This is a genomic window from Modestobacter lacusdianchii (assembly GCF_054177765.1).
Genome location: NZ_JBJJTJ010000023.1, coordinates 1 through 55476 on the forward strand (window position 1 = coordinate 1; position 55476 = coordinate 55476).

57 protein-coding genes and 1 pseudogene are annotated in these 55476 nt (G+C 75.3%); 33 read left to right on the plus strand and 25 right to left on the minus strand.

What is annotated here, in order from left to right:
- Positions 1-114: 114 nt before the first annotated feature.
- A complete protein-coding gene (locus ACJTNH_RS15410; protein ID WP_458177141.1) occupies positions 115-1575 on the plus strand; it encodes a hypothetical protein in 1461 nt (486 codons plus the stop codon).
- A gap of 5 nt (positions 1576-1580) precedes the next feature.
- Here ACJTNH_RS15410 and ACJTNH_RS15415 read toward each other — a convergent pair whose 3' ends face one another.
- A complete protein-coding gene (locus ACJTNH_RS15415) occupies positions 1581-1970 on the minus strand; it encodes an ArsR/SmtB family transcription factor (RefSeq protein WP_458177143.1) in 390 nt (129 codons plus the stop codon).
- A complete protein-coding gene (locus tag ACJTNH_RS15420) occupies positions 1967-2623 on the minus strand; it encodes an SRPBCC family protein (RefSeq protein WP_458177145.1) in 657 nt (218 codons plus the stop codon). The genes ACJTNH_RS15415 and ACJTNH_RS15420 overlap by 4 nt, the downstream gene beginning before the upstream one ends.
- A 218-nt stretch (positions 2624-2841) precedes the next feature.
- Between ACJTNH_RS15420 and ACJTNH_RS15425 the strand changes: the two genes are divergently transcribed.
- A complete protein-coding gene (locus ACJTNH_RS15425; protein ID WP_458177147.1) occupies positions 2842-3768 on the plus strand; it encodes an ABC transporter ATP-binding protein in 927 nt (308 codons plus the stop codon).
- Entirely contained in the window at positions 3765-4640 is an 876-nt protein-coding gene (locus ACJTNH_RS15430) for an ABC transporter permease (protein WP_458177149.1), read from the plus strand. Before ACJTNH_RS15425 ends, ACJTNH_RS15430 begins: the two co-directional genes overlap by 4 nt.
- Positions 4641-4795: 155 nt before the next feature.
- On the opposite strand, the gene ACJTNH_RS15435 is transcribed toward ACJTNH_RS15430, so the two are convergent.
- From ACJTNH_RS15435 to ACJTNH_RS15445, 3 genes are all read right to left on the minus strand, one after another.
- Positions 4796-5398: a TetR/AcrR family transcriptional regulator gene (locus ACJTNH_RS15435; protein ID WP_458177151.1), complete on the minus strand. Its 603-nt coding sequence runs from the start codon at positions 5396-5398 to the stop codon at positions 4796-4798.
- 5 nt (positions 5399-5403) lie between these two features.
- Positions 5404-7548, minus strand: coding sequence for a beta-glucosidase (locus tag ACJTNH_RS15440; protein ID WP_458177153.1), 2145 nt, complete (start codon positions 7546-7548; stop codon positions 5404-5406).
- 88 nt (positions 7549-7636) lie between these two features.
- Positions 7637-9130, minus strand: a complete 1494-nt coding sequence (locus ACJTNH_RS15445; RefSeq protein ID WP_458177155.1) for a phytoene desaturase family protein — start codon at positions 9128-9130, stop codon at positions 7637-7639.
- Positions 9131-9478: 348 nt separating this feature from the next.
- Between ACJTNH_RS15445 and ACJTNH_RS15450 the strand changes: the two genes are divergently transcribed.
- On the plus strand, positions 9479-9610 hold the full coding sequence (locus tag ACJTNH_RS15450) for a hypothetical protein (protein WP_458177157.1): 132 nt from the start codon (positions 9479-9481) through the stop codon (positions 9608-9610).
- A 92-nt stretch (positions 9611-9702) separates the two neighbouring features.
- On the opposite strand, the gene ACJTNH_RS15455 is transcribed toward ACJTNH_RS15450, so the two are convergent.
- The 5 genes from ACJTNH_RS15455 to ACJTNH_RS15475 form a co-directional block, all read right to left on the minus strand.
- Complete coding sequence (locus ACJTNH_RS15455) at positions 9703-11277, minus strand: DUF222 domain-containing protein (RefSeq protein WP_458177159.1); 1575 nt, start codon at positions 11275-11277, stop codon at positions 9703-9705.
- Between the two features lie 407 nt (positions 11278-11684).
- Positions 11685-13220 (minus strand): DUF2252 domain-containing protein, encoded by a 1536-nt coding sequence (locus ACJTNH_RS15460; RefSeq protein WP_458177161.1) that lies wholly within the window; start codon positions 13218-13220, stop codon positions 11685-11687.
- A 68-nt stretch (positions 13221-13288) separates the two neighbouring features.
- Positions 13289-13783 (minus strand): N-acetyltransferase family protein, encoded by a 495-nt coding sequence (locus ACJTNH_RS15465; protein ID WP_458177277.1) that lies wholly within the window; start codon positions 13781-13783, stop codon positions 13289-13291.
- Positions 13780-14805, minus strand: coding sequence for an ABC transporter permease subunit (locus tag ACJTNH_RS15470; protein ID WP_458177163.1), 1026 nt, complete (start codon positions 14803-14805; stop codon positions 13780-13782). The genes ACJTNH_RS15465 and ACJTNH_RS15470 overlap by 4 nt, the downstream gene beginning before the upstream one ends.
- Positions 14802-15716: an ABC transporter ATP-binding protein gene (locus ACJTNH_RS15475; protein ID WP_458177165.1), complete on the minus strand. Its 915-nt coding sequence runs from the start codon at positions 15714-15716 to the stop codon at positions 14802-14804. The genes ACJTNH_RS15470 and ACJTNH_RS15475 overlap by 4 nt, the downstream gene beginning before the upstream one ends.
- Positions 15717-15852: 136 nt before the next feature.
- Here ACJTNH_RS15475 and ACJTNH_RS15480 point away from each other — a divergent pair, with 136 nt between their 5' ends.
- On the plus strand, positions 15853-16821 hold the full coding sequence (locus ACJTNH_RS15480; RefSeq protein ID WP_458177167.1) for an App1 family protein: 969 nt from the start codon (positions 15853-15855) through the stop codon (positions 16819-16821).
- On the opposite strand, the gene ACJTNH_RS15485 is transcribed toward ACJTNH_RS15480, so the two are convergent.
- A complete protein-coding gene (locus tag ACJTNH_RS15485) occupies positions 16770-17813 on the minus strand; it encodes an MsnO8 family LLM class oxidoreductase (protein ID WP_458177169.1) in 1044 nt (347 codons plus the stop codon). The two genes, ACJTNH_RS15480 and ACJTNH_RS15485, sit on opposite strands and share 52 nt — an antisense overlap.
- A complete protein-coding gene (locus ACJTNH_RS15490; protein WP_458177171.1) occupies positions 17813-18940 on the minus strand; it encodes a spore photoproduct lyase family protein in 1128 nt (375 codons plus the stop codon). Before ACJTNH_RS15490 ends, ACJTNH_RS15485 begins: the two co-directional genes overlap by 1 nt.
- A 98-nt stretch (positions 18941-19038) precedes the next feature.
- On the opposite strand from ACJTNH_RS15490, the gene ACJTNH_RS15495 reads away from it, so the two are divergent.
- A complete protein-coding gene (locus ACJTNH_RS15495; protein WP_458177173.1) occupies positions 19039-19458 on the plus strand; it encodes a DUF350 domain-containing protein in 420 nt (139 codons plus the stop codon).
- A 41-nt stretch (positions 19459-19499) separates the two neighbouring features.
- Here the strand turns inward: ACJTNH_RS15495 and ACJTNH_RS15500 are convergent.
- Positions 19500-20498: pseudogene (locus tag ACJTNH_RS15500) on the minus strand (EamA family transporter); the annotation flags it as partial.
- On the opposite strand from ACJTNH_RS15500, the gene ACJTNH_RS15505 reads away from it, so the two are divergent.
- Positions 20421-21326 (plus strand): LysR family transcriptional regulator, encoded by a 906-nt coding sequence (locus tag ACJTNH_RS15505; RefSeq protein ID WP_458177175.1) that lies wholly within the window; start codon positions 20421-20423, stop codon positions 21324-21326. The pseudogene ACJTNH_RS15500 and the gene ACJTNH_RS15505 sit on opposite strands and share 78 nt — an antisense overlap.
- A gap of 72 nt (positions 21327-21398) precedes the next feature.
- A complete protein-coding gene (locus tag ACJTNH_RS15510; protein ID WP_458177177.1) occupies positions 21399-22406 on the plus strand; it encodes a diguanylate cyclase domain-containing protein in 1008 nt (335 codons plus the stop codon).
- Positions 22407-22419: 13 nt separating this feature from the next.
- On the opposite strand, the gene glgA is transcribed toward ACJTNH_RS15510, so the two are convergent.
- Positions 22420-23592 carry a glycogen synthase gene (glgA, locus tag ACJTNH_RS15515; RefSeq protein ID WP_458177179.1) on the minus strand — a complete coding sequence of 391 codons (1173 nt, stop codon included), beginning with the start codon at positions 23590-23592 and terminating at the stop codon, positions 22420-22422.
- 84 nt (positions 23593-23676) lie between these two features.
- Between glgA and glgC the strand changes: the two genes are divergently transcribed.
- Together glgC and ACJTNH_RS15525 are read left to right on the plus strand one after the other, a co-directional pair.
- Entirely contained in the window at positions 23677-24897 is a 1221-nt protein-coding gene (gene glgC, locus ACJTNH_RS15520) for a glucose-1-phosphate adenylyltransferase (RefSeq protein WP_458177181.1), read from the plus strand.
- Positions 24898-24906: 9 nt separating this feature from the next.
- Positions 24907-25461: a 2'-5' RNA ligase family protein gene (locus ACJTNH_RS15525; RefSeq protein ID WP_458177183.1), complete on the plus strand. Its 555-nt coding sequence runs from the start codon at positions 24907-24909 to the stop codon at positions 25459-25461.
- Positions 25462-25485: 24 nt separating this feature from the next.
- Here the strand turns inward: ACJTNH_RS15525 and ACJTNH_RS15530 are convergent, their stop codons facing one another.
- Positions 25486-26163: an O-methyltransferase gene (locus ACJTNH_RS15530; RefSeq protein ID WP_458177185.1), complete on the minus strand. Its 678-nt coding sequence runs from the start codon at positions 26161-26163 to the stop codon at positions 25486-25488.
- Between the two features lie 233 nt (positions 26164-26396).
- Between ACJTNH_RS15530 and sigE the strand changes: the two genes are divergently transcribed.
- From sigE to ACJTNH_RS15555, 5 genes are all read left to right on the plus strand, one after another.
- A complete protein-coding gene (sigE, locus tag ACJTNH_RS15535) occupies positions 26397-27020 on the plus strand; it encodes an RNA polymerase sigma factor SigE (protein ID WP_458177187.1) in 624 nt (207 codons plus the stop codon).
- Positions 27017-27613 (plus strand): anti-sigma factor family protein, encoded by a 597-nt coding sequence (locus ACJTNH_RS15540; protein ID WP_458177189.1) that lies wholly within the window; start codon positions 27017-27019, stop codon positions 27611-27613. The genes sigE and ACJTNH_RS15540 overlap by 4 nt, the downstream gene beginning before the upstream one ends.
- Positions 27614-27678: 65 nt before the next feature.
- A complete protein-coding gene (locus tag ACJTNH_RS15545; RefSeq protein ID WP_458177191.1) occupies positions 27679-29211 on the plus strand; it encodes a S1C family serine protease in 1533 nt (510 codons plus the stop codon).
- Positions 29212-29330: 119 nt separating this feature from the next.
- Positions 29331-29702 (plus strand): twin-arginine translocase TatA/TatE family subunit, encoded by a 372-nt coding sequence (locus tag ACJTNH_RS15550; protein ID WP_458177193.1) that lies wholly within the window; start codon positions 29331-29333, stop codon positions 29700-29702.
- Positions 29703-29831: 129 nt separating this feature from the next.
- Complete coding sequence (locus ACJTNH_RS15555) at positions 29832-30458, plus strand: hypothetical protein (protein WP_458177195.1); 627 nt, start codon at positions 29832-29834, stop codon at positions 30456-30458.
- A gap of 67 nt (positions 30459-30525) precedes the next feature.
- On the opposite strand, the gene ACJTNH_RS15560 is transcribed toward ACJTNH_RS15555, so the two are convergent.
- On the minus strand, positions 30526-31686 hold the full coding sequence (locus ACJTNH_RS15560; RefSeq protein ID WP_458177197.1) for an Mrp/NBP35 family ATP-binding protein: 1161 nt from the start codon (positions 31684-31686) through the stop codon (positions 30526-30528).
- 151 nt (positions 31687-31837) lie between these two features.
- Here ACJTNH_RS15560 and ACJTNH_RS15565 point away from each other — a divergent pair, with 151 nt between their 5' ends.
- A complete protein-coding gene (locus tag ACJTNH_RS15565) occupies positions 31838-32530 on the plus strand; it encodes an AzlC family ABC transporter permease (protein WP_458177199.1) in 693 nt (230 codons plus the stop codon).
- Positions 32527-32844 carry an AzlD domain-containing protein gene (locus tag ACJTNH_RS15570; RefSeq protein WP_458177201.1) on the plus strand — a complete coding sequence of 106 codons (318 nt, stop codon included), beginning with the start codon at positions 32527-32529 and terminating at the stop codon, positions 32842-32844. The genes ACJTNH_RS15565 and ACJTNH_RS15570 overlap by 4 nt, the downstream gene beginning before the upstream one ends.
- Positions 32845-32886: 42 nt before the next feature.
- Here the strand turns inward: ACJTNH_RS15570 and ACJTNH_RS15575 are convergent, their stop codons facing one another.
- Together ACJTNH_RS15575 and ACJTNH_RS15580 are read right to left on the minus strand one after the other, a co-directional pair.
- Entirely contained in the window at positions 32887-34482 is a 1596-nt protein-coding gene (locus ACJTNH_RS15575) for an MDR family MFS transporter (protein ID WP_458177203.1), read from the minus strand.
- A 40-nt stretch (positions 34483-34522) separates the two neighbouring features.
- The gene (locus ACJTNH_RS15580; RefSeq protein ID WP_458177205.1) at positions 34523-35125 is read right to left on the minus strand and encodes an acyl-CoA-like ligand-binding transcription factor; all 603 of its coding nucleotides are present in this window, start codon (positions 35123-35125) and stop codon (positions 34523-34525) included.
- Positions 35126-35241: 116 nt separating this feature from the next.
- Here ACJTNH_RS15580 and ACJTNH_RS15585 point away from each other — a divergent pair, with 116 nt between their 5' ends.
- Together ACJTNH_RS15585 and ACJTNH_RS15590 are read left to right on the plus strand one after the other, a co-directional pair.
- Positions 35242-35880, plus strand: a complete 639-nt coding sequence (locus tag ACJTNH_RS15585; protein WP_458177207.1) for a DUF6518 family protein — start codon at positions 35242-35244, stop codon at positions 35878-35880.
- A gap of 30 nt (positions 35881-35910) precedes the next feature.
- The gene (locus tag ACJTNH_RS15590; RefSeq protein WP_458177209.1) at positions 35911-36408 is read left to right on the plus strand and encodes an AAA family ATPase; all 498 of its coding nucleotides are present in this window, start codon (positions 35911-35913) and stop codon (positions 36406-36408) included.
- An 88-nt stretch (positions 36409-36496) separates the two neighbouring features.
- Here the strand turns inward: ACJTNH_RS15590 and ACJTNH_RS15595 are convergent, their stop codons facing one another.
- Together ACJTNH_RS15595 and ACJTNH_RS15600 are read right to left on the minus strand one after the other, a co-directional pair.
- Positions 36497-37039 (minus strand): DUF1003 domain-containing protein, encoded by a 543-nt coding sequence (locus tag ACJTNH_RS15595; protein WP_458177211.1) that lies wholly within the window; start codon positions 37037-37039, stop codon positions 36497-36499.
- On the minus strand, positions 37032-38270 hold the full coding sequence (locus ACJTNH_RS15600) for a magnesium transporter MgtE N-terminal domain-containing protein (RefSeq protein ID WP_458177213.1): 1239 nt from the start codon (positions 38268-38270) through the stop codon (positions 37032-37034). Before ACJTNH_RS15600 ends, ACJTNH_RS15595 begins: the two co-directional genes overlap by 8 nt.
- A gap of 101 nt (positions 38271-38371) precedes the next feature.
- Between ACJTNH_RS15600 and ACJTNH_RS15605 the strand changes: the two genes are divergently transcribed.
- The 3 genes from ACJTNH_RS15605 (at position 38372) to ACJTNH_RS15615 (ending at position 41270) form a co-directional block, all read left to right on the plus strand.
- Positions 38372-39253, plus strand: coding sequence for a PhzF family phenazine biosynthesis protein (locus tag ACJTNH_RS15605; protein ID WP_458177215.1), 882 nt, complete (start codon positions 38372-38374; stop codon positions 39251-39253).
- On the plus strand, positions 39250-40206 hold the full coding sequence (locus ACJTNH_RS15610; RefSeq protein ID WP_458177217.1) for a DMT family transporter: 957 nt from the start codon (positions 39250-39252) through the stop codon (positions 40204-40206). The genes ACJTNH_RS15605 and ACJTNH_RS15610 overlap by 4 nt, the downstream gene beginning before the upstream one ends.
- Positions 40207-40316: 110 nt before the next feature.
- The gene (locus ACJTNH_RS15615; RefSeq protein ID WP_458177219.1) at positions 40317-41270 is read left to right on the plus strand and encodes an HpcH/HpaI aldolase/citrate lyase family protein; all 954 of its coding nucleotides are present in this window, start codon (positions 40317-40319) and stop codon (positions 41268-41270) included.
- Between the two features lie 9 nt (positions 41271-41279).
- Here ACJTNH_RS15615 and ACJTNH_RS15620 read toward each other — a convergent pair whose 3' ends face one another.
- From ACJTNH_RS15620 to ACJTNH_RS15635, 4 genes are all read right to left on the minus strand, one after another.
- Entirely contained in the window at positions 41280-41747 is a 468-nt protein-coding gene (locus ACJTNH_RS15620) for a DUF4190 domain-containing protein (protein WP_458177221.1), read from the minus strand.
- Between the two features lie 99 nt (positions 41748-41846).
- Complete coding sequence (locus ACJTNH_RS15625; RefSeq protein ID WP_458177223.1) at positions 41847-42539, minus strand: hypothetical protein; 693 nt, start codon at positions 42537-42539, stop codon at positions 41847-41849.
- A 115-nt stretch (positions 42540-42654) separates the two neighbouring features.
- Positions 42655-44715 (minus strand): glycosyltransferase family 39 protein, encoded by a 2061-nt coding sequence (locus tag ACJTNH_RS15630; protein WP_458177225.1) that lies wholly within the window; start codon positions 44713-44715, stop codon positions 42655-42657.
- Positions 44712-45992 (minus strand): glycosyltransferase, encoded by a 1281-nt coding sequence (locus tag ACJTNH_RS15635; protein ID WP_458177227.1) that lies wholly within the window; start codon positions 45990-45992, stop codon positions 44712-44714. The genes ACJTNH_RS15630 and ACJTNH_RS15635 overlap by 4 nt, the downstream gene beginning before the upstream one ends.
- Positions 45993-46121: 129 nt before the next feature.
- Here ACJTNH_RS15635 and ACJTNH_RS15640 point away from each other — a divergent pair, with 129 nt between their 5' ends.
- Both ACJTNH_RS15640 and ACJTNH_RS15645 read left to right on the plus strand, forming a co-directional pair.
- Entirely contained in the window at positions 46122-47060 is a 939-nt protein-coding gene (locus ACJTNH_RS15640) for an NADP-dependent oxidoreductase (RefSeq protein WP_458177229.1), read from the plus strand.
- 19 nt (positions 47061-47079) lie between these two features.
- On the plus strand, positions 47080-47418 hold the full coding sequence (locus ACJTNH_RS15645) for a hypothetical protein (RefSeq protein WP_458177231.1): 339 nt from the start codon (positions 47080-47082) through the stop codon (positions 47416-47418).
- Here ACJTNH_RS15645 and ACJTNH_RS15650 read toward each other — a convergent pair.
- The gene (locus ACJTNH_RS15650) at positions 47372-48046 is read right to left on the minus strand and encodes a DNA alkylation repair protein (protein WP_458177233.1); all 675 of its coding nucleotides are present in this window, start codon (positions 48044-48046) and stop codon (positions 47372-47374) included. The two genes, ACJTNH_RS15645 and ACJTNH_RS15650, sit on opposite strands and share 47 nt — an antisense overlap.
- Before the next feature lie 100 nt (positions 48047-48146).
- Between ACJTNH_RS15650 and ACJTNH_RS15655 the strand changes: the two genes are divergently transcribed.
- The 9 genes from ACJTNH_RS15655 (at position 48147) to ACJTNH_RS15695 (ending at position 55250) form a co-directional block, all read left to right on the plus strand.
- The gene (locus ACJTNH_RS15655) at positions 48147-49685 is read left to right on the plus strand and encodes an acetolactate synthase large subunit (RefSeq protein WP_458177235.1); all 1539 of its coding nucleotides are present in this window, start codon (positions 48147-48149) and stop codon (positions 49683-49685) included.
- Positions 49686-49814: 129 nt separating this feature from the next.
- On the plus strand, positions 49815-50372 hold the full coding sequence (locus ACJTNH_RS15660) for a hypothetical protein (protein ID WP_458177237.1): 558 nt from the start codon (positions 49815-49817) through the stop codon (positions 50370-50372).
- Between the two features lie 155 nt (positions 50373-50527).
- Positions 50528-50926, plus strand: coding sequence for a hypothetical protein (locus ACJTNH_RS15665; protein WP_458177239.1), 399 nt, complete (start codon positions 50528-50530; stop codon positions 50924-50926).
- Between the two features lie 143 nt (positions 50927-51069).
- On the plus strand, positions 51070-52308 hold the full coding sequence (locus ACJTNH_RS15670) for a CpaF family protein (protein ID WP_458177241.1): 1239 nt from the start codon (positions 51070-51072) through the stop codon (positions 52306-52308).
- Positions 52305-53168 (plus strand): type II secretion system F family protein, encoded by an 864-nt coding sequence (locus tag ACJTNH_RS15675; protein WP_458177243.1) that lies wholly within the window; start codon positions 52305-52307, stop codon positions 53166-53168. Before ACJTNH_RS15670 ends, ACJTNH_RS15675 begins: the two co-directional genes overlap by 4 nt.
- 37 nt (positions 53169-53205) lie before the next feature.
- The gene (locus ACJTNH_RS15680) at positions 53206-54147 is read left to right on the plus strand and encodes a type II secretion system F family protein (protein WP_458177245.1); all 942 of its coding nucleotides are present in this window, start codon (positions 53206-53208) and stop codon (positions 54145-54147) included.
- A 28-nt stretch (positions 54148-54175) separates the two neighbouring features.
- Positions 54176-54382 carry a hypothetical protein gene (locus tag ACJTNH_RS15685; RefSeq protein WP_458177247.1) on the plus strand — a complete coding sequence of 69 codons (207 nt, stop codon included), beginning with the start codon at positions 54176-54178 and terminating at the stop codon, positions 54380-54382.
- On the plus strand, positions 54379-54789 hold the full coding sequence (locus tag ACJTNH_RS15690; RefSeq protein ID WP_458177249.1) for a TadE/TadG family type IV pilus assembly protein: 411 nt from the start codon (positions 54379-54381) through the stop codon (positions 54787-54789). The genes ACJTNH_RS15685 and ACJTNH_RS15690 overlap by 4 nt, the downstream gene beginning before the upstream one ends.
- Positions 54786-55250 (plus strand): hypothetical protein, encoded by a 465-nt coding sequence (locus ACJTNH_RS15695; RefSeq protein WP_458177251.1) that lies wholly within the window; start codon positions 54786-54788, stop codon positions 55248-55250. The genes ACJTNH_RS15690 and ACJTNH_RS15695 overlap by 4 nt, the downstream gene beginning before the upstream one ends.
- Positions 55251-55476: the final 226 nt, after the last annotated feature.

Sequence of the window (55476 nt, forward strand, 5' to 3'; positions counted from 1 at the left end):
TTTGAGATCCTCTTTTCGGTGTTGTTTGGTGTTGTCTGGGGGGGGGCGGGCGGGGCGCGCGCGCCCGCCCCCCCCCCCCCCCACCGGCCCGCCGGGTCGGGCAGGATCGCTCGGATGAGCGAGGAACAGCGCGGCGTCGTCTTCCCGGCCGGCCCGGACGGACGCCGCAGCACCGCGACGCTCGGCCGCGCGGTGGTCGCCGATGCTCTGCGCCCGGTCGACCCGACCGGGGCGCGGGCGGCCGAGCAGGAGACCAACTGGCGGGCCGGCTACCTGGCCCACGTGCGCCGCACCGTGGAGGCGGGGCTCTCCACCCGCGAGGCCGCGCTGTCGATCGCCGGGGCGGGGCTGGACTCGCTGCACGCCCGGATGCGGGTGGCCGGGCCGGACGGCGAGCACGACCTGGCCGCCCTGCGCACGGCGCCGGGCGAAGAGCGGCTGCGCACCGTCGAGCTGCGCGGGGAGGCCGAGCCCGAGCGCGAGCTGTCACTGCCCTACCGCGGTGCCCGCCTGCGCGGCGACGACCTGCACCGCCGGCTCGCCGCGTGGGTCGCGGCCGGGGTGGTCGAGCCCAGCTGCGCCGAGGCGGTGCGCACCGTCGCCGACCACCCGCAGTGGCTGGCGCTGCCCGACCACACCGTGGCCGTGCTGGGGGCCGGTGCGGAGATGGGGCCGCTCACCGCGCTGCTCCGCTGGGGCGCCCGGGTGGCCGCGGTCGACCTGCCGCGGCCGGCGTTGTGGCAGCGGGTGCTGGACACCGCCCGCCGGGGCGCCGGCACGCTGCTGGTGCCGACGAGCGCGGACGGCGACCTGGCGAGCACCGCCGGCGCCGACCTGATCGCCGGGGTCCCCGAGGTCGGCGACTGGCTGAGCGACCTGCCGGGCGTGCCGGTGCTCGGCAACTACGTGTACGCCGACGGGGCCACGAACGTGCGGGTGTCCACGGCGGTCGACGCGCTGACCCTGCGGCTGGCCGCGGCGCGCCCCGATCTCGCGCTGGCGTTCCTGGCCACCCCGACCGACGTCTTCGCCGTCCCGGCCGAGGCGGTGGAGTTCTCCGTCGCGGCCTACGCGCGTCGTCCGCGGACGGCGAAGCTGCTGGGCCGCCCGCTGCGCACGCTGTCGGCGGGGCGGCTGCTGGCCCGCGGTTACCTGCCCGGCGCCGACCCGGGGGTCAACGACAGCCTGGTGCCGCAGCAGGGGCCGAATTACGCGCTGGCCAAGCGGCTGCAGCGCTGGCGGGCCCAGGTCGCCCGGGCGGCGGGCGGCACCGTGTCGATGAACGTCGCGCCGCCCACCCGCACCCGCTCGGTGGTCAAGAACCGGGCGCTGGCCGCCGCCTACGCCGGGGCGCACCGGTTCGGTGTGGAGGTGTTCGAGCCTGCGACGTCGAACGTGCTGATGGCCGCGCTGCTCGTGCACGACCTGCACACCGGCGGCGGCCCGGCGCACGCCCACCCGTGGCAGGACGAGGCGTACGCCGCCGCGCACGGGGGGCTCTGGCGCAGCCCGTACGCCCCGCGCAGCGCGCTGGGCCTGGCCGCGGTGCTCGGGGTGGCCGGCGCCCGGGGCTGAACCGGTCAGGCGGGGCGTCGGCGGTCGATGGCGGGGCGGTCCGGGTGCCCGGTCGCGGCCGGGCTGGTCCGCCGGCCCCGGGCCACCTCGGTGGCCAGCGCGTCCAGCGGCTGGGCGAACTGCGCCAGCGGGTCGAGGAGCCCGGACAGCCATGCGCGGGCGGCGTCCAGGCCGCCCGGGTCGAGTGCGTAGACCCGCCGCGTCCCCTCGGCGCGCACGGTGACCAGGCCGGCGTCTCGCAGCACCCGCAGGTGCTGCGAGACGCCGGGCTGGGAGATGGGCGCACGGGCCTGCAGGGCGGCGACGATCTCACCGGCCGATCGCTCGCCTGTGGCGAGCAGTTCCAGGACGTGTCGCCGGACCGGGTCTCCCAGCGCCTCGAATGCTCCGGTCACCGTGCTCCTGGCGCGTCCTCGGGTGGGGTCGTGTAGAAGTCGACGGTACGGGCCGCCGCCTCGTGCGCCGGCCCCGGCTCGTCGCCGTCGGCGACCGCGGCGTCGGCCCAGCCGGTGGCCGCCCGCCGGACGAACTCCCGGCCCTCCGGTGACACGGGGAACGCCAACGCCTCGGCCGGGTCGACCGGGGCACCGCTGCGCAGGTGGACGTCCAGCCCCATCAGGCCCAGGTCCCAGCCGACGCCCACCGCGCCGGGCCCGAACTGCCCCCACATCTCGGGGTCGACCGGAGCCTCGTGCAGCAGCTCCAGCTCGGTGCCGGCGGCGGCCGGGGTCAATCGGACCTGCAGCCAGGACACCATCGGCCCGTACTCCCAGGTGACCGAGAAGGTCTCCGGTGCAGCGCAGTGCTCGACGGTGCCGCCGGCGTTGCCCTCGAGCTGGTAACGGCCGCCGACGCGCAGGTCGCCGCTCACCGGCAGGAACCAGCGGGGGAGTCGATCAGGGTCGGTCACGGCGGTCCAGAGGTCTGCCCGGTCGGTCGGGTAGGTGCGGCGGGCGACCGCGATCCGGGTGGGCGTGCCGTCCCGGGAGCCGGTGCGGACCTCTCGGGTCACCAGCCCGACGGAGGCGGCGGCGTCGGCGATGGTCATGAGTCCTCCTTCATAAGCAGAGACTTATACTAGGACGGTAGCCTCGCGGCCTCGGTCCGACAAGCCCGTGCGGCCTCGGCTCTCAGGGGTCGCTCAGGGACGCCGGTCAGGGCCGGGTCAGGGTCGGTTCAGGGCGCTCCCCGATGTCGTGGGCACGGTTGCGCCGACAGGCTCGTCGGCATGGACACCACCTCCTCCGCCCGCCCCGGGGGGACGCTGTGATCGTCGCCCGGGGACTCACCAAGACCTACGGCTCCACGACCGCCGTCGACCACCTGAGCTTCACCGTCGAGCCAGGCCGGGTCACCGGCTTCCTCGGCCCGAACGGGGCCGGCAAGTCCACGACCATGCGGATGATCCTGGGCCTGGACCGGCCCACGTCGGGCAGCGCCACCGTCAACGGGCGCAGCTACGCCGCCTCCCCGGCACCGCTGCGCGAGGTCGGCGCACTGCTGGAGGCGCGGGCCCTGCACCCGGGCCGCAGTGCCCGCGACCACCTGCGCTGGCTGGCCGCCAGCAACGGCATCCCGCGCGCCCGGATCGACGAGGTGCTCGACCTCGTCGGTCTGGAGGCGGTGGCCGACCAGCGGGTCGGCCGGTTCTCCCTCGGCATGGGGCAGCGGCTGGGCATCGCCGTCGCGCTGCTCGGGGACCCGCCGGTCGTCGTCCTGGACGAGCCGGTCAACGGGCTGGACCCCGAGGGGATCCGCTGGGTGCGGAACCTGGCCCGGGAGCTGGCCGCGCAGGGGCGCACCGTGCTGGTCTCCAGCCACCTGATGAGCGAGATGGCCCTGACCGCCGACCACCTGGTCGTCGTCGGCCGCGGCCGGATGCTGGCCGACTGCTCGATGAGCCAGTTCATCGCCGACCACGCCGCCTCCTACGTGCGGGTGCGCAGCCCGCGGACCGCGGAGGTCGAGACCCTGCTCCGCCAGGCCGGCCTGGACGTCGACCGGCAGGACGGCGAGCTGCGGGTGCAGGGGCTGGACGCCGCCGGCATCGGCGAGCTCGTCGGCCGGGCCGGGCTCCACCTGCACGAGCTGACCCTGGTGCAGTCCTCGCTGGAGGACGCCTTCATGACCCTGACCGCGGACAGCGTCGAGTACGCGGCCCACCCGACCGAGACCGCAGGAGCCCTCCGATGAGCGCCACCCCGACCGCCAGCGCGGCCCCGCCGCGACCCGCTGCGCCCACCGGCCCGGACGTCGTCCGGCTGGACCCGAACCGGCACGTGCCCGGCGTCAAGCGCCCCGGGTTCGCCCAGGTGCTGCACGCCGAGTGGGTCAAGTTCTGGACGGTGCGCTCCACCGGCTGGTCGCTGGGCCTGCTCTTCCTGCTCGGCGCCGGACTCACCACGCTCATCTGCTGGGCCGTGGCGGCGGACCTGGCCGCGGGTGACACCGGGGAGTCGCCCGCCTCGTTCATCACCTGGGGTCTGCTGTTCTCCCAGCTCACCGCGATCGCACTGGGCACGCTGGTGGTCACCAGCGAGTACGGGACCGGGATGATCCGGGCCTCGGTGACCGCGGTGCCCCGCCGCGGCCGGGTGGTGCTGGCGAAGGCCCTGGTGCTGGCCGGGGTGCTGTTCGTCGTCGGCGTGGTCACCGCCTTCCTGGGCTACCTCGGCGGCAACTGGTTCCTCGACCGCGAGGGCATCGGCCTGGCGCTGTCCGACGACGGTGTGCTGCGCGCGCTGATCGGCAACGGGCTCTACCTCGCCGGCCTGGGCGTGTTCGCCCTCGGCGCCGGGTTCCTCATCCGGAACACCGGTGCGGCACTGACCGTGGGCATCGCGCTGGTGCTGATCGTCGGCAACCTGGCCTACGCGCTGCCCGGCACCTGGGGCGAGTGGGTCGCCAAGCTGATGCCCGGCAACGCCGGGGGATCGGTCGCCCAGGTGGCTCCCTTCACCGGGGGCGCCGTCCTCGCACCGTGGACCGGCTTCGCGGTCTTCGCCGCCGAGGCGCTCGCCGTCCTGGTCGCCGGCTACGTCGTCCTCCGCCGCCGCGACGCCTGACGAAGGTCGAAGGACCCCTTCCTCCCCACCTCCGCACGCTCAGGGCGGTGCCCTGGAGAGGGCCTGACCCCACGCCTCGCACGCTCGGCGTGGGCATCCCGGCAGAGCCGACGGCAGTACCCGGAGCCGCTACGAGGCCCCGGGTACTGCCGCGTTCAGGGGAGGAGCAGCGCGACGGCGCGGTCCCATTCGCGCACCAGGTCCACCTCGTCCGGCGTGCGCAGCCACTGCTCCTCCAGGCCGCCCATCACCGCGAGCAGCTGGCGGGCGGTGGAGGCCGGGTGGGCCACGTGCCCGGTGACCAGCCGGGTGAAGGTGGCCAGCACCCGGGCGTCCCGATCGCGGAAGTACCCGTGCGCGGGGTGCTCCTCGAACAGCGACTCGGTGCGCAGCATCGAGTACAGCCGGACGATCTCCGGCTGGCTGGTGTTGCGGACGACGACCGCCCGCAGCACCGCCAGCGTCTCGGCCACCGAGGAGCCGTCCAGGTCGTCCAGGCCGGCACCGAGCTCACCGGCGACGGCGGCGGCGTCCCGGCGGTCGCGGTCCTCCAGCAGCGCCACGAGCAGCCCGTCCTTCGATCCGACGTGGTGCAGCAACCCGGCGACGGTCAGCCCGCAGGCATCGGCGACGGCGGCCACGCTGAACCCGTAGTAACCGCGCTGCCCGACGATCCGGGTCGCCTCGTCGAGGATCTGCCGCCGCCGCTGCTCCGGCGTCCACCGGCTGCCCGGGCCGCGCGGGCGGGGCTCAGCCACGCCGGTCAGCCGAGCCGGAGGGCGACGGCCTGCGGGTCGGTGGCGTGCGCGCCCACCTGCAGCTCGACGTCGGCGGCGTCGGGCAGCACCCGCTCGCGGCGGTCGTCGTCCCAACGGGCCAGCGCGAGCAGGCTCACCGGCACCTGGACCAGGACCGACTGCCCGGCGGGGACGGCGACGCTGCGGAAGCCGACCAGCATCCGCTCGCCGGCGTAGCCGCCGGTGCCGGTGCGGCCGTAGACCTGCACGACGTGCCGGCCGTCGCGGTCGCCGGTGTTGGTCACCGTGGCGGTCACGGTCGACCCGTCGGCGGTCACGTCGCCGATGGTGAACGACGTGTAGGACAGCCCGAACCCGTGCGGGTACGCGGCCTCGACGCCGAGCCGGTCCAGCAGCCGCTGGCCGTGCCACCGGTCGTAGGTGATCGCGGTGGCGTCCCGGTCGAAGAAGGGCAGGTGCTCCTCGCTGGTCGGCACGCTGAACGGCAGCCGGCCGGCGGGCTCCGCGGCGCCGGTGAGCACGTCGCCGAGCGCCGGGCCGCCCTCCATGCCGGCGTACCACTGCAGCAGGACCGCCGGCACCTCGCGCCGCCACGCCTCGGTGAGCACCGGGCCGGCGGCGACCATCGTGACGACGGTGCGCGGGTTGGCGGCCACGGTCGCCCGGATGACCTCCTCCTGCTCCGGGCGCAGTCGCAACGAGTCGCGGTCACCGCCGAACCCCTCGCCGGCGGTCATCACCACCTCGTCGCCGGTGGCCCGCACGCCGTCCGGCCGCGGTGGGTAGAGCGCGAGCAGGTCCGGGTCGTTCATGGTGTCCGAGCCGACGTACTCGCCCTCGTCCTCGGCGGTGAACCCGGCGACGACGATCGCGACGTCGGCCTGCCGCGCCGCCTCCCCGGCGGCCGCGGGGTCGTCGTCGGCGACGTGGACGACCCGGGCGCCGGGGAAGGCGGCGGTGATGCCCTCCAGCGGCGTGGTGCTGTGCGGCGGGCGGACGTCGGAGGAGCCGTGGTCGCCCTGGTTGACCTCGGTGGCCAGCCGGCCGATGACCGCGATGCTCGAGACCGCCGCCGGCTCCAGCGGGAGCAGCGGGGCGCCGTCGACCGGCTCGTTGCGCAGCAGCACCATGGCGCGGGCGGCCACCTCGCGGGCCAGCGCGCGGGCGTCGTCGTCGGCCATCAGCTCGGGACCGAAGGCGCCGTCCTCGCGGGCGGCGTAGGAGCGCAGCATCGCCGCGATCATCCGGACGCCGGAGCGTTCGACCGCTGCCGCGTCCACGTTGTCGGGGGTCAGCGCCTGGGCGCGCTGCTGGCGGAAGGGCTCCTCCAGGTCCAGGCCCGCGGCCAGCGAGGCGGCAGGGTCGCGGAGGCCCCAGATGAAGTCGCTGACGGTGATCCCGTCCCAGCCCCACTGGTCGCGCAGCACCTCGGTGAGCAGGTGGTGGTTCTGCCCGGCCCACTCGCCGTTGACGGAGTTGTAGGCGCTCATGATCGCCGCGACGCCCTCGTCGACGGTGCGCTTGAAGTGCGGCAGGTAGACGTCCTGCAGGGTGGCCTCGTCGATGGTGACGTCGACGGTGAAGCGGGCGTTCTCCATCGAGTTCAGCGCGTAGTGCTTGGCGCAGGCCATCACGTACCGCTGGGTGCCGCGCACCAGCGCCGCGCCCATCTCGCCGAGGTGGAAGGGGTCGTCGCCGTAGGTCTCCTGCGCGCGGCCCCAGGCGGGGTGGCGCAGCAGGTTGATGCAGACGCCGCCGAAGAAGTTGCCGCCCACGGCGCGCACCTCCCGGCCGATGACCTCACCGACCCGCTCCTCGAGCTCGGGGTCCCAGGTGGCGCCGCGGGCCATGGAGACCGGGAAGGCGGTGCCGTTGCCGGAGACGCAGCCGCGCGGCCCGTCGACGAACTGGGTGCCGGGGATGCCGAGGCGGGCGACGGCGCCGTGCGGGATGGGCTCGGTGTTGTAGCCGCCGGTCAGCATCGCCAGGAAGCCGTCCCAGAACTCCCAGTCGCCGTCGAGCAGGCCGAGCCGCTCGTCCGGGGTGAGCCGGTCGAACAGCTGCCGGGCCTCGGCCTGGACGTCGGCTCCGCCGCGGACGGCGGCGACGGCCTCGTCGAAGGCGGTGTGCTGCTGAGCGTCAGTGCTCACGGGGGTCCCCTCGGTGCTACCTAGTGGTCTGTAGGTAGTGCGGATCCTAGCCGTGCGCCGCCCGGCCGGCGCACTCAGCCCGGCGCACTCAGGCCGGTCCGACGAGCCCGGCCACGATCTCCGCCGAGAGCGTGACCAGGGGCAGCCCGCCGCCGGGGTGCGCGGAGCCGCCGACCAGGAACAGGCCGGGCACGGGGGAGGCGTTGCCCGGGCGGAGGAACGCCGCCCGCGCGCCGTTGCTCGACGTCCCGTAGATCGACCCGCCGGGGCTGGCCGTCTCCCGCTCGAGATCGGCCGGGGTCCGCACCACGCGCCAGCGCACCCGGTCGCGCACGTCGAGCCCGCGCGCGGCCAGCACGTCGAGCACGCGGTCGGCCTGCGCGTCGGCGAGCCCGGGGGAGGTCCAGTCGACCCCGGTGCCCGGTTCGTGTCTCGGTGCGTTGACCAGCACGAACCACGACTCGCTGTCGGCGTCGGGCCGGGTGGCCGGGTCGTCGGGAGCACTGACGTAGACGGTCGGATCGGCCACCGGCCGCTTCGCGCCGTTCCGCCCGAAGAGCGCGTCGAACTCGGCGTCGTAGTCGGCCGGGAAGAGCACGGTGTGGTGGGCCAGGCCGGGCGTCCTGCCGCGCAGGGCCAGCAGCAGCACCAGCCCGGAGGACGACGGCGTGACCCGGCGCAGCGCGCTGCGTGGTCTGCGAGCGGGGGCGCCGGGTGGCAGGAGGTCGCGGTAGAGGGCGGTGGCGTCCGCGTTGCTGACGACGACGTCGGCCGGCACCCGCTCCCCGTCGGCCAGTCGCACGCCGGCGGCCCGGCCGCCTGCGATCAGCACCTCGGCGACGGGGGAGTCGGTGCGCACGGTGGCACCGCGCTCCACGGCCCGGTCCGCGACCGCCTCGACCAGCCGGCGCAGCCCACCGGGGACGTACCAGGAGCCGTGGGCCTGCTCGGCGTACGGCACGGTGAGCAGCGCGGCGGGGGCCCGGCGCGGGTCGGAGCCGGAGTAGGTGGCGTAGCGGTCCAGCAGCATCCGCAGCCTGGGATCGGTGAGGTACCGGCTGCCGAGGCCGCGCAGCGTGCGGCCGGGGGCGATGGTGCGCAGGTCGGAGGTCTGCCGGGCCAGCCTGAGCAAGGTGCCGGCGCCGGCCAGCGGGGAACGCAGGAACGGCTGCTCGGTGGCCCGCCACATGGCCTCCGCGCGGTCGAGCAGCGCGGTCCACTGCGCACCGCCGCCGGCGCCGAGGGCCTGGTCCAGTGCGGCGGGGATGCGCTCGCGGTTGCCGGGGAGGTCGAGCGTCGTGCCGTCGGCGAAGCGGTAGGCGACGGCCGGGTCGAGCCGCTGGAGCTGCAGGACCTCGTCCAGTGGGGCGCCGGTGGCGGCGAAGAGGTCGCGGAGCACCTGGGGGAGGGTGACCAGGCTGGGGCCGGTGTCGAAGCCGTGGCCATCGCGCTCGAACCAGCCCAGCTTCCCGCCGACCACGGGGCCCTGCTCCAGCACGGTGACCGTGTGACCGGCCGTCGCGAGCCGGGCCGCGGCCGCCAGCCCACCGAGCCCGGCGCCGATCACCACCACCCGGGCCACGAGCCAACCGTAGCTGCGGTGGGTGCCGGCCCGGATCACCGCCGGTGAGCCGGTCGCGCTCCTCACCGCCGCCCAGCGGCGGGGGCGGTCAGGAGTCGCTGTCCAGGTGGGCCAGCGGGGTGGTGCCGTCCCAGGTGGGCGGCGGCGTGATCCGACGGATGGTGAGCAGGGGCGGGGCCGGGTCGGGCGGGTCGGTACCGGTCGGTCGGGTCGGTCGGGTCGGTACGGGTCGGTACCGGTCGGTCGGGTCGGTACGGGGGTCGGTGCGGGTCGGTACCGGTCGGTCGGGTCGAACAGGTGGACCGCCGCACGGTGGCCGGCCGCCGAGACGTGGGTCAGCGTCTCCTGGTGGCACACCCCCTGCGGGTGGGCGAGCAGGTCGACCGGGTGGCCGAGCACCTGCTCGAGGGTCTGCCGGGGCCGGACCGCCGGAGTGACTGCTCGCCGAGGTGGTTGCTCGTCGAGGTGGTTGCCCATTGAGGTGATTGCTCGTCGAGGTGACCGCCCTGTCGACGTGTCCGCATGTCGACAGGGCGGCATGCGGACACGTCGAGACCTCAGGTACGAGCGGGTCAGAAGGGCGGCGGGTCGTCGCCGGGTGCATCGGTCGGCGGTTCGGGTCCAGTGGGTGTCCCGGCCGAGCCAGGGCCGGGCCCCGCCGGCTCGGGTTCTCGTGGTCGGAGGCCGGGTGGTCGGGTGGCGCGGGTGACCCCGGAAGGGGTGGTGACCTGCAGGGTGCCGTCGGGGCTCATGGCGAATCGCCATCCAGGGGCGAAGGTCTTCAGCCGGTGGTGGGAGCGGCACAGGCAGCAGAGGTTGGTGCAGTCGGTGGTGCCGCCGCAGGAATGGGCGGTGACGTGGTCGAGGTCGGCCATGCCGACGCGTTGACCGCACGTGGGGAAACGGCAGTGCCGGTCGCGGGTCGTGACGAACGCACGCTGCCGGGGGGTGGGCTGGTACCGGTCGGTGGGTGGCGGTGCTCCCAGCAGCGGGCAGCCGCAGGGCACGCCATCACCTGCGGTGCGGTCACCCTGGCCGCTGCCGGAGGTGGCGGCAGCGGTGTTGGGGTGCCGCGGGCAGCCCCGCTGCGCCAGCCGGGTGAGCTCGGCGGGGGTGAGGGTGGCGAGCAGTTCCCCGTCGGGGCCGGTGATCGCGTAGTCGAGGGTGCCACCGTCGGGAGCGGTGAGGCCGAGCGCGCCGATCCGGGCGAGGAGGTCGCGCAGGTGGGCGGCGGTGATCGGCAGCCCGTTCACCTCACCCGGCGCAGGCCCGCCTTCCAGCGCCTCCAGGGCAGCGGTGATCGTGAGGTTCGCGGCGACCAGCGGGAGGCCGTGGTCGGCGGGGCGGAGGATCAGCGCCGCGGCCACCAGCGTGCGCAGCTGACCGATCGGCCGCTCGTCGCCGTCGGCCTTGAGCATCCGGGCCAGCTGGTCGAGCAGGTCGTGCGCTGCGGCGGCCTGATCGGCGGGCAGGTCCACCGCCAGCACCGCCCGGCCGTCTGCAGGCGAGGGGTGGACGTGCACGTCAGCGGCCTTCTCGGCCTCCACCCGCGCCTCTTCGGCGGCCTCGGCATCCAGCTCCAGGAGGAGTTCGGTGGCCCGCTTGCCGAGCTTGGTCACCGACAGGTCGTGGGCCTCACGGAGCAGCCGCTCCTCGACGCGGGCGGCGACGTCGCGGGGAGCGGACTTCAGCGCGTCCGCCAGCTGTTGCGCCCGCCGCTCGTCCAGCTCCCCGGCCCGCAACGCAGCGAAGGTCGCCGGCAGCCTCCGAGCCCAGGTCAGGGCGCGGGTGAGCCGGATCGCCGCCGTTCCCCGCCCCACGTTGAGCACCGCGGCCAGCTCGGCGGTGAAGAACTCACTCACCTCACCGTCGTCCGGCTGTCTGGTCCACCCCGCCCGCCGCGCACCCGGGGCGTCAGGGGCGGGATCGGTTGAGGCGGGACGTGCGCCGGCCAGAGCGAGGATCAGCTCGGCCTCCTCCGCGGCGACCATCGCCCGCCGACGCTGCAGCCCCTGCAGCCGTGCTGCCAGCAGGTCATCAGGCCACTCCGACGCCGGCACCGGGCCTTCGGACTCCGGGTAGCGCAGCTCGAGCACCACGTTGGCCGACCGTGTGCGGGGAGGAGCACCCGCGGCCGCCATCGTCATGAACCGAAACTAGGGGAGGGGTACGACAGTTCTGGCCGCGCAGAATCGGCGCGATCGGCCTCCGCCGCGATCGGCCTCCACCGCGATCGGCCTCCACCGCGATCGGCCTCCACCGCGATCGGCCTCCACCGCGATCGGCCTCCGCCGCGGTCGAGCTCCGCCGCGAACGAGCTGGGCAGCAGGGGCTCGGCAGCAGGGAGGGCTCGGTGGCAGGGGCGAGGTGGGTGGGGCAGCCACCGTGCTGCGTGGTGGTCGACACCCTCGCCGCCTCCACCGACTCCGGGGTCGACGGGGTCATCGCGACCACCGGTGGCGATGACCCGGATCCGGGTCATCGATGACCTCGACCCGCTGCGCCGGCACCCCAGCCGTCTCTTGCTGCAGCACGACGCGACGGGCACCGGAGGTCAGCGGTAGACGACGTCCACGTTCTGGAAGGCGCCGAGGGCGTGGTCGGCGACGAAGTGCTCGTGGTCGCGGCGGACGCGGTCGGCCGCCTCCTCGGCGAAGCGCAGGACGTCGTCGACGAAGAGGTCGCGGCCGCCGATGGCGTCGAGGATGGCCGGCTCGACGTCGTAGTCGACGTTGCCGCTCTCGTCGGACATCGCGTGCGTGTGCGCCAGCACCCGCCCGCAGATCTCCGCGTACTCCTTCCACTCGCCCGTCGACAGCGAGCCCAGGCTGATGTCGTCCCGGAACGGCGCCCGCTCCCGCACCATGAAGCTCTGCCCGTCGATGTCGACGCTGCCGTAGAAGACGTCGCCGTCGACCAGGTGCACCCGCTGCGCGTGCCGGATCCGGTCGGCCTGCGCGTCGAGCTCGTATCCCGACGGCGGCACGAGCCCGGCCAGCGCGGACCGGCGGGCGCGCTTGAACTCCAGCAGCAGGTCGTCGGTGCCGTCGTCCCGCACCCCGGCGACGAGCACGAAGTACCGGGTCAGCCCCAGCGACGCCGTGCCGGCGCCGCGCCGCTCGGCGACGTCCTTCACCCGCATCCGCCCGGCCCGCTCGGGGACGGCCACCTCGTTCTCCGCGACGTAGCGGTCGACGACCTCCTGGAACTCGGCCCGGCGGCTGCTGACCGGCACCAGTTCGTCGTCGGTGCGGAACCCGCGGCGGGTCTCGTCCAGCAGGTCCTCGGCCAGCCACTCGGCCCGGCTGGTCTCCAGCGTGCGGGAGATGAGTCCCGCGATCAGCGGCGGGGCGTTGTCCAGCCGCAGCTGCTCGGTGTGCTCCCGGCCGTCGGCGGCGTAGGAGGCGATCCCGTCGACGTAGCCGCGCACGAACCGGCGGGCGACGGCGAGCTGCTTCTTCCGGCTCAGGTCGCCCTTCTCCGCGGCGCCGAGCAGGAAGCCGACGGCGCCGCGCTTGAGGTCCCAGGTGAAGGGGGCGTAGTAGGCGTCGTCGAAGTCGTTGACGCCGAAGACCGGCACGTTGTCCGAGCTGGGCATCACGCCGAAGTTGCCCGGGTGGACGTCGCCGAGGGCGAGCACGGTGGGCAGCCGGGAGTCCTCGCCGACCAGGTCGCGGTAGAAGAGCAGGTTGGTGCCGCGGAAGAAGTGGAAGACCGAGCCGGCGAGCTTGTCGAACTTGTCGCGCGCCTCCAGGTCACCGGTGGCGATGCGGGTCTCGTGGTCCTCCCGCACGGTCTCGCGGACGTGCACCCGGCGGTCGTTGCCGCTGAGCATCCGGGGGATCAGCACCATCTCACCGCGCGCCCGCGCCTCGGCCAGCAGGCGGAAGGCCTCGACCCGGGAGCAGACCGGACGGCGGCCGTCGCCACGCACCGTGGCGTCGCGGTCGCCGTTGCGGTTGCCGTCGGCGGCCGGTCGCAGGTGCTCGAGCAGCTGCTCCTTGGTCATCGACGAGCGCCCGGGCACGTCCTGCTCACGAGCGCGGCGCAGCAGCTCGGTACGGGTGGCGGACTCGAGGTCGGTGTCCATGACCTGCGCCTACCCGGCACCCGCCCCGCCGCGAAACGGATGTCATCAGGTCGTCAAGCGCCCGCGGCTCAGCGCACCAGGCGGACCTCCGCCAGGCCCTCCCACGCGTCGTCGACCTGCCGCGCGCCGTCGGGGGTGAAGCCGTTGCGCCGGTAGAACGCGATCGCCCGGGGGTTCTCCTCGGCCACCCACAGCGAGGCGGGCCGGCCGGCGAGGACGGCGTCCAGCAGCGCCTGACCCAGGCCGCTGCCGTGCTGCGCGGCCCGCAGGTACAGCGTGCTCAGCTCCTCCGCCCGGACCGGGGGCTCGTCGCGGCTCGCCGCGGCCTGGGCGAACCCGACGACCTCGCCGTCCACCTCGGCGACGACGACGGGCGCGGTGTCCGGGTCGGCCAGGAGGCGGCCCCAGTTCACGGCGAACCGGTCGGGTGACCGCGCGGCGAAGAAGGCGGGGGAGAGCAGGCCGCCGTAGGTCTCCTGCCAGCAGGCGAGGTGGCAGGGGCCGATGCCGGCGGCGTCCGCCGGGCTCGCCGGCCGGACGGCGCCCGTGCGTGCGGGGCTCAGTGCAGGTCCCGGCGGCTGAACAGCACGATGCCGATCCCCAGGACGACGGCCGTCACGACCGCCATGAAGACGCCGGCCTGCAGGTTGCCCAGCAGGTACTCCGTGGACTGGCCGGTGACCTGGTCGTAGCCGGTGTAGAGGGTCAGCCCGTCCGGGAGCACCAGCGCGGTCGCGTTGTTGGTGAGCAGCCACGGCTGCCACTCCGGGCGGATCGCCCGCACCGCGGTCTCCAGCACCGCGAAGTAGACGAAGCCGACGCCCAGCGCCGCGCCGGTGTTGCGCACCAGGTTGGTCAGGCCGAAGCCGAGCAGCCCGGCCAGCGTCGTGAGCAGCACCCCGCGGCCGGCGGTGCCGAGCAGCTCCGGCCAGAAGCCGCCGGGCAGCGCGACCCCGTCGCCGACGAACGCCTGCCACAGGCCGGCCATCGCCAGCCACGCGGCCTGCGCCACCACCCCGAGGACCGCGGCGGCGACCGCGACGACCGCGATCTTGGCCGCGAGCACCCGGGGACGCCGGGTCTCCCAGAACAGCAGCGCGATCATCGACCGGGTCGACCACTCGGCGCCGACGAAGGTGGCCCCGACCAGGAAGGCCAGCACCGAGCCGGCCGCGCTGAACGCCACCGCGCCGGCGACGCCGTCGGCGGAGAGCGAGAACGGCGCCGGGGTCAGGAACCAGTCCAGCGGGACGTCGTCCGTGGTCGTCTCCGGCCCGCACCACTGCTCGAGCGTCAGGTCGTCGGGGGGCGCGGCGTCCCGGAGGCACTGCTCGCGCCCCTCGTTCTGCATCTCGACCTGCTCCATGCGGGCCTGCTCGGCCGCGGCGAGCCGTTCCGGCGTCGGCGATGCGTAGCCGATCAGGCCGATGACGGTCACCGCGGCCCAGCCGAGCGCGGCGAGGGCGAGCAGCACGTGGATGAACCGGCGGGCCGCGAAGCGGTGCACCTCGGCGGTCAGCAGGCCGCCGAACCGGCCGGCCGGCCGGGTGGCCGGGGCCTCCGGCGGGGTCTGGACGGCGCTCATGCCGGCTCCGCCGTCAGCGCCAGGAACGCGCTCTCCAGGTCCGCTGCCACCGGTGTCAGCTCCTCCAGGTAGTGGCCGTGCTCGGCGAGCACGCGGGTGACCTCGCCCGGGCCGCGCACCGCCGCGACGACCAGGGCGTCGTCGGTCGGGGTGACGGTGTAGCCGGCGGCGGTGAGCACGGCGGTCGCGGCGGCCCGGTCGGGCACCTTCACCCGGACGTCGCCGGTGCTGCGGCCGGCCAGCACCTCGTGCACCGGGCCGGCGGCGATGCAGCGGCCGCGGGCCATGATCGAGACCCGGTCGGCGACCTGCTCGATCTCGGCCAGCAGGTGCGAGCTGAGCAGCACCGTGGTCGACCCGTCCCGGCCGAGGCGGCGGATCAGCTCGCGGACGTCCCGGATGCCGGCCGGGTCCAGGCCGTTGCTGGGCTCGTCGAGGACCAGCAGCTGCGGGGACTTGAGCAGCGCGGCGGCGATGCCCAGCCGCTGCTTCATCCCCAGCGAGTAGCCCTTGAACCGGTCGTCGGCCCGGTCGCGCAGCTCGACGGTCTCCAGCACCTCCTCCACCCGCGTGCGCGGCACCCCGGCGGTCTCGGCGAGCAGCCGCAGGTTGCGCCGGCCGGAGAAGCCGGGGAAGAACAGCGGCGTCTCGACCAGGGCGCCGACGCTGCCGATCACCTCGGGCAGCCCGGCCGGCACGGGCCGGCCGAGCAGCCGCACCTCGCCGGCGTCGGGCCGGATCAGCCCCAGCAGCACCCGGATGGACGTCGTCTTGCCCGAGCCGTTGGGCCCCAGGAAGCCGTGCACCCCGCCGGTCTCGACGACCAGGTCGAGGGAGTCCAGCGCCTTCTGCGGGGCCCGGCCGCGCCGGGAGTAGGACTTCGTCACCGCGTGCATCTCGACGGCGGGCACCGGCGCCTCCTGGCGGCTGGCTGAGCAGGGCGGGTGCACCGTGGCACAGCCGGTGCGCCGGCGACACCACCTGGGCGCCGTGTCCTCGCGATCTGCCCGGATCGGTTCCGTCGTCCGCGGGTGGCAGTCTGCCGGGGTGGTCTCCCTCCCCGCGCTGGCCCGCCGCGCCGACGTCGCCGTCCGTGCCCTGCTCTCCCAGCTGGCCCGCCGCGCCGGCTGGACCCCGGCCGTGCTGGCGCACCCCGGCTACGGCAGCGATGGGCGGGTGCGGGTGCTCGGCCGGGTGCTGCTCGCCCCGGCCGGCGCCCACCCGGAGGAGCGGCGCGCGGTGCCCGGCTGGCAGCGGTTCCTGACCCTGGAGAGCCCGCGGACCGAGGTGACCGTCACCGTCGCCGGCCAGCGGCGCACCGTGCGCAGCGACGACGACGGGCTGGTCGACGTCACCCTGGAACTGCCGCTGCCCGACGCCGGCGACGTCCCGGTGGTGCTGCGGGCCGGCGACCGCGAGTCGCACACGGTCGTGCACCTGGCCTCCCCGCAGGCCGCCCGCGGCGTGGTCTGCGACGTCGACGACACCGTGCTGGTCACCGGGCTCGCGACCCCGCTGCGCGCCGCCTGGCGCACCTTCGTCACGCCGATGACCCAGCGGCGTGCGGTGCCGGGGATGGCGGCGCTGCTGCACGAGCTGGCCGCCGGTGCCCCGCACGTGCCGGTCGTCTACCTCAGCAACGGGCCGTGGAACCTGGCCGGGCCGCTCACCCGGTTCCTGGAGCGGGCCGGGTTCCCGCCCGGGCCGTTGCTGCTCACCGACTGGGGCCCGACGCGCGACCGCCTCTTCCGCGACGGCCAGGCGCACAAGCGGACGTCGCTGCGCCGGCTGGCCGCAGACCTGCCCGGCGTGCGGTGGACCCTGGTCGGCGACACCGGCGAGCACGACCCGGCCCTCTACGAGGAGTTCGCCCGGGCCCAGCCGGAGCGGGTGGCGGCGGTGCTGCTGCGCGACGTGCGCGACACCTCGACCCGGTCGGCGCGGTTCGGGGAGGTCCCGGTGGTCTACGCCCCCGACGGGACGGCGCTGGCCGGCGCCCTGCCGCCGGCCGGCTGACGGCCGAACAGCTGCGCCAGGGCGGCGTCGGAGGCGGCCAGCGCAGCGCGGTCGAAGGTGCTGCTGGAGGCGATCAGCTCGGCGGCGCCGGTGCGCTCCAGCAGCTCCGCCAGCCGCGCGGCGACCTGGTCGGGAGTGCCCGCGACCGCCGCGGCGGCGGTCTGCTCGACGTATTGCCGCTGCCGCGGGGTCCAGTCGTGCGCGCGGATCGCGGCGACCGGCTCCAGCGGTGGGAAGGCGCCGGCGGTGCGGGCCTGCGCCATCGCCCACGCCTCGGGGAGGAGCAGCTCGTGTGCCTCGGCAGCGGTGTCGGCCACGAGCACGTCCAGGCTGATCGACACGCGGGGCTCCGGCGCCTGGTCGCTCGGCCGGTAGCTGCGCCGGTAAGCGCCGAGCGCGGCCAGCCCCGGCTCGGGGTCGCCGGCCACGCCGAGCAGCGGACCACCGACGACCACCGGCAGGCCGAGGTCGGCGGCCACCTGCAGCCCGCGGCCGGTGGCCAGCACGGTCATCGGGATCGGCGCGGCCGGGCGGGGGCGCGCGGTCACCTCCGCCGTCCCCTCCAGGTGGGCGCGCAGCTCGGCGAGGTCGGCGGCGAAGTCGGTCTCGTGCTCGCGCAGGGCCCGGCGCACCGGTGGGGTGAAGCCGGGGGAGCGACCCAGCCCGAGGTCGACCCGGCCGGGCGCCAGGGCCGACAGCATGGCGAACTGCTCGGCCACGACCAGCGGCTGGTGGTGGGGGAGCATCACCCCGGCCGAGCCGATCCGCAGCGTCGTCGTCCGGCCGGCGATGGCGGCGAGCAGGACGGCGGGCGCGGCGCTCGCGACGCCGGGGACACCGTGGTGCTCGGCGACGAAGAAGCGGTCGTAGCCCAGCCGCTCGGCGGTGACGGCGCGCTCGACGGTGCCGGTCACCCCGGTGGTGTCCGGCTCGCCGGCCCGGGTGCGGGAGCGGTCGAGCAGCGACAGCCCGACGCCGGTGAGGGCGGTCATCAGAACGCGTACCGGACGGGCAGCCACGGCGCGTGCTGCCCGATCAGCTCCTGCAGCCGGGTCACGCCGGCCCGCTTCACGTCGTTGCGGTAGCGGACGTTGAGCTGGCCGTTCTGGCTGACCTTGGGCTGCTGTAGCTCCGGGCGCCAGAGCAGCTCCTCGGCCTTCGGGTGCCAGCCCAGGTTGACCTCGTGCAGGCCCTCGTTGTGGGTCAGCATGATCACCTCGGTGGCGGCCTGGGCCTTGGTGGCGTGCGACAGCCGGTCGTCCAGCTCCTGCAGCAGCGCCGTCCAGTCCGCCTCCCAGCCCTCGCGCAGCACCACGGGGGAGAAGTTCAGGTGCACCTCGTAGCCGGCCTCGACGAAGTCGTCGATCGCGGCGATCCGCTCCTCGACCCGGCTGGTGCGCACGTCCAGCAGCCGGGCGTCGGCGTCGGGCATCAGCGAGAAGCGGACCCGGGTGCGGCCGGCCGGGTCGAGCTCGAGCAGCTGCCGGTTGACGAACTTGGTGGCGAAGGACGCCTTGGCGGTGGGGAGGTCGCGGAAGGTGGCGATCAGGTCGGCCACGTTGTCGCTGACGACCGCGTCGACGGAGCAGTCGCTGTTCTCGCCGAGGTCGTAGACCCAGGCGTCCCGGTCGCACTGGTTCGGCTCGGTCTTGGGGCCCTGGCGGGCGACGTGCCGGCGCAGGTGGGCGGTGATCTGCTCGATGTTGGTGAACACCGTGATCGGGTTGGCGTAGCCCTTGCGCCGCGGCACGTAGCAGTAGGCGCAGGACATCGCGCAGCCGTTGGCCGTCGAGGGGGCGATGAAGTCCGCGGAGCGGCCGTTGGGCCGGGTGCTCAGCGACTTCTTCACACCGAGCACCAACGTCTCGCTCTTCACCCGCACCCAGCGCTCGACGTTGCCGGCGTTGCCGTGCAGCTCGGGCAGCTGCCAGTGCGAGTCGACCTCGACCACCTCGGCCTCGGGGAACCGGGCGAGCACCTGGCGGCCGCGCGGGGACGCAGCGGCGGCGGGCTCGGCGTAGACGGTGCGCACCTGCAGCAACCGGTTGTCGACCGGCGTCTCCTCGGGCAGGACGTCCTCGGCGGGAGTCACGTCGAAGAGCGTCAGCGCGTCGGTCACGGCAGGTGCAGCGCGCGGCCCGGGAGCGCCATTCCGCGGCCCGGTGTGGCGGACCCCCTAGGCTCCATCGCGCCCCGCCCCTGACCTGGAGGTCCCCCGTGCTGGCCAGCATCGGTTACGCCGTCGCCTACACCGCCGTCGGCATCGCGCTGCTGTTCGTCGGCGCGCTCGCCCTCGACCTGCTCACCCCCGGCCGGCTGGCCCGGCACATCTACGAGGAGCGCTCGGTCAACGCCGGCATCGCGCTGGCCGCCGGGTTCCTCGGCCAGGGGGCGATCGCGTTCACCACCATCTGGACCAACGCGACCAGCGGGTTCGGGCGGGCGCTGGCCTACACCGTGGTGTTCGGGCTGCTCGGCATCCTGCTCCAGGCGCTGGCGTTCCTGCTGCTCGACGTCCTCACGCCCGGCCGGCTGGGCCACCACCTCACCGAGGTCGCCTTCCACCCGGCCAGCCTGGTCTCCGCCGGCTCGACGCTGGCGGTCTCGGCGATCATCGTCGCCTCCATCTGGCCCTGATCTCCCCGCGTCGGGGTGCGGCCGGTCGTCGTGGCCAGCAGCACCCCGGCGACGACGACGGCGCCGCAGCCGATCTCCACCGCGGAGGTGGTGTCGTCCAGCAGCAGCCACGAGGCGCCGATGCCGACCACCGGCACGAGCATCGAGAACGGGGCCACCGTGCTGGAGGGGTGGCGGGCCATCAGCGCCGTCCAGAGCCCGGAGCCGAGCAGCGTCGCCACCACCACGGTGTAGAGCAGCCCGGCCAGCGCGAGCAGCCCCTGCTGGCTGCCCAGCGTGGTGAACGAGCGGGCGATGGCGGCCGGGCCCTCGGCCAGCAGCGACACGGCCAGCATCGGCAGCGGCGGGACCACGCTCATCCAGAGGGTGAGCTTCAGCGGCTCGGTGGCCCGCGCCTGCCGGGTGCACAGGTTGCCCAGGGCCCAGCCCAGACCGCCGCAGAGCGTGAGCAGCACCGGCAGGAGCAGCGCCGTGCCGCCGACCTCGGCCCGGTAGAGCGCGATGCCACCGAGCCCGGCCACCGCGATGCCCACCCCGGTGAGCTGCCGGGCGGTGAGCCGCTCGTGCAGCAGCACCCCGGCCAGCAGCACGGTGAACGGCGCCGAGGACTGCAGCACCAGCGAGGCCAGGCCGGTCGGCATCCCGGTGTCCATGGCCAGGTACAGGAAGAGGAACTGCAGCACGCCGAAGCCGGTGCCGTAGCCGATCAGCCAGCGCAGCGGGACGGCCGGCCGCGGCACGAACAGCAGCGTGGGCACGGCGAGCAGCGCGAACCGCAGGGCCACCAGTGCGAACGGCGGGAACTGCTCCAGCGACAGGTGGATCGCGGTGAAGTTCAGCCCCCACAGGACGGCGACGAGACAGGCGAGCAGGCGGTCACGAAGGGGCACGCCGACGATCCTCCCGGCAACGGCCGTCCAACTCCAGCGAACGGATCTTGACGATCCGTTCAGACTCGCTGCATGGACCTGCGCAACCTGGAGACCCTCCGTGCCGTCCGCAGCCACGGCGGGGTCACCGCGGCGGCACCCGCGCTGCACCTGACCCCCTCGGCGGTCTCCCAGCAGCTGGCCGCGCTGACCACGCAGATGGGCGTGCCGCTCACCGAACGGGTCGGCCGGGGGCTGCGGCTCACCCCGGCCGGGGAGGCGCTGGCCGACGCCGCCGTCGACGTCGCCGTCGCGGTGGAGCGGGCCCGGGCGGCCTGCCAGGGCTTCCACGACCGCCCGGTCGGCACGGTGCGCGTCTCGGCGTTCCAGAGCGCGGCGCAGCTGGTCTTCCCCCGGCTGCTCGGCGCCGTCGCGACGCTGGAGGGCATCACCCTGGAGTGCGCCGACGAGGACGTCGCGCTGGCCGACTTCCCGGCGCTGACCGACCGGTTCGACGTCGTCATCGCCCACCGGCCCGACGGCGCTGCCGACTGGCCGTCCGACGTGCGGGTCGTGCCGCTGTTCCGCGAGCCCCTGGACGTGGCGGTCGGGGCGACGCACCCGCTGGCCGGCCGGGCCGCGGTCGCCCCGGAGGAGCTCGCCGGCGAGGCCTGGATCACGGTGCGGGAGGGCTTCCCCGTCGCGCCGGTGCTGGCCGCCGTGGCGACCCGGTCCGGCGCCGCGCCGCACATCGCCCACCGGATCAACGACTTCACCGTGGCCTCGGCGATGGTGGCGGCCGGGCACGGCATCTCCCTGCTGCCCCGGCACACGACCTCCCGCCGGCCGGGGGTGCGGCTGCTGCCGCTGACCGGGGTGCCCGCCGGGCGACGGGTCGAGGCGCTGCTGCGCCCGGACCGGGCCGAGCGGCGGGTGGTGGCGCGGGTGGTCGACGCCCTGGCCGTGCTGGCCGCCGAGATCGACCGGGACGCCGGCTGAGCAGGTCACCCGGAGGGGGCTGTCGCCCCTGGCAGGGCTCCGGGGGCCTCGTCCCCGGACCGATGGAGCTGCATGTGGTGGAGGCGCAGCGCACCGGAGGTGGCCACCGTCCGGGTCATCGGGCCGGTCATCGGCGCGCTCTACGTCGCCGGTGGGCTGGCCGTGCTGGCGCTGGTGGCGCTCTCGACGGTCGACCGCGGCGGCCGCACCGCCCTGCTGACCGTGATCGGCGTGGTCGCCGCTGTCGCGGGGGCCGCGGTCGTCCGGTGGGGCCACCGGCTGCCCCGGCCGCTCTTCCACCTGCTGGTGCTGCTGGGCACGGCGCTGATCAGTGCCGTGGTCGCGCTGGCCCCGGACACGGTGAGCGCGCTGGCGCTGGCCGGCATCTACTCCTTCGTCGCGGTCGCCGCGTTCTTCCTCTTCGCGCCCCCGCTGGCGGCGGCGTACCTGCTGACCGCCATCGCCGCAGGCACCGTCGTGCTCTCCGTCCGTGGCGTGCCGGCCGGTCCCGTCGTCGTCCTGGCGGTGGTCACCTGCACCATCGCGCTGGTGGTCGCCACCCTGGTGCGGCGGGCCTCGACCGCCAGCCTCGACGGGCTGACCGGGCTGGCGAACCGGCGCGGGTTCGACGACGCGCTGGAGGAGGCCCTGCGGGTGGCGGCCCGGTCGGGTGCGCACCTGTCGGCGGCGCTGGTCGACGTCGACCACTTCAAGGCGATCAACGACCAGCACGGGCACGCCGCCGGCGACGAGCTGCTGCGGAGCGTGGCCGGCGAGTGGCTGCCGCGGGTGCCGCGGGGTGCGGTGTTGGCCCGGCACGGCGGCGACGAGTTCGCGCTGCTGCTGCCCGACCACGACGGCCCCGCCGCCCTGGCGGTCGTGGAGCAGCTCCGGCTCGCCAGCGCGCGGGTGGCCCTGTCGGTCGGGGTTGCCGAGCACCGGCCCGGGGAGCTCGCCTCCCAGCTGATGCGCCGGGCCGACAGCGCCCTCTACCGGGCCAAGGCCGCCGGCCGCGGCCGGTCGGCGCTCTACGACCAGCCGAGCACCGGCCGGCGCGACGACGGCGGTCGGTCGCGCTGACCGGCCCGGCCGGTCAGCCGCGGGCGGCGAGCACCGTCTCGTAGACCTCGACCGTCTGCTGGGCGATCGCCGGCCAGCCGAACTCGGCGAGCACCCGCTCCCGGCCGGCCACGCCCATCGCCGCGGCACGGGCCGGGTCGGCCAGCAGCTCGGACATCCGGGCGGCCAGCCCGGCGGCGAAGGCGGCCGGGTCGTCGGCGTCGTAGGGCACCAGCAGCCCGGTGCGGCCGTCGTCGACCACCTCCGGGATGCCACCCACCGCGCTGGCCACCACCGCCGTCCCGCAGGCCGCGGCCTCCAGGTTCACGATGCCCAGCGGCTCGTAGACCGAGGGGACGACGAACACCGTCGCGCCGGTGATCAGCGGCACGAGCTGCTCGCGGGGCAGCATCTGCTCGATCCAGACCACGCCGGTGCGGCGGGACTGCAGCTCGGCCACGGCGTCGGCCACCTGCTGGCGCTCGGCGGGGGTGTCGGCGGCGCCGGCGCAGAGCACCAGGCCGGCCTCCGGGGGCAGCTGCTCGGCTGCGGCCAGCAGGTGCACCAGCCCCTTCTGCCGGGTGATCCGGCCGACGAACAGCGCGTACGGCCGGTCCGGGTCGACGCCCAGACCACGGACGACGTCGGGCGCCTCGACCGGGCGGTAGGCCTGCGCGTCGACGCCGTTGCCGACCACGAACACCTTCGCCGGGTCGAGATCGGGGTAGACGTCGAGCACGTCGGCGCGCATGCCGCGGCTGACGGCGATCACCGCGTCGGCGGAGGCGTAGGCGGTGCGCTCGACCCACGAGGACAGCCGGTAGCCGCCACCGAGCTGGTCGGCCTTCCACGGCCGGCGCGGCTCCAGGGAGTGCGCGGTCACCACGTGGGCCGAGCCGTGCACCAGCTGGGCCAGCAGGCCGGCGGAGTTGGCGTACCAGGTGTGCGAGTGCACCAGGTCGGCGTCGGCCAGGGCCGCGGCGATCTCCACGTCGACCCCCACGGCCTGCAGCGCGCCGTTGGCCGACTGCAGCCCGCTGGGCACGCCGTGCCCGGTCGCGTCGGGGCGCGGACCGCCGAAGCAGTGCACGTCCAGCTCCGGGCCGCGCTCCAGCCCACGCAGGGCCGCGACGAGGTGCTCGACGTGCACCCCGGCCCCTCCGTAGACGTCCGGCGGCCATTCCCTCGTCACCACTCCCACGCGCACGCGACTCACCCTAGGTGGTGGTGCGCTCCTGCGTGCTGCGCGCAAGATCGCGCGAACCAGGGGTTCAGCAGTTACGTTGCGTCCATGCGTGGCGGTCCGAAGGTCCTGGGAATCGTGCTGGCCGGTGGCGAGGGCAAGCGCCTCGCCCCCCTGACGCAGGACCGGGCCAAGCCCGCCGTCCCCTTCGGGGGCAACTACCGGCTCATCGACTTCGTGCTGTCGAACCTGGTGAACGCCGACATCCGGCGGATCGCGGTGCTCACCCAGTACAAGAGCCACTCCCTCGACCGGCACATCACCACGGTGTGGCGCATGTCGACCCTGCTGGGCAGCTACATCACCCCGGTGCCGGCGCAGCAGCGGCTGGGCCCGCGCTGGTACACCGGCAGCGCCGACGCGATCTACCAGAGCCTCAACCTGATCTACGACGACCGGCCCGAGATCGTCGTCGTCTTCGGTGCCGACCACGTGTACCGGATGGACCCGGCCCAGATGATCGAGCAGCACCTGGCCACCGGCGCCGGCGTCACGGTCGCGGGGCTGCGGGTGCCGCGCCACGAGGCCACCGCCTTCGGCGTCATCGACGCCGACGAGAACGGCAAGGTGCGGCAGTTCCTGGAGAAGCCGGCCGACCCGCCCGGCATGCCCGGCAGCCCCGACGAGACCTTCGCCTCGATGGGCAACTACGTCTTCACCACCGACGCGCTGCTCGAGGCGCTGCGGGTCGACGCCGCCGACGAGAGCTCGGTGCACGACATGGGCGGCTCGATCATGCCGATGATGGCCGAGGCCGGCGACGCCTACGTCTACGACTTCAGCAGCAACGTCGTCCCGGGGGAGACCGAGCGCGACCACGGCTACTGGCGTGACGTCGGGACCCTGGACGCCTACTACGACTCGCACATGGACCTGGTGTCGGTCTCCCCGGTCTTCAACCTCTACAACGACCGCTGGCCGATCTACACCCTCCCGCCGATGCTGCCGCCGGCGAAGTTCGTGCTCGGTGGCCGGGCCGAGGAGTCGATGGTCAGCGCCGGCGTGATCATCGACGGCGGCTCGGTGCACGGCTCGGTGGTCTCCCCGGGCGTGCGGCTCGAGCGCGGCTCACGCGTCGAGGGCAGCGTGCTGATGGACGGCGTGCACATCGGCGAGGGCGCCATCGTCCGGCGGGCGATCCTGGACAAGAACGTCGTCGTCCCGCCCGGCGCGCACATCGGCGTCGACCTCGACCGTGACCGCGAGCGCTACCACGTCAGCGCGGGCGGCGTGACCATCCTGGGCAAGGGCGCCCGCGCCATCGGTTAGAGGACCCTCGTGCCCCCCAACCCTCGCTCCGCTCACGCCGGGACCCTGCACGAGGGCCGTGCCGGCACCGCCCCGCTGATCGTCACGCTGCTGCTCGGCCAGGCGGCGCAGGAGCGGTTCGACCGGTTGCGGGCGGCGCACTTCCCGGCCGAGCGGAACCACTTGCAGGCGCACGTGACGCTGTTCCACGCCCTCCCGGGGGAACACCTCGGGCGGGTGGCCGAGGAGCTGCGGGCGGCGGCCGACCGGCCGGCGTTCGACGTCGCGGTGACCGGGGTGCGGTTCCTCGGTCGCGGGGTGGCGCTGGACCTGGGGTCGGCCGAGCTCACCGCGCTGCGCAGGGGGTTGGCCACCGCCTTCGACCCGTGGCTGACCCGGCAGGACCGGCAGTGGTCCCGCCCGCACGTCACCGTGCAGAACAAGGTCGACCCGGACGTCGCCCGGGCACTGCACGCACAGCTGTCGGCCGCCTTCCAGCCGGAGACGATCACCGCCCGCGGGCTGGGCCTGTGGCACTACCGGGGCGGCCCCTGGGAGCCCGAGGCCCGGTTCCCCTTCCGCTGACCGGCCCGGCCGCGGCCGTGCCGGTCAGGTGCGCTTGGTGGCGACCAGGAGGCCGGTGCCGATCGGCAGCACCGCGCAGGTGAGCGTCTCGTCCTCGCGGAGGGTGCGGGCGATCTCCCGCCAGGCGACGGTCTGCGGGTCGCGGGCCGAGCGGTCGGCGATCCGGGCCTCGGTGAGGAGGCCGTGGCAGACCAGCGAGCCGCCGCGGCGGATCAGCCCGAGCAGGCCGTCGAGGTCGCTGGAGTACTCCAGCGGCGGGCCGGCGCAGCTGACCAGGTCGTAGCCGCCGGGAGACAGCCGGGGCAGCACCTCACTGGGGGTGCCGAAGATCAGCCGGGTCCGGCCGCTGGGCACGCCGGCCTCGGTGAACGCGCGCCGGGCGGCGCGCAGCTCGGCCGGGTCGGCGTCCAGCGAGGTGAGCACCCCGTCGGTGCGCATGCCCTGCAGCAGCCACAGCCCGGCCACGCCGCCACCGCTGCCGATCGAGACGACCGAGCGGGCGTCGCTGGAGGCGGCGAGGACGGCGAGGGTGGCGCCGACCGCGGGCTCGACGGGGGCCGGCGTGCCGAAGGCACTGGCCGACGTCAGGGCCCGCTGTCGCGCTGCGGCCTGGGCCGGGCTCTCGGTGGCGAAGCTGTCGGCGTAGTCCGCGGCACTGGTCGGGGACCCTCCTGAGGGGGGCGGTCCGGCAGCGCTGGTCACTGGGCGAGGGTAGTGGCGGCACCGGGGTCCGCGCCCGGGAGGGGTGGCGCCGCCGTCGTCGACCTGGGTGTTCCTGGCAACTGGCTGTGGGTCCGCCGCCGACGGGAACACCGCTCCGCCGCCGGCCCGTTGGAACGGGCGTGCGTCTCTCGCGTGCCAGCAGCCAGCCTCCCGTCGAGCGGTCCACCCCCGGTGGGGAGGTGACCGCGCCCGTGGTCTGCGATCCTGGGCCGGTGACCGAGCCCGCCACGACCGAGCCCGCGGGCCAGGGGCTGCCCGAGCCCGCCGCCGCGGCGGCCGAGCCGTGGGTCGCCCCGACGTGGGAGCAGGTCGTCCGCGACCACTCGGCACGGGTGTACCGGCTGGCCTACCGGCTGTCGGGCAACCAGCAGGACGCCGAGGACCTGACCCAGGAGACCTTCGTCCGGGTGTTCCGCTCGCTGGCGGACTTCTCCCCGGGCACCTTCGAGGGCTGGCTGCACCGGATCACCACGAACCTGTTCCTGGACATGGTCCGGCGCCGGCAGCGCATCCGCTTCGACGCGCTGCCCGAGGACACCGAGCGGCTGCCTGGTTCCGCGCCCTCGCCCGAGCAGGTCTACGCCGACACCCACCTCGACCCGCAGGTGCAGGCCGCACTCGACGCGCTGAGCCCGGAGTTCCGGGTCGCCGTCGTCCTCTGCGACATCGAGGGCCTCACCTACGAGGAGATCTCGGCGACGCTGGGCATCAAGCTCGGCACCGTCCGCAGCCGCATCCACCGCGGCCGGGTGCAGCTGCGCGAGGCCCTGGCCCACATGGCCCCGAACCGCACGGCAGCCGGCCGCGCCGCGCTGGCCACCGGGGAGGTGTCGTGAGCATCTCGGAGAGCCACCTCGCCCAGGAGGCGATCGCCGCCCTCGTCGACGGCGAGCTGTCCGGTGGGGCGGCCGGCCGGGCCGCCCGGCACCTGGGCGGCTGCGTCCAGTGCCGGATGGCGGTCGCCGCGCAGCGGGAGGCCAAGGACGCCCTGCAGCGGGACGTCGACCTCGACGTCCCCGGCGACCTGCTGTCCCGGTTGAAGGCGATCCCGTTCACCGCAGACGTGCCCGGCAGCGGAGGGCTGGGCACGGTCAGCGCGGGTGCCGACGGGCTCACCACCACCGGGCTGGGCGGCTCGTGGGCCATCCCGCTGGCGCCGGCCGAGCCGCCGGCCCGCGCCGACGGCAGCGCCCGCTGGCTGCGCCGCGGGGTCACCGGTGCGCTGGCTGGGCTCGGCCTGGGCGTCGCCGTCCTCGCCGTCGGCCTGCCGGCCGGGGACGTGCCCGCCGACGAGGTCGCCCGGCCCGGGCAGGTCGCGGGGCCGGTCGGCCGCACGGTCCCGACCGAGCGCACCGACATCGTGCCGCCCGTGGTGCGCACGATGACCGTGGGCGCCACCAGCACGCTGCCCCCGGACGGGACGCCCTGAGCGAGACGCCCGGCTCCGACCCCACCGGTCCCCGGCGGGCCGACGAGCGCGCCGATGACCACCGCGTGGACCAGGAGGCCGTCTTCGGGCGGCCGGCCGGCACCACGGGGGCCTTCGCGCCCACCGACGCCCGGCTGCAGCCGGGCACCGAGGCCCGGCCCGAGCCGCACCCGGCGCAGCAGGCCGCCTTCGGCCGGCCGCAGGAGGTCACCGGCTCCTTCAGCGGCGACCGGCCCGTGGCGGCGCCGCGCCCGCTGCCGCCGCCGCCCCCGGAGGCCGTGCTGCGCGCCTTCGCCCCGCGTGACGGGGCCTCGGGCCTGGGTGAGCCGCCCGGCGGCCGTCCGCAGCGGCGGCGCACCGCGGCCGCTCCGTTCTGGAAGCCCGACGCCACCGCCGACCCGTGGCGCGACCCCTACGCACCCGCCGGTCTCGGACCACCCGCCGAGTACCCGCGCGAGGAGCAGCAGGCCGGGCCGTTCCTCGTCGACGCCCAGGGGCGCCGCAAGGTCCGGCTGCGTGACCTCTCGCTCCGGCTGACCACGCTCGCCCTGCTGTGCCTGCTGCTGGTCGGCGTCGCCGGGGGCACCACCGCCTGGTTCCTCGGCCGCACCGCCGACGAGGAGCCGCTGCTCTCCCCGGGCACGCAGCTGTCCGAGGTCTCCCCGGGCACCAGCCGGGAGCCGGGCTCCGTGGCCGACATCGCCGGCCGGATCACCCCCGCGGTCGTCTCCATCGAGGTGCGGCTGGCCAACGCCGGGGCGACCGGGTCCGGGGTCGTGGTCGACGCCGACGAGGGCTACATCGTCACGAACAACCACGTCATCTCCGGCGCCGCGGACGCCGAGGACGCCGAGATCCGCGCGGTGTTCGACGACGGCAGCGGCAGCCCGGCCCGGATCGTCGGCCGTGACCCGGCCAGTGACCTCGCCGTCCTCAAGGTCGAGAAGCCGGGGCTGGTCGCGGCCTCGCTGGGCGACCCGGCGGGCCTGGCCGTCGGAGACCCGGTCGTGGCCGTCGGCTCGCCGCTGGGCCTGGCCGGCACGGTCACCAGCGGCATCGTCAGCGCCCTCGACCGCCCGGTCCGGCTCGCCGGCGAGGGCAGCGACACCAACGCGGTGATCAGCGCGGTGCAGACCGACGCCCCGATCAACCCGGGCAACTCCGGTGGCGCGCTCGTCGACGGCACCGGCGCGGTCATCGGGATCAACACCGCCATCGCCTCGGTGGGCGGCAACGGCACCACCGGCGGCTCCATCGGGCTCGGCTTCGCCATCCCGATCGACACCGTGCGCGACATCGCCGAGCAGCTCATCTCCACCGGGTCGGCCGTGCACGCCACCCTCGGGGTGAACGCCCGCTCGGTCACCGACGGCACCCGGGACGGCGCGCTCGTGGTCAACGTCGAGCCCGGCAGCGGCGCGGCCGAGGCCGGGGTGCAGGAGCAGGACGTCGTCATCGCGGTGGACGGCGAGGCGGTGGGCAGCTCGGAGGAGCTGGTCGTCGCCGTCGACGCCCGGGAGCCGGGCGACACGGTCACCCTGGAGCTGGTGCGCAACGGGGCCTCCCGCGAGGTCCAGGTCACCCTCGGCGCCGCCTGAGCCGAGGGTCCGCGCGGGCGGGCCGGACACCATCTGTTGGGGCTGCGCTCAGCTGCTGGTCAGCCGGCCCACCTACGCTGGACACGACCGCGGCGCGCGGCCGGGGGCGAGGAGGAGCGGTGTTCAACTCGATCGGCTGGGGCGAGATCGTCGTCCTGGCGCTGGCCGCGCTGTTCATCTTCGGCCCCGACCGGCTGCCCTCGCTGGCCAAGGACGCCGCCACCGGGCTGAAGAAGGCGCGCGAGGCGGTCACCGGGGTGCGCAGCCAGCTGCACGACACCCTGGGCGACGACTTCGACCACCTGCGCGACATCGACCTGCGCCAGTACCACCCGAAGACCTTCATCCGGCAGCAGCTGCTCGCCGACGACGACGGCCCGCCCCGGTCGGCCGCCGGTGGGGCGACCGCGGCGTCCCGGGTGCGGTCCACGCAGCTGACCCGCACCCGCGCCGCCGGCAGCCCGCCCCCCTTCGACGCCGACGCCACCTGACCCCCTGGGGCAGCTGCTCCGGCAGCACCTGACCCCGCCGTCATCGGACGCCGCGGCGGCGGCGCTGGACACCTCTGCGGTCGGTGGGCAGACTCCGCCCACCGACCCGTCGATGCCCGGGGGTGCCGCATGGCGCGTGAGACGACCTACGTGACGCCGTCGGTGCTCTGGTGGCTCCGGGGGCTGGTCACCGTGCTCGGGGTCGCCGGTGCGGTCGCGGGGCCGGTGTACGCGATCAACGGTGCCACCCAGGCAGGTGCTGCCGTCCGGGTGCCGGTCGAGCTGGCCGCCGGCGCTGCCGAGGTGCCCGGGCTGCCCGACGGTGCCCTGGTGACCGGGCTGGACGGGGGGCAGGCGGCGGAGCTGTCGGCCTGGTGGTCCACCGTGGGCGAGCAGCTGCTGGCCCGCGGCGACGCCGCCGTCCTCGGCCTGGCCGCCGGCGTCGCGGCCTGGCTGCTGCGGCCGGTGCTGGCCTCCATCGCCGCCGGGCACGCGTTCGAGCCCGGCAACGCCCGGCGGCTGGCCGGCCTGGCCGTGCTGGTGGTGCTGGCGGGCGGCATCGGTCCGCTGCTGCCGCAGCTGGCCTCGCTCGCCGTCCTGGACCGGCTGGGGCAGGCCGGACCGGACAGCGTGTTCGTGCCCGGGGTGACCCTCACCGTCGTCCCGGCGCTGCTGGGCGGTGTCCTGCTGCTCGTGCTCGCCGAGGTCTTCCGGCAGGGGGAGGGCACCAGCTGGGACGTCGAGGAGCTGGTGTGAGCCGACCCGGACGCCGCAGCGGCCGGTCACCCGTGGGGTGACCGGCCGCTGCTGTCCGAGCTGGTGACTACCGCTTGACGGGGGTGAGCCCCAGCGACATGCCGGACAGGCCGCGCGAGCGGACGGCGAGGCCGTCGGCGATCTTCGACAGCGACTGGGCGGCGGGCGCGTCGGGCTCGGCGAGCACGATCGGCGCACCGGCGTCCCCGGCCTCGCGCAGCCGGGTGTCCAGCGGGATCTGGCCGAGCAGCGGCACCCGGGCGCCGAGGGTCTTGGTCAGCGCGTCGGAGACGGCCTCGCCACCACCGGAGCCGAACACCTCCATCCGGGAGCCGTCGGGCAGCTCCAGCCAGGACATGTTCTCGATGACGCCGACCACCTGCTGGTGGGTCTGGGTGGCGATCGCACCGGCCCGCTCGGCCACCTCGGCGGCGGCCAGCTGCGGCGTCGTCACGACGAGGATCTCGGCGTTGGGCACCAGCTGGGCGATGGAGATGGCGACGTCACCGGTGCCCGGGGGCAGGTCGAGCAGCAGCACGTCCAGGTCGCCCCACCACACGTCGGCGAGGAACTGCTGCAGCGCGCGGTGCAGCATCGGGCCACGCCACACGACCGGGGTGTTGCCCGGGGTGAACATGCCGATCGAGATGACCTTCACGCCGTAGGACTGCGGCGGCATGATCATGTTGTCGACCTGGGTGGGCTTGTCGTCCACGCCGAGCATGCGGGGCACCGAGTGGCCGTAGATGTCGGCGTCCACGACGCCGACCGACAGGCCCTTCTTCGCCATCGCGGCGGCCAGGTTGACCGTGACGCTGGACTTGCCGACGCCGCCCTTGCCGGAGGCGACCGCGTAGACGCGGGTCAGCGAGCCGGGCTGGGCGAAGGGGATGACCGGCTCGGCGGTGTCGCTGCCGCGCACGGTCTTGCGCAGCTCGGTGCGCTGCTCGTCGCTCATCACGTCCAGGCCCACCTGGACGGCGGTGACGCCGGGGACGGCGCCGACGGCCTGCGTGACGCGGTTGGTGATCGTCTCGCGCATCGGGCAGCCGGCGACGGTGAGGTAGACCTCGACGCGCACGGCGCCCGGGTCGCCGCCGACGCCGATCTGCACGTCCTTGACCATGCCCAGCTCGGGCAGCGGACGGTTGATCTCCGGGTCCTGGACGGTCGCCAGGGCCGCGTTCACGGCGTCCAGCGCCGGCGATCCGGTCAGCGTGTCGGACATGCGGGGTGTGTCTCCTTCGACGGGGAGCTCGCGGGTGCCGGGCCCATGACGGGCCCGCGCGCGGGCGACCCTCACTGTACGGCGGCCCGGGACGCCGGCCCGGGCCAGCGGGTGTGAGCCCGGCCAACCCCGGGCGCTCTAGGGTCCCCTCGTGCCGTCCGACGCCCGCACCGCGACCCTGCGTGACGCGATCGGCCTCGGGGTGGCCGTGGGCCTGTACGGCGTCGCCTTCGGCGCGGCCGCCGCCGGTGCCGGGCTGGACACCTGGCAGGCGGTGACCCTCTCGGCCCTGATGTTCACCGGCGCCTCGCAGTTCGCGCTGGTGGGCGTGCTCGGCGCCGGCGGGGGTGCGTTCGCGGCGGTGGGCAGCGCGCTGCTGCTGGGCACCCGGAACACCGTCTACGGCGTGCGGCTCGCCCCGATGCTGGCGCCCCGCGGCCTGCTCCGGCGGGCCGGCACCGCGCACTGGGTCATCGACGAGACGACGGCGATGGCGGTCGCCGCGCCCGACCGGGAGCTGGGCCGGCTGGCGTTCTGGGTCACCGGCGCGACCATCTACCTCGGCTGGAACGTGACCACCCTGATCGGCTCGCTGGGTGCCGCCGCGCTGGGCGGCACTGCGCAGGCCGCGCTGGACGCGATCGTGCCCGCCGCCTTCCTGGCCCTGCTCTGGCCCCGGTTGCGGCGCGGTGCGCGTGAGCCGCACGTGCAGCGCCGGGTCGCCCTGGGCGGGGCGGTGGTGGCGCTCGCGCTGACCCCGTTCGTGCCCGCCGGGGTGCAGGTGGTGCTGGCCGTCGTGGCGGTCGCGCTGGCCGGGCGGCCGCGGACGGCGGTGACCCCGTGAGCAGCGGGGCGCTGTGGGCGGCGGTGCTGGCCGGCTCGCTGGGCTGCTACCTGCTGAAGCTGGCCGGGTTGTCGGTGCCGGCGGCCTGGGTCGAGCGGCCGTGGGTCACCCGGGTGGTGGAGTTCGTGCCGGCGGCGCTGCTGGCCGCGCTGGTCGCCGTCCAGGCCGCGACGTCCGGGCGGGACCTGGTCGTCGACGGCCGGCTGGTCGGGCTGGCCGTGGCCGCGCTCGCCCTGGCGCTGCGGGCGCCGTTCATCGTCGTCCTGGTGCTGGCCGGTGCGGCCGGGGCGCTCGTGCACGTCCTCGCCGGCTGAGGCTGCCGTGCTCCCGGACGGGAGCACGGCAGCCTCCGGTGGTCAGTGCGCGAGCGGCAGCTGTGCCTGCTCCTCGGCGAGCCGCTCGGCGCCGCTGGTGGTCTTCAACGGCTTCTCCTTGATGAACAGCACGACCAGCAGCGCCAGGGCGGCCAGCGGCGTGGCGATGAGGAAGAGCTCGGCGGTGGCGTCGCCGTAGGCGTCCTGCACCACGCGGGCGACCTCCGGGGGCAGTGATGAGACGTCGGGGACGGTGGTCTCGCCCCCGCCCGCCGAGCCGCCGCCCAGCACGGCCAGGTCACCGGCGACCCGGCTGGCCAGCACGGCCCCGAGCACGCTGACGCCGATCGTGCCGCCCAGGCTGCGGAAGAAGGACAGCACCGAGGTCGCCGAGCCCAGCTCGCGGGCCGGCACGTCGTTCTGCGCGGCCAGCACCAGGTTCTGCATCAGGAGCCCGACGCCGACGCCGAGCACCACCATGAAGGCGCCCAGCAGCCAGATCGAGGTCTGCGCGTCGATGGTGGCCAGCAGCCCGAACCCGACGGTCATCAGCACGCCACCGGCGACCAGGAACCCCTTCCAGGTGCCGGTCTTGGTGATCAGCGCGCCGGCCACGGTCGAGGACACCAGCAGGCCACCGATCATCGGCAGCGACAGCAGCCCGGCCTCGGTGGGGGAGTAGCCCAGCGAGATCTGGAAGTACTGCGACAGGAACACCGTGCCGCCGAACATCGCGATGCCGACCAGCGCGCTGGCGACCACGGTGAGGGTGACGGTGCGGTTGCGGAAGATGCCGAGCGGGATGACCGGCTCGGCCACCCGCGACTCGACGACCAGGGCCAGCCCCAGCAGCACCACGGCGCCGCCGACCATGAGCGCGGTCGTGCCGGAGAGCCAGTCGAAGTCGTTGCCGGCCAGGGTCACCCAGATCAGCAGGGTGCTCACCCCGGCGGTGATCAGCAGTGCGCCGAGCCAGTCGATGTGCACGTCCCTGCGCGTGACCTGCTCGAGCTTCAGGGTCTTCTGCAGCAGCACGATCGCCAGCAGGGCGAACGGGACGCCCATGAAGAAGCACCAGCGCCAGCCCAGCCATGAGGTGTCGACGATGACGCCGCCGATCAGCGGGCCGGCGACGGTGGCCACGGCGAACACCGCGCCGAAGATGCCGGCGTACCGGCCCAGCTCGCGCGGCGGGATCATCGCCGCCATCACGATCTGCACCAGCGCGGTCAGGCCACCGGCGCCGAGGCCCTGGACCACCCGCGCGACGATCAGCATCGTGGTGTTCTCGCTGAAGCCGGCCAGCAGCGACCCGGCGACGAAGAGGGTCAGCGAGAGCTGCACCAGCAGCTTCTGGCTCACCAGGTCGGCGAGCTTGCCCCACAGCGGCACCGACGCCGTCATGGCGAGCAGCTCGGCGGTGACGACCCAGGTGTAGATCGACTGGCTGCCGCCCAGGTCGGCGATGATCACCGGCAGGGCGTTGGAGACGACGGTCGCGGCCAGGATGGACACGAAGATGCCCACCATCAGGCCGGACAGCGCCTGGAGCACCTCCCGTCGGCTCATCCTGGCCTCGGTGCTGGCCGCGGTGCCGGCCGCGGTGCTGGCCGCGCCGGTCTCCGTGGTGGCGGACATGGTGCTCCTGTCGATGGTGTGGATCGGTGGGGCGGGGTGGTCAGTGCGGAGGCTCGGGCAGGCCGGCGGCCAGTGCGTCGAGGGCCTCGTCGAGCAGGGTGGTGAGGGGGACGGCGCCGCGCTGGACGTGCCAGCGGGAGAAGGTCACCCGGACGGCGGCGGACAGCACGGCGGCCAGCAGCCCCGGGTACAGGTCGGTGTCGGCGTCCTGGCCGGTGCGCTCGGCGACGGCCACGGCCACCTCGCGCTCGTCGGCGGCGCCCACCTCGACCAGCCGGGGGAGGAGCGAGGGGTTGCCGGCGATCACGGTGATCCGGTCGTGCAGCGCGGCGGGGTCGCTCGCCAGCTCGGTGAGCTCCTCGCGCAGCGCCGCGCGGGCGGCGGCGAGCACGTCGAGGTCGGCCGGCTGGGCGCGGAGCCGGGCCGACAGCCGGGGCTGGTCGCTCCCGGCCGGGAAGACCAGCGCCTCCTCCTTGGCGGAGAAGTGGTTGAAGAACGTCCGGTAGGAGACGTCGGCCGCCGCGGCGATGGCCTCCACGGTGACGTGCTCCCAGCCCTGCTCGACCGCGAGCCGGAGCGTCGCCGCGGCGAGCGCCGCACGGGTGTCGGCCTTCTTCCGCTCGCGCAGTCCTCGCTCGGTCACCGCACGAGCATGAGCCTCTCGTTGCACAGTGTGCAAGATTGCTCGGTGTGCAGTCGATCACCGCGCTCCGGCGCGGCGGGAGCCGGCTGCGGCCCGTCGGCGGCACGATCGGTGCCGTGACCGCCACCCCCGAGGCGCCCGCCCGCCGGCGGAGCGCCCTGCCGCTGGCCGCGGCCGCCGGCGTGCTGGCCGGGATCGCGGCCAAGGCCGGTGACGAGTCCGGCTGGCAGTGGGCCGCCGACCTGGGCAGCTACCCCGCGGCCTGGGTGCTGGTCGTGGCGCTGATCGGCTGGCGGGCGCCTTCACTGCCGGCGGCCGCGCTGCGCTCCGGGGTGTTCTTCGCCGCGATGACCGTGGCCTACTACGGCTGGGCCGCGCTCGTGCTCGGCTTCAGCGGGCAGTCCGACCTGCTGGTCATCTGGCTGCTCCTCTCGGCCACCGCGGTCCCCGCCACCGGTGCGGTGGTGCACTGGGCGACCCGGCGCACCGGCTGGCTGCCCGGCCTCCTGCTCGGCGCCCCGGCCGGCCTGGTGCTGGGCAGCGGCGGCGCCCGGCAGACCTGGCTCGCCTGGCAGGACGGCGCGCTGCCGGTGCTCGGTCGCCCGGTGCAGACGCTCGCCGAGGTGGTCACCGTGCTGGTGCTGGTCCTCCTGCTGCCGCGGGACCACCGCACCCGGCTGTGGGCCGCAGCGTGCGTCGTCCCGGCCGTCTGGCTCGCCCCGCAGGCGCTGGACCTGCTCCACCGGATCGCCTGAACCGGCGTGACCCCAGTCGGAGGAGACGCGGTGCTCATCGTGGTCGGCGGGCTGCCCGGGGTCGGCAAGACGACGGTCGCCCGCGCGGTGGCCCGGGAGGTGCGGGCCGCTCACCTGCGGATCGACGCCTTCGAGACCGCGCTGCTCCGGCAGGAGCTGGTGGCCGGCCCCGACGAGGTCGGGGCGCACGGCTACGAGCTGGCCCTGGCCGCCGCCGACACCTGCCTCACCGCGGGCACCGACGTGCTTGTCGACGCGGTCTTCGACGTCGCCGCCGCCCGGCGGCCGTTCCGCGACCTGGCCGCCCGGCACGGTGCCGGCGTGCACTGGCTGCGGCTGATCTGCACTGACCCGGCCGAGCACCGGCGCCGGGTCGAGCAGCGCACCGCCGACCTGCCCGGCCACACCGTGCCGACGTGGCAGCAGGTGCAGGCCCGGCGGCTGGACCAGTGGCACGAGCGGCACACCGTGGTCGACACCGCCACCGGCGACCCGGTCGCCGCCGCGCTGCGCGTCGTCCGGGGCTGAGCGTCGTCCGGGGCTGGGCGTCGTCCGGGGCTGGGCGTCGTCCGGGGCTGGGCGTCGTCCGGGGCTGGGCGTCGTCCGGGGCCGGCGGTCAGACGGCCGGGTCGGCCACGTCGCGGCGCTTCTTGCTCTTCTTCTTGCGCTCGCCGCCCTCGCCGTCGCCGTCGTCGGGCAGCAGCCGGTTCAGCTCACCGCGGATGAAGTCGCGGGTGGCGAGCTCACCGACCGACACCCGCAGCGAGGCCAGCTCGCGGGCCAGGTACTCGGTGTCGGCGCGGGTCTGCGCGGCCCGGCTGCGGTCCTCCTCGGCCTGCACCCGGTCGCGGTCGGCCTGCCGGTTCTGCGCGAGCAGGATCAGCGGCGCGGCGTACGCGGCCTGGGTGGAGAAGGCCAGGTTGAGCAGGATGAAGGGGTACGGGTCCCAGCGGAGGTTGACCGCCACCACGTTCAGCACGATCCAGACCACGACGATGACCGTCTGCACGGCGAGGAACCGGCCGGTGCCCAGGAAGCGGGCGATCCCCTCGGCGAACCGGCCCACCGCGTCGGGGTCCAGCCGCAGGAAGCTGCCGATGCCCCGGGCGCCGCGGGGCTGGTCCAGGCGCAGGTCGGCGCGCCGGCTGTCCTCAGCCACGACGGGACCGCTCGCGCCAGTCGTCGGGCAGCAGGTGGTCCAGGACGTCGTCCACGCTCACCGCGCCGACCAGCCGGCCCTGCGCGTCGACCACCGGGGCGGCCACCAGGTTGTAGGTGGCGAAGTAGCGGGTCACCTCGGCCAGCGGCGCCTCCGGGCGCAGCGGGTCGAGGTCGTCGAGCACCCCGCTGACCAGCGTCGAGGGTGGTTCGCGGAGCAGCCGCTGGATGTGTGCCAGCCCGAGGTAGCGCCCGGTGGGCGTGGCCGAGGGCGGCCGGCAGACGTAGACCTGGCTGGCCAGCGCGGGGGTGAGCTCGGGCGCACGCACCCGGGCCAGCGCCTCGGCGATGGTCGCGTCGTGGGACAGGATCACCGGCTCGCTGGTCATGATGCCGCCGGCGGTGTCCTCGGAGTACTTCAGCAGCTGGCGCACCGGCTCGGCCTCGTCGGGCTCCATCAGCTCCAGCAGCCGGTCCCGGTCGAGGGTGGACAGCTCGGCCAGCAGGTCGGCTGCGTCGTCGGGGTCCATCTCCTCCAGGACGTCGGCGGCCCGCCGCTCCTCGAGGGTGCCCAGGATGGTGATCTGCTCGGCCTCGGGCAGCTCGCCCAGCACGTCGGCCAGTCGGTTGTCGTCCATCGCCTCGGCCACCTCGTGGCGCCGCTTGATCGGCAGCTCCTGCAGCGCGTGCGCGGCGTCGGCGGCGTTCAGCTCGCGGTAGGTGGCGATCAGCGTCTCGGCGCTCTGCCCGGTCTCCGGCAGCGCGAGCCCCTCGACCTCGTCCCAGGCCAGCTGGTGCAGCTGCCCGCGGCGGCCGAGCCGGCCGGGCTCCTGCACGGCCAGCCGGGACAGCACCCAGTCACCGGTGCGGGTCTGCTCGATCGCGGCGTCCACGACGGTGGCCGGCCGGCCGTCGTCCTCGATGGTGACCCGGCGGTCCAGCAGCTCGCCCAGCACGAGGGTCTCCCCGGCGCGCTGCTCGAAACGCTTCAGGTTGACCGTGCCGGAGGCGAGCATCACCGAGGCCGCGTCCAGGCCGGTGACCCGGCCCATCGGGCAGAAGATCCGCCGGCGGGCGACGACCTCGACGATCAGGCCGAGCACGCGGGGCGCTGCGCTGCCCACCCGCAGGGCGACGAGCACGTCGCGCACCTTGCCGACCCGGTCGCCGTTGGGGTCGAAGACGGTCAGGCCGGCGATCCGGGAGACGTAGGCCCTGGTCACCGTGGTCACGGCACCTCCTCGCGCGCGCTCGTCGGCCAGGGGACCGGGCAGCTGGGTGGACGGCGACCTCACCAGCTCCGGTCGCCGGGGCTGAGGCTACCGTCGGCGTCGTGGGCGCCCCTGACTCTGACCTGCTGGCCTTCGAGGTCGTGGACGTGTTCGCCCCGCGGCCGTTCAGCGGCAACCAGCTCGCCGTCGTGCTGGACGCGGGCCACCTGGGCACCGCGCAGTGCCAGGCGCTGGCCGCGGAGTTCGGGTACTCGGAGTCGACGTTCGTCAGCGCGCCCACCGAGCCGGGGGCCGACTACCGGGTGCGGATCTTCACCCCGCGCACCGAGCTGCCCTTCGCCGGTCACCCGAGCGTGGGCACGGCGCACACCCTGGTCCGGCTGGGCCGGCTGCCCGCCGGGGTGCTGCGGCAGGAGTGCGGCGCCGGGGTGGTCGAGGTCGAGGTGGACGACGACGGCGCCCGGCTCACCGGTGGCACCGTCTCGCTGCGGCCCGGCCCGGACGTCGCCGCGCTGGCCGCCGCCTGCGGTCTCGGCCCGGACGACGTCACCGGTCGCCCCGCGCACCTGGTCGGCTGCGGCATCGACTTCGCCCAGCTGGAGGTGCACCCGGAGGCGCTGGACCGCGCGGCACCCGACGTCCCGGCGCTGACCGCGCTGCTGCCGGGGGTGCAGGGCGGTGTCTCGTTGCTCGCCTGGGACGCGGCCACCTCCTCGGGCGCCGTCCGGGTGTTCGCCGACGGCCTGGACTTCACCGACGACGCGGCCACCGGGTCGGCGGCGCTGGGCACCGGCATCTGGCTGGCCGCCGTGGGGCTGGTCGGCGACGGCGTCACCGAGTACCGGCTGGCGCAGGGCGCCGCGGTCGGGCGGCCCTCGGAGCTGCGCGGCCGGGTCGCCGTCGCCGGTGGCGAGGTGACCTCGGTGAGCGTGGCCGGCGCCGTCCGGGCGATCGCCACCGGCACCGTCCGGACCCCGGGATGAGCGACACCACTGCGGCCGGCGGGACCCTGCAGCAGGGCCGGCCGGCGTCCCAGGCCTGGGCGGTGACCCGGCCGGGTGGGCGGGACGTCGGGCTGATGGCGGTGGCCGTCGTCGGCGTCTCCTTCTCCGGGCCGCTGACCGCGATGGTCACCGCCTCGTTCCTGGCGATCGCGTTCTGGCGCAACGCGGCCGGTGCGGTGCTGCTGCTGCCGGTGCTGCTGCTGCGCGAGCGGTCGACGCTGCACGGCCTGCGGGCCCGGCAGCTGGGCAGCTCCGTGGTCGCCGGGCTGTTCCTTGCCGCGCACTTCGCCGCCTGGCTGCCCAGCTTGTCGATGACCACGGTGGCCGCCTCGACCGCGCTGGTCACCACCACCCCGATCTGGACGGCGCTGGCCGCCCGGGTCTCCGGCGTGCACCTGCCCGGCGGGGTGTGGTGGGGGCTGGCGCTGGCGGTGCTGGGCGCAGCGCTGATCGCCGGGGTCGACGTCACCGTCTCCTGGACGGCGCTGGCCGGCGACGGGCTGGCGCTGCTGGGGGCGATCTGCGCCGGTGGCTACATGCTCGCCGGCGCCCGGGCGCGGGAGCGGCTGACCACCTCCGCGTACGCCGTCGTCTGCTACTCCACCTGCGCGGTCGCCCTCGCCGTCGCGGCGGTGGTGGCCGGGGTGCCGCTGGCCGGGTTCAGCGCCCGCGACTGGTGGCTGATCGCGGCGATCACCTTCTGCGCGCAGCTGCTCGGGCACACCCTGCTGAACCTGGTGCTCTCCACGGTCGGGCCGACGGTGGTCGGCCTGGCGGTCCTGCTGGAGGTGCCCGGTGCCCTGCTGGTGGCCCTGGTCCTGCTCGACCAGGTGCCGCCGTTGCTGGCCCTGCCCGGGATGATCGCCGTCGTGGTGGGGGTGGCTCTGGTCATCCGCGGCGGCCGCCCCGCCCCGGAGGCCGAGCCGGTCTGAGGAGGGACCACCCCGCCCACGCCACCCGCACGCTCGCGGCGGGCCCCTGCGCGGTGGCCGACCGCTGGTTACTGTCCGGTAACCGAGTCGCCGAGAAGAGAGAGGGCACCGTGGCCGAGCTCCGATCCCGTCGTTCCAACCTCGCCGTCCCGGGCAGCAACCCCCGGTTCCTGGAGAAGGCCAAGGGCCTGCCCGCGGACCAGGTGTTCCTGGACCTGGAGGACGCCTGCGCGCCGCTGGCCAAGCCCGGCGCCCGCAAGAACATCGTCGCCGCGCTGAACGAGGGCGGGTGGGGCGGCAAGATCCGCACCGTCCGGGTCAACGACTGGACGACGGAGTGGACCTACCGCGACGTGGTCGAGGTGGTCGAGGGCGCCGGCGCGGAGCTCGACTGCCTGATGCTGCCCAAGGTCGCCGACGCCGGGCAGGTGCAGGCGCTGGACCTGCTGCTCACCCAGATCGAGAAGGCCAACGGCCTGCCGGTCGGCCGGATCGGCATCGAGGCGCAGATCGAGACCGCACAGGGCCTGATCAACGTCAACGACATCGCGTTCGCCAGCGAGCGGATCGAGACGATCATCTTCGGCCCGGCCGACTTCATGGCCAGCATCAACATGAAGTCGCTGGTGGTCGGCGCGCTGCACCCGGACTACCCGGGCGACCCCTTCCACCACATCCTGATGACGATCCTGATGGCCGCCCGCGCCCGCGGGGTGCAGGCGATCGACGGGCCCTTCCTGCAGGTGCGCGACGTCGACGCCTTCCGCGAGGTCGCCAAGCGCTCGGCGGTGCTCGGGTTCGACGGCAAGTGGGTGCTGCACCCGGGCCAGATCGACGCGGCCAACGAGGTCTACGCGCCGTCGCAGTCCGACTACGACCACGCCGAGCTGATCCTGGACGCCTACGACTGGGCGACGTCGGAGGCGGGTGGGAAGAAGGGCTCGGCGATGCTCGGTGACGAGATGATCGACGAGGCCAGCCGCAAGATGGCGCTGGTCATCGCCGGCAAGGGCCGGGCGGCCGGGATGGCCCGGACGTCGGCGTTCACCCCGCCGGAGGGCTGACCCGCCGGATCAGCCGCCGAGGGTGCCGTTGCTGATCGACACCAGCGCGATGGTCCAGAACAGCACGAAGGCGACGATCATCGCCACGGCCACCCCGCCGATGACGATCGCGGCCAGCGCCAGGCCGGCGCCCTCCTCGCCGGTGCGGCGGATCTGCTGGCGCGCGAGCACGCCGAGCACCAGCGCCAGCGGCGGGAACAGGAAGATCGAGATGACCGCGGCGATGGCCAGCCCGTTGGTCGGCCGGCGGCCCGCGCCGTAGAAGGGCTGGGCGCCATAGCCGGGCTGGGCGCCATAGCCGGGCTGGGTGCCGTAGCCGGGCTGGGTGCCGTACCCCGGCGGGGGGCCGTAGCCCGGGGGTGGGCCGTACCCGGGCTGGGCGTACCCGGTGGCGGGCGGAGGCGTTCCCGGGCTGGACGCCGAGTGCTGGGTGTCGCTCCAGGGTGCGTCGCCGCGGTAGAAGTCGTCCTGGCTCACGTCGTCCCCTCGTCGCTGCTCCGCGCCGTCGCCCCGCGCCACACCGTCCGGGACCGCACCGTCCGGGAGCACACCGCCCGGGCCGGGACAGTGTGCCGGTCAGGCACCGATCGCCCCGGCAGGCAGCGCCGCCAGCCGCGTGGCGATCGCGCGGCCGGCGGCGGCGGTGGTGGCCGGGTCCTCACCGATCAGCACCGACAGCACCTGGCCACGGGCCTGGGCGAGCACCACCTGGGTGGTGCCGTCGGCGAGCTCGTACTGGAAGACGACGCTGGTGGCGGCCAGGCCCTCGGCGCTGGGGGCGGGCTGGAAGGTGTACTGGTCCTCCGGGCAGCGGCCGAAGGCCTGCACCAGCTCCTGCACAGCGGCGCCCGCCGCGGCCGGCGAGTCGTAGGCGATCGCCTCCGACGACAGCTGCGGGGTGCCGCTGCTGTCCAGCCCGACGACCGGCTGCTTCGACGTCCGGTGCTGCTCGGAGGTGAAGGTCTGCCCGCAGATGCCGGTCAGGCTCGGGTTCGCCGTGAGGTCGGCGTCGGCGGGCAGCGGGTTGGCCTGCACCGACCACCCGGCCGGCAGGTCGGTGGCGCGGAGGGCGACGGCGACGGCGGCCTGGGCCGGGTCCTGCACCGCGGCCGGGTCGGCCATGGCTGCAGCGGCGGCTGCGTCACTCGCGGCGGTCGGCTCCGCGGTACCCGGGCGGACCGCGTCGGCCGGCTCCTCCGACGAGCCGCAGCCGGCCAGGACCAGCGCGCCGGTGGCCAGCGCGGCGATGAGGAGACGGCGGGAGGTCACCGCTGCGACGGTAACCCCGACCTGGCGCACCCGGCGGTGAGCCCGGTGACCCGCTTCCCGGCACAGTTGAGCCCTGCCCCCTCCTGGGGGCACGGCTCAACTGTCGGCGGGGCGATCAGTCGGCGGCGCCGCTGAGGTCGTACATCGTCACCCCGTCGATCGTCTGGGCGGTGAAGTTCTCCGCCACCCAGGCGGCGATCTCGGCGGCGGCGTTGCTGCCGCTGTCGCTGCTCATCCCCATGCCACCGCCGATGAACCAGTGCACCTGGCCGTCGGCGACGTGGGCCTGGAACTGCTCCAGCGTGGGCGAGGGGTCGCTGCCGTTGAAGCCGCCGATCGCCATCACCGGCTCCTCGCTGGCCAGCTGGTAGCCGGCGGCGTTGTTCGAACCGACGGCCGCAGCGACCCAGGTGTAGCTGGCGGCGTCGGTCAGCAGCGCCTCCACCACCTCGTCGCTGGCGTCGGCCGCCTCGAGCAGGCCGCCCATGCCGCCACCGCCCGTCCCGCCACCGGCACCGCCGTCGCCCATCCGGCCGCCGGTCGTGCCGCCGGTGGTCCCACCGGGCGGGGTGCCCGGCTGGCCACCGGAGCCATTGGCCGGCGGGGTGCCCCGCTGGCCCGCTCCCGGGAAGCCGCCACCGCCCCCGCCCGGGCCGCCACCGCCGAAGCCCGAGCTGCCGCTCACCGTCGGGCCGGCCGAGGGGATCGAGCCGGTGTGCGCCGTCCCGGCGGTCTGCACGGCGTAGGCGGCCGGGCCGCCGAGCGCAGCCAGGACGCCCACGGCCAGCACCGTCGCCGCCACCAGCCGGCCGCCGACGTGCACCACCAGCAGACCGAGCGCGGCGAGCAGGCCGCCGATCAGCACGCCCCAGCGCAGCCAGGGCAGGAAGTCCGCCGACCGGCCGAGCAGCACGAACGACCAGACCCCGGTGCCGGCCAGGGCGAGGGCCAGCACGGTCCGCGCCCAGACGGCCGCCCGGCGCTGCCAGAGCAGCCCGCCACCGATGCCGACCAGGGCGGCGATCGCCGGGGCCAGGGCGACGGTGTAGTAGGCGTGGAAGATGCCGGCCATGAAGCTGAAGGTGGCTCCGGTGACCAGCAGCCAGCTGCCCCAGGTGATCAGCGCCGCCCGGCGTGGGTCGGTGCGCGGCGCCCGGCCCACGGCCACCAGGCCGGCGACCAGCAGGGCGAGCGCCGCCGGCAGCAGCCAGGCGACCTGACCGCCGATCTCGGAGTCGACCAGCCGGCCGATGCCCGTCTCGCCCCAGTTGCCCCCACCACCGCCCACGCTGCCGGTCTCGTTCCCGGTGAGCCGGCCCAGGCCGTTGTAGCCCCAGATCAGCTCCCAGGCGGAGTCGGTCTGCGAGCCACCGATGTAGGGCCGCCACGACTCCGGCACCAGCTCGACGACCGCGACCCACCAGCCGCCGGCGACGACCATCGCCGCCCCGGCGGCCAGCACGTGCCCGAACCGCTTGGCCAGGGTGGTCGGCGCGGCGATCAGGTACACCAGCGCGAAGCCGGGGACGACGAGCATCGCCTGCAGCGTCTTGGTCAGGAAGGCGAAGCCGATCAGCACCCCGACGCCGACCATCCAGCGCAGGCTGGCCCGCTCCAGCGCCCGGGTGGTGGCGTAGGCGGCCAGCGTCATCAGCAGCACGAGCAGCGCGTCGGGGTTGTCGAAGCGGAACATCAGCACTGCCACCGGGGTCAGCGCCATGGCCGCACCGGCGAGCAGGCCGGCGCCGGGGCCGACGACCCGGCGCACCGCCAGGTACACCACCCCGACGGTGGCCACGCCCATCAGCGCCTGCGGCACCAGCAGCGACCACGAGTTCAGCCCGAACACCCGGACGGCGAGCTCCATGACCCACAGCGAGGCCGGCGGCTTGTCGACGGTGATCGAGTTCGCCGCGTCGGAGGAGCCGTAGAAGAAGGCCACCCAGCTCTCCGACCCCGCCTGCACCGCGGCGGCGTAGAAGGCGTTGGCCCAGCCGGAGGCGGCGAGGTCCCACAGGTACAGCAGGCCGGTGGCGGCCAGCAGCCCGAGCAGCGCCGGGCGCACCCAGCCCGGGTCGTCGTCCCGGCCGCGCACCAGCCGGCGGGCGCGCGAGGCGCGGGCGGGCTCGGGCGCCGGCGCGGCCGGGGGAGTGGGGGAGTCGAGGACGGTGCTCATCGGACGGTCTCCATCGCCGGGACGGCGGGCTCGGGGGTGGGGGCGGTGGCCGGGTGGGTGCGGAAGACCCAGCCGCGCAGCAGCAGGAAGCGCAGCAGGGTGGCCACTGCGTTGGCGGCGACCAGCAGCAGCACCTCGGTGCCGCGGGCCGGGCTGGGGGTGACCGCGTGCAGGGCGGCGAGGGTGCCGCTGGTCAGCGCCAGCCCGAGACCGAGGACGACGAGGCCCTGCAGCTGGGCGCGGCCGGCGCCGGGGCCGCCGCGGATGCCGAAGGTGATCCGCCGGTTGGCCGCGGTGTTCGCGACCGAGGTGACCAGCAGCGCGACCAGGTTCGCCGGCTGGGGGCCCACGACCGTGCGCAGCAGCACGAACAGCACGAGGTGGGCCAGCGTGGAGAGCACGCCGATGGTGGCGAACCGGACCAGCTGGCCGAACAGCCCGGCCGGCACCCCGGGCACCGGGTCGGCGAGCGGTCCGGGCAGGGGGCCGCGCCCCAGCTGGGCGCGCAGTTCGGCGACCGGCAGGCGGCCGGTGGTGAGGGCGCGGAGCATCCGGGCGATCCCAGCGAGGTCGGCCTTCGCGGTGGCCACGATGTCGACCCGGCTGTCCGGGTCGTCGACCCAGTCGACGGGCACCTCGTGGATCCGCAGCCCGCTGCGCTCGGCGAGCACCAGCAGCTCGGTGTCGAAGAACCAGCCGGTGTCCTCCACCAGCGGCAGCAGCCGGGCGGCGACCTCGGCGCGGATCGCCTTGAAGCCGCACTGCGCATCCGACAGCCGGGTGGCCAGGGTGCCGCGCAGCAGCAGGTTGTAGCCGCGGGAGACGAGCTCGCGCTTGGCGCCGCGCACCACCCGGGACGACGCCGCCAGCCGGGTGCCGATGGCCAGGTCGGAGTGCCCGCTGATCAGCGGGGCGACCAGCGGCAGCAGCGCAGCGAGGTCGGTGGACAGGTCGACGTCCATGTAGACCAGCACCGGTGCGTCCGAGCCGAGCCAGGCGGTGCGCAGCGCGCGGCCCCGGCCGGGGTCGGGCAGCACGAGCACCTCGATGCCGGGCAGCTCGGCGGCGACCCGGCGGGCCACGGCGACCGTGCCGTCGGTGCTGGCGTTCTCCGCGACCGTGATCCGGAACGGGTAGGGGAGCTGGGTGCTCAGGTGGTGGTGCAGCCGGCGCAGGCACGGCTCGAGGTCGGCCTCCTCGTCGTGCACGGGGACGACGACGTCGATGACCGGGTGCAGTGGGACGGGCTCGGCGGCGCCCAGGGGGAGCGATGGCATGCAGTGACCGTCGGGTCACTGGCTGGCGGCGAGCACAGCCGTGGCCAGGCGCCTGCTGTGAGTGCCCGGTGGCGGTCGACACGTCCCGAGCGGGTGTGGGTGACGTCGACGCCGGGGTAGCCGGTCGGCATGAGAGCAGTCGGAGTGACGGAGTTCGGTGGGCCCGAGGCCCTGCACCTGGTCGACGTCCCGGCCGAGCCGCTGGGCCCGGGCCAGGTGCGGGTGCGGGTGAGCGCGGCGACGGTCAACCCGACCGACACCTACTCCCGCAACGGCACCTACGCCCAGCGCGACCCGGTCAAGGAGTTCCCCTACGTGCCCGGGATGGACGTCGCCGGGGTGCTGGCCGAGATCGGTGAGGGCGTCGAGCTCGGCGTCGACGTCGGCGAGCACGTGATGGGCGTCGTCGTCCCGACCGGTGCGCACGGCGGCTACCGGGAGGACGTCGTCCTGCCGGCGGCGTCGGTGGCCCGGGTGCCGGCCGGGGCGAGCGACGTCGCGGCGTCGACGCTGCCGATGAACGGGCTCACCGCCCGGATGGCGCTGGACGCGATGGCGCTGACGCCGGGCCAGGTGCTCGCGGTGACCGGTGCGGCCGGGGCGTTCGGTGGCTACGTCGTCCAGCTGGCCAAGGCCGAGGGGCTCACCGTGGTCGCCGACGCCAAGGAGGAGGACGAGCAGCTGGTGCGCGGCCTGGGCGCCGACGTCGTCGTCCGGCGCGGGGACGGCGTGGCCGACCGGATCCGCGAGCAGTTCCCCGACGGGGTCGACGGGCTGGCCGACGGCGCGGTGCAGGACGCCGCCGTGCTGCCCGCGGTCAAGGACGGCGGTGCGGTGGCCACCGTGCGCGGGTACCGCGGCGACGGGCAGCGCGACCTGCGGGTGTTCCCGGTGATGGTGCGCGACTACAGCGAGGAGCCCGGCAAGCTCGACGGGCTGCGGGAGCAGGTGGAGGCGGGCGTGCTGACCCTGCGGGTGGCGCAGACCTTCCCGGCCGCGGACGCCGCGGAGGCGCACCGCCGGCTGGAGGCCGGTGGCGTGCGCGGGCGGCTGGTCCTCACCTTCTGAGCGCGGTACGAACTCACCCATGAGCAGACGCCGGCGGCGGAGCCGCTCGCTGTGGTCGCGGGCCTCGCTGTGGTCGATCGGGTCGACCGGGTCGGTGCTCTCGATCGGCAGCGCCGGGTCGGTGCTGTCGGTCGGCAGCATCGGCTCGTTCGGCTCGGTGCTGAGCGTGGGGTCGAGCAGCTCGATCGGCTCGGCCGGGTCGTGGCTGTCGATCGGCTCGGTGCTGTCGGGGCGGTCGCTGTGGTCGGTGCTGTCCTGGGACTCGCGGCGCGGGGTCCGCTCGGCCGGGGACTGTTCGTGCTGCGCCGACCTCACCGGTCCAGGTGCTTGGCCGCCTCCCGACGGGAGAGCGGGCTGAGCTCGTGCCCGGCCAGGAAGCGGCGCACCCAGGCGGGGTCGGTCTTGGCCAGGTCGCGCAGCGCCCAGCCGATCGCCTTGCGGACGAAGAACTCCGGGTCACCGGCGTTGACCTCGATGACCTCGGTGAGCAGCACGGTGTCGGTGGCGGCCTTCGCGCCGAGCTGGGCGGTGATCGCGCTGCGCCGCAGCCAGCGGTCGGTGCTGCGCGCCCAGCCCTGCAGCACCGGCCGCAGCTGCCCGGGGGAGGCGAGCAGGAGGTCGCGGACCCGGGGCTGGACGCCGTCGACCAGGTCCCACCAGGCGCCGGTGGTGATCATCTCCTCGTGCAGCGGCAGCAACGGCAGCGCCCCGCGGGCCATCGGCAGCCCGGTGAGCGCGATGGCCGCGTGCCGCTCCTCGCGGGCGGTCGCCTCCTGCCAGAGCGTGCGCGCCGCCTGCTCGAGGTCGGTGAGCGTCGCCGGTGGGTGCGCGGCCGCGGCGTCGCGCACGTGCCGGCGCACGTCGGGCAGCCGCACCCCGAGGCAGTGTTCGTCCGTCTTCAGGTAGGCCTGCATGCCGCGGCCACGCTCGGGGTCGGCGTCGGCGCGCAGCGCGCCCCGGACGGCGGTCACCAGCCCGGGCACCATGCCGGGCATCCTGCCGCAGCCGGATCGCCGTGCGGGAGTGCCCGTGCCAGGCTGCCGGGGGAGGCCGCTCACCGGTGAGCGGTGCGACGACGGAGGCCACGTGAACGGCGCGCAGTCAGTGATCCGCACCCTGGTCGGCGGCGGGGTGGACGTCTGCTTCGCCAACCCCGGCACCTCGGAGATGCACTTCGTGGCGGCCCTCGACGAGGTGCCGGAGATGCGCGCCGTGCTGACCCTGTTCGAGGGCGTCGCCACCGGCGCGGCCGACGGCTACGCCCGGATGGCCGGCCGCCCGGCGGCCACCCTGCTGCACCTGGGGCCCGGGCTGGGCAACGGCATCGCCAACCTGCACAACGCCCGCCGGGCGCGGACGCCGATGGTGAACGTGGTCGGTGACCACGCGCTGACCCACAAGCGGCTGGACGCGCCGCTGGAGTCCGACATCGACGCGCTGGCCGGCACCGTCTCCGGCTGGGTGCGCCGCTCGCTGGCCACCAGCGACGTGGGCGCCGACACCGCCGACGCGATCGCCGCGGCCGCGCGGGGGCAGGTCGCCACGCTGGTGCTGCCCGCCGACGTCTCGTGGAGCGACGGCGGTGTGCAGGCCGCCGTCCCGGCCCGGCGTCCCGCGCCGCAGGTGCCGGCCGCCGTCGTCGAGGAGGTGGCCGGGGTGCTCGGCGACTCGACGGTGCTGTTCCTCGGCGGCGACGCGGTGCTCGAGCCCGGGCTGCGGGCCGCTGCCCAGGTCGCGGCCGGCACCGGTACCCGGCTGCTGTCCCAGCGGTCGCCCGCGCGGATGCAGCGCGGGGCGGGCCTGCCCGACGTGCTCAAGCTGCCCTATCCGCCCGCGGGCGCCCGCAAGCAGCTGGACGGCGTGCGGCACCTCGTGCTGGTCGGTGCCGTCGAGCCCGTGGCGTTCTTCGGCTACCCCGGCATGGACGGGCGCCTGGTGCCCGAGGGCTGCACCGTGCACGTGCTGGCCGCCCCGGGGGAGGACGGCACCGCGGCGCTGCAGGCGCTGGCCGAGCTGGCCGCGCCGGGCGCGTCGCCGCAGCTCGCCGAGGCCTGCCGCCCCGAGCTGCCCACCGGCGAACTGGACACCAGGGCCCTGGCCGAGGTGGTCGGGGCGCTGCTGCCCGAGCGGGCGATCGTCGTCGACGAGGCGCTGACGAGCGGCTACTACCTGCCGGGGGCGACGGTCGGAGCGCCGGCGCACGACTGGCTGACCCTCACCGGCGGCGCGATCGGGCAGGGGATGCCGGTGGCCACCGGCGCGGCCGTCGCCTGCCCGGACCGGCCGGTCGTCTCGCTGCAGGCCGACGGCAGCGCGATGTACACGATCCAGGCGCTGTGGACCCAGGCCCGCGAGCAGCTCGACGTCACCACGGTCATCTGCGACAACAGCGCCTACGCGATCCTCGCCGGGGAACTGGAGGCCGTCGGGGCGGCCGGCGGGGGAGAGCGGGCCGGCAGGCTGCTGGACCTGGGCGGGCCGGCGCTGGACTTCGTCGCGCTGGCGACCGGGATGGGCGTGCCGGCCACCCGGGCCACCACCGCCGAGGAGCTGGCCGACCAGTTCCGCGCCGCGCTGGCCGAGCCCGGCCCGCACCTGATCGACGCGGTACTGCCCCGCAGCTGAGCTGCTCGGTGCAGTTGCTGTAACCACTCGTTGCAGCGGCTGTGCCGACCGCCGGCCGCTGGTCGTGCCGCGACGTTTCCCCTTGATCAACGCCGGGCACCTCCCGTCCACCAATCGAGGAGGATCCCCGTGGACACCTGGCTGATCGTCGTCATCGTCGTGGCCGTGCTGGCGCTCATCGCCCTGGCCATCGTCAAGCGCGGCGGCGCGAGCAAGGAGCGCAAGCGCGAGCAGGCGCGCGACCACCTGCAGGAGGCCCAGGTGCTCTCCGCGCGGGCGGAGAAGGACCAGGCGCTCGCCGACGAGCAGGCCGCCCGGGCCCGACGGGAGCGCGCCGAGGTCGAGGAGCGCACCGCGCTGGCCGAGCGGGAGGCGCGGGAGCGCGCCGCGCAGGCGCAGCAGGAGCGGTCGCAGGCCGCCGAGCTGAAGGCCAGGGCGGAGAAGCTGGCACCGGGGCTGGCGCAGTCCGACGGCCGGCACGCCCGCCAGGACCCTGAGGACCGGCGCGACGTCCGGCACGACGAGGTCCGGCACGACGAGGTCCGCCAGGACGTCCGGCACGGCGACGTCCGGCAGGACGAGGGTCACGCGACCGCGCGCCATGACGAGGCGGTGCGGCACGACGGGACCGTGGGCCAGGACGGGGCCGTGCGTCACGACGGGGCCAACGGCGCGACCCGCGCCTGACCGCTCCGCCCTCGACGGGCCGCCTCCCCGATGCGGGGAGGCGGCCCGTTCTGCGTCCGGCCTCCCTCGTCGGGGTGAAGTGACGAACCGCCGGATCGTTAGCAATCGAATGCGGGCAGTCATCAGTCAAGCGTTCAACCAACCAAGGAGTCGTGATGGCCGCTCGTCTCGCCCGCACCGCCCTCGCCGCCGCCGTCCTCGCCGGGACCTTCGGGCTCAGCGCGTGCGGGTCGTCCGGCACCGACGTCTCCCCGGCGGCGGCCCAGCAGGCGCGCAACGACCACGCCCACGACCTCGCCGCCGCGCAGCGCGCCACGCTGGTGCCGGTCGCCACCCGGCTGGAGCTCCTCGAGCGGGAGAAGCAGCGGGCCCTGCTGGCCGGCGCGGCCGTCACCGACGTCGAGCAGCGGATCGGGGCGCACCGCGACCTCGCCGAGTCGATCGCCGCCGCCCCGTCGGCGGAGACGGTCCGGGGGCTGGTCGACGAGGCCGGTCTGGAGCTCGCCCCGGCCCTCGACGACTCGGCCGTGCCCACCGCCGTCACCGCCGACTGACCCCGCCGGTGGGCCCGGTCGCCTGATCGGGTGAACCACCGGGTGAGAGGGTCACGCTTCGTCCACAGGGCGCCCCGCGAGACCGCTCCGTCCGCTTACAGTCGCTGGACTCAATCGTCCGATGGCTGGTCAGCGGGGGTGTCGTGCCGGCTCCGAGCAGTGCTGTCGACCTCGTCGACGGCGAGGTCCGCGAGCTCATCCGCAGGCAGGGGCTCGACCCGTTCACCGACCCGGCGCCGGTGCGGCTGCTGGTCCGCGACGTCGTCGCCGACTACGCCGAGCGGGCGCTGTCCTCGGCGCTGCCGCCGGTCGGTGACCCGGAGGGCGTGGCCCGCGACGTGCTCGACCGGGTGGCCGGGTACGGGCCGCTGCAGCGGTGGCTGGACGACCCCGAGGTCGAGGAGATCTGGGTCAACGAGCCCGGCCGGGTGTTCGTCGCCCGCCGCGGCCGCAGCGAGCTGACCACCACGATCCTCGGTGCGGGGCAGCTGGCCGACCTGGTCGAGCGGATGCTGCGCAGCTCCGGTCGACGGATCGACATGTCGACCCCGTTCGTCGACGCGATGCTGCCCGACGGCTCACGGCTGCACGTGGTGATCCCCGACGTCACCCGCCGGCACATGGCGGTCAACATCCGCAAGTTCGTGCTGCAGGCCCACTCCCTCGACGAGCTCGTCGCGCTGGGCACCCTCACCTCGCAGGTCGCCCGCTTCCTGGAGGCGTCGGTCGCGGCGGGGCTCAACATCCTGGTCTCCGGGGGCACCCAGGCCGGCAAGACGACGATGCTCAACTGCCTCTGCGCGGCCGTGCCGGCGCGCGAGCGGGTGGTCACCTGCGAAGAGGTCTTCGAGCTGCGGGTGCCGCTGCCCGATGTGGTGGCGATGCAGACCCGCCAGCCCAACCTGGAGGGCGCCGGGGAGATCCCGCTTCGCCGGTTGGTCAAGGAGGCGCTGCGGATGCGCCCCTCCCGCCTGGTGGTCGGGGAGGTGCGCCAGGAGGAGTGCCTCGACCTGCTCATCGCGCTCAACAGCGGCCTGCCCGGCATGTGCACGCTGCACGCCAACAGCGCCCGCGAGGCAGTGGTGAAGATGTGCACCCTGCCGCTGCTCGCCGGCGAGAACATCGGCCACGCGTTCGTCGTGCCGACCGTCGCCTCGTCCGTCGACCTCGTCGTCCACGTGGGCACCGAGCCCAGTGGGCAGCGCCGGCTGCGCGAGGTCGTCGCCCTGCCCGGTCGCACCGAGGGCAGCGTGGTCGAGACCGCCGACGTCTTCACCACCCGCGACGGCCGGCTCGTCCGCGCCGACGGCCACCCGCCGCACCCCGAGCGCTACGCGGCCCACGGGTTCGACCTCGCGGAGCTGCTCGGGGACCGGCCGTGACGATCTCCGGCGGGCTGCTCGGGCTGGCGCTCGGGGTCGGCCTGCTGCTGATCTGGCGCAGCGGCAGCCGGGCACCCGCGCAGCGGGTGGCCGCCCGCCGGGCCGGACGGCGGCAGCAGCTGCTGGCCGCCGCCGGGCTGAACGGGATCAACCCCGCCCAGCTGCTCGCGCTGCAGGTCGGCCTGGGGGTGGCCGTCACCCTCCTCGTGCTCGTGACCACCCGCACGGTGACCATCAGCCTGGCGTTCGGCGTCTTCGGCGCGGCCGTGCCGTACCTGCTCGTGCGTCGGCTGGCCGGGAAGCGACGGGCCGACCTGCGCGATGTGTGGCCGGAGGTGGTCGACAACCTCGCCTCGGCGGTCCGGGCCGGGCTGTCGCTGCCCGAGGCTCTGTCGGCCCTGGCCGTCCGCGGCCCGGAGGTGCTGCGCGGCTCGTTCGCGCGGTTCGCTGCCGACCACCGGTCCAGCGGCCGGTTCAGCGATGCGCTCGACCGGCTCAAGGACGACCTGGCCGACCCGGTGGGCGACCGGATCGTGGAGACGCTGCGGGTGGCCCGGGAGGTCGGCGGCAGCGACCTCGGCCGGGTGCTGCGCACGCTCGCCGCGTTCCTGCGTGAGGACGCGCGGGCCCGGGCGGAGCTGGAGACCCGGCAGGGCTGGGTGGTCCAGGCGGCCCGCCTGGCGGTCGGTGCGCCCTGGGTCGTGCTGCTCCTGCTCGCCACCCAGCAGCAGACCCTCACCGCCTACGACTCCCCGGTGGGCAGCGCCCTGCTGCTGGGTGGCGGTGCGGTGTGCGTCGTCGCCTACCGGCTGATGCTGCGGATCGGCCGGCTGCCGCAGGACGTGCGGGTGCTGCAGTGAGCGGCCCCCGGGCGTCGCGGGAACGCGGGGAGACCGCGTGAGCGCCGGGCTGGTCGGCATGCTGTTGGGGCTGGTCGCCGCCACCGGCGTCCTGCTGGCCGTCAGCTTCGCCCCGCCGTTCCGGCAGGTGCGGCTGGTCGACCGGCTGGCCCCCTACGTGCACGACAGTCCCGCGCCGTCCCGGCTGCTCGGCACGATCACCCAGCCGGGGATGCTCACCGCCGCGCGGCGGGTGTTCGGCCCGGTGCTCGCCGACGGCGCCCGGTTCGTCGACCGGGTGCTGGGCGGCCGGGTCGCCGTCCGCCGGCGGCTGGACGCCCTCGGGGGCGAGACCACCGTGGAGGACTTCCGGATCGAGCAGGTCGTGTGGGGCGGGCTCGGTCTGCTCGGCGGCGCCGTGCTGACCGGCGTCGGCTCCGCGTTCGCCGGCTCGGTCAACCTGCTGTCGGCGGTGCTGCTCTGCGTGGCCGGGCTGGTCGGCGGGGTGCTCGGCCGCGACTGGTGGCTGACCCAGCAGGTGCAGCGCCGCGAGGAGCTGCTGCTGGCCGAGTTCCCGGTGGTCGCCGAGCTGCTCGCGCTGGCGGTCACGGCGGGGGAGAGCCCGACCGCGGCGATCGGGCGGGTCACCCGGCTCTCCGGCGGCGAACTGGCCCGGGAGCTGCGGTCGACCCTGGACCGGGCCCGGGCCGGGATGCCCCTGGTCGAGGCGCTGCAGCAGCTCGCCGACCGCACCTCCCTGGAGGCCCTGGCCCGTTTCGTCGACGGCCTCATCGTGGCCATCGAGCGCGGCACGCCGCTGGCCGAGGTGCTGCGCGCCCAGGCCGCCGACGTCCGGGAGGCCGGCAAGCGCCGGCTGCTGGAGGCCGGTGGGCGCAAGGAGATCGCCATGATGGTGCCGGTCGTCTTCCTGGTGCTGCCGGTCACCGTCGTGTTCGCCCTCTTCCCGGGGCTGATCAGCATCGTCTCGCTGGCGCAGTGACGCCGGTGACCAACAGGAAGGACGACGGATGCGCGTCTACGCGTACCTGATGACCGCGCTCGCCGCGCTGACCGACCGGCTGGACGGCGAGGACCCCGAGCGGGGCGACGTCCCCGGCTGGGTGATGATCACGGTGATGACGGCGGCCCTCGTGCTGGCCATCCTCATCCCGTTCCGGACGGCGATCGTCTCGGCCGTGCAGACGGCGCTGAGCTCGGTGACCACCGCGCAGTGAACCCGGCCGCCACGCACGCCGCCGACCGGGAGCGGGGCAGCGCCGTCGTCGACTTCGTGCTGGTCGGCGTGCTCGTGGTGGGCCTGCTGCTGGCGGTGCTGCAGGTCGCGGTCTACGTGCACGTGCGCAACGTGGTCGTCGCCAGCGCCCAGCAGGGCGCCCGGTACGCGGCCAACGCCGGGGTGCCCGCGGAGGCCGGCGCGCCGCGCACGTTGGAGATCGTCGGGCGGGCGACCTCGGCCGGGACGGCGGCCGGGTTGGCGTGCGAGTCGGGGCAGGAGGTCGACGAGTCCGGGCTGACGCTGGTCGTCGTCCGGTGTGCCGGGTCGGTGCCCAGCCTGTTCGCCCCGCTGGGCGACCTGCTGCCGCTGTCGGCGACCGGGCGGTCGGTCGAGGAGGCGCCGTGAGGTGGCTGCGCGCGCGGCTGGGCAGTGGGGCCGAGCGCGGATCGGCGATCGTGGAGTTCGTCTTCATCGCGCTGGTGGTGTTCCTGCCGCTGGTCTACATCGTGGCCGGCTTCTCCGCGGTGCAGCGCGGGGTGTTCGCGGCCAACGCGGCGGCGCGGGAGGCCGGCCGGGCGCTGGGCACCGCACCGGACCTGGTCACCGGGCAGGCGCGGGCGGAGGCGGCGGTGGCGCTGGCGGTGGAGGACCAGTCGGTGGCGGCGACCGACGTCGTCCTGGCCTACGCACCGGCCGGCTCGGGCTGCGACGTGGCCGGGAGCTGGACACCGTCGCTGACACCGGGGGAGGAGTTCTCCGTCTGTGTGACGGTGACCGTGCGCATCCCGCTGCTGCCGGAGTTCATCGACGCCAACACCGCCACCGGCCAGTTCCTCGTCGAGCGCGACCGCTACGTCGACGGCTGAACCCGCCGTCGAGCGCTGAGCGTCGGCGGCCCGACGGCCGGTGCACGACGGCGGGCGCGGAAACCGGTCGCGCGGATCCGTGACCCGGGCGTACGGTCCGCGGCGAACGTCCCCGAGCCAGGAGCGAGCGACATGGGCGGCAGCGACGACATCTGCGGGTGAACCCCGCCCGATGTGCCCGGCCGGCGCGCGAGCAGCGCAGCCGCCGTGGCCTCCGTCGTCCTCG

Bases quoted from the DNA above. Each gene is read 5' to 3' on its own strand.
- ACJTNH_RS15630 (WP_458177225.1), bottom strand. From the start codon at position 44,715: ATGAGCACCGTCCTCGACTCCCCCACTCCCCCGGCCGCGCCGGCGCCC.
- ACJTNH_RS15485 (WP_458177169.1), bottom strand. From the start codon at position 17,813: ATGACCGCCCTCACCGGCGTCGGGCTGTCGCTGCTCGACCGCTCCCGC.
- ACJTNH_RS15505 (WP_458177175.1), top strand. From the start codon at position 20,421: ATGGACCTGCGCAACCTGGAGACCCTCCGTGCCGTCCGCAGCCACGGC.
- ACJTNH_RS15460 (WP_458177161.1), bottom strand. From the start codon at position 13,220: ATGGACACCGACCTCGAGTCCGCCACCCGTACCGAGCTGCTGCGCCGC.
- ACJTNH_RS15575 (WP_458177203.1), bottom strand. From the start codon at position 34,482: ATGTCCGCCACCACGGAGACCGGCGCGGCCAGCACCGCGGCCGGCACC.
- ACJTNH_RS15470 (WP_458177163.1), bottom strand. From the start codon at position 14,805: ATGAGCGCCGTCCAGACCCCGCCGGAGGCCCCGGCCACCCGGCCGGCC.
- ACJTNH_RS15640 (WP_458177229.1), top strand. From the start codon at position 46,122: ATGAGAGCAGTCGGAGTGACGGAGTTCGGTGGGCCCGAGGCCCTGCAC.
- ACJTNH_RS15555 (WP_458177195.1), top strand. From the start codon at position 29,832: ATGGCGCGTGAGACGACCTACGTGACGCCGTCGGTGCTCTGGTGGCTC.
- ACJTNH_RS15610 (WP_458177217.1), top strand. From the start codon at position 39,250: ATGAGCGACACCACTGCGGCCGGCGGGACCCTGCAGCAGGGCCGGCCG.
- ACJTNH_RS15510 (WP_458177177.1), top strand. From the start codon at position 21,399: ATGTGGTGGAGGCGCAGCGCACCGGAGGTGGCCACCGTCCGGGTCATC.
- ACJTNH_RS15635 (WP_458177227.1), bottom strand. From the start codon at position 45,992: ATGCCATCGCTCCCCCTGGGCGCCGCCGAGCCCGTCCCACTGCACCCG.
- ACJTNH_RS15685 (WP_458177247.1), top strand. From the start codon at position 54,176: ATGCGCGTCTACGCGTACCTGATGACCGCGCTCGCCGCGCTGACCGAC.
- ACJTNH_RS15420 (WP_458177145.1), bottom strand. From the start codon at position 2,623: ATGACCATCGCCGACGCCGCCGCCTCCGTCGGGCTGGTGACCCGAGAG.
- ACJTNH_RS15665 (WP_458177239.1), top strand. From the start codon at position 50,528: ATGGCCGCTCGTCTCGCCCGCACCGCCCTCGCCGCCGCCGTCCTCGCC.
- ACJTNH_RS15650 (WP_458177233.1), bottom strand. From the start codon at position 48,046: ATGGTGCCCGGGCTGGTGACCGCCGTCCGGGGCGCGCTGCGCGCCGAC.
- ACJTNH_RS15455 (WP_458177159.1), bottom strand. From the start codon at position 11,277: ATGACGATGGCGGCCGCGGGTGCTCCTCCCCGCACACGGTCGGCCAAC.
- glgC (WP_458177181.1), top strand. From the start codon at position 23,677: ATGCGTGGCGGTCCGAAGGTCCTGGGAATCGTGCTGGCCGGTGGCGAG.
- ACJTNH_RS15560 (WP_458177197.1), bottom strand. From the start codon at position 31,686: ATGTCCGACACGCTGACCGGATCGCCGGCGCTGGACGCCGTGAACGCG.
- ACJTNH_RS15430 (WP_458177149.1), top strand. From the start codon at position 3,765: ATGAGCGCCACCCCGACCGCCAGCGCGGCCCCGCCGCGACCCGCTGCG.
- ACJTNH_RS15410 (WP_458177141.1), top strand. From the start codon at position 115: ATGAGCGAGGAACAGCGCGGCGTCGTCTTCCCGGCCGGCCCGGACGGA.
- ACJTNH_RS15645 (WP_458177231.1), top strand. From the start codon at position 47,080: ATGAGCAGACGCCGGCGGCGGAGCCGCTCGCTGTGGTCGCGGGCCTCG.